Origin of the sequence: Blastococcus sp. TML/C7B, from assembly GCF_016612845.1 — a bacterium.
In the GTDB taxonomy this organism is placed as follows: domain Bacteria; phylum Actinomycetota; class Actinomycetes; order Mycobacteriales; family Geodermatophilaceae; genus Blastococcus.
Map to the genome: position 1 here is coordinate 1755084 of NZ_JAEOAA010000001.1, position 57110 is coordinate 1812193.

At 75.9% G+C, this 57110-nt stretch carries 51 protein-coding genes and 2 pseudogenes (2 of these 53 cut by a window edge); 35 read left to right on the forward strand and 18 right to left on the reverse strand.

Annotated elements, in window-relative coordinates; genetic code table 11:
- The 3 genes in view from JKP76_RS08540 to JKP76_RS08550 are tightly spaced (at most 36 nt apart) and all read right to left on the reverse strand, a layout consistent with a single transcriptional unit that may run on beyond the window.
- A protein-coding gene (locus JKP76_RS08540; protein WP_200490478.1) for a hypothetical protein crosses the window boundary here: on the reverse strand, positions 1-36 show its 5' end (the start). 873 nt of this gene lie to the left of the window's left edge; the window shows 36 of its 909 coding nt (coding positions 1-36); it begins with the start codon at positions 34-36; its stop codon lies off the left edge, out of view.
- A gap of 36 nt (positions 37-72) precedes the next feature.
- The gene (locus JKP76_RS08545; protein WP_200490479.1) at positions 73-540 is read right to left on the reverse strand and encodes a metallopeptidase family protein; all 468 of its coding nucleotides are present in this window, start codon (positions 538-540) and stop codon (positions 73-75) included.
- A 31-nt stretch (positions 541-571) separates the two neighbouring features.
- Positions 572-1324 carry an SDR family NAD(P)-dependent oxidoreductase gene (locus JKP76_RS08550; RefSeq protein ID WP_309229894.1) on the reverse strand — a complete coding sequence of 251 codons (753 nt, stop codon included), beginning with the start codon at positions 1322-1324 and terminating at the stop codon, positions 572-574.
- Between the two features lie 168 nt (positions 1325-1492).
- On the opposite strand from JKP76_RS08550, the gene JKP76_RS08555 reads away from it, so the two are divergent.
- From JKP76_RS08555 to hpf, 14 genes are all read left to right on the forward strand, one after another.
- A complete protein-coding gene (locus tag JKP76_RS08555) occupies positions 1493-1777 on the forward strand; it encodes a DUF3499 domain-containing protein (RefSeq protein WP_309232891.1) in 285 nt (94 codons plus the stop codon).
- Positions 1778-1825: 48 nt separating this feature from the next.
- Entirely contained in the window at positions 1826-3190 is a 1365-nt protein-coding gene (locus tag JKP76_RS08560; protein WP_200490481.1) for a phosphomannomutase/phosphoglucomutase, read from the forward strand.
- Positions 3187-3420 carry a Trm112 family protein gene (locus JKP76_RS08565; RefSeq protein WP_242471229.1) on the forward strand — a complete coding sequence of 78 codons (234 nt, stop codon included), beginning with the start codon at positions 3187-3189 and terminating at the stop codon, positions 3418-3420. Before JKP76_RS08560 ends, JKP76_RS08565 begins: the two co-directional genes overlap by 4 nt.
- Positions 3417-4556 carry an SIS domain-containing protein gene (locus tag JKP76_RS08570; RefSeq protein WP_200490483.1) on the forward strand — a complete coding sequence of 380 codons (1140 nt, stop codon included), beginning with the start codon at positions 3417-3419 and terminating at the stop codon, positions 4554-4556. Before JKP76_RS08565 ends, JKP76_RS08570 begins: the two co-directional genes overlap by 4 nt.
- 63 nt (positions 4557-4619) lie before the next feature.
- Entirely contained in the window at positions 4620-5570 is a 951-nt protein-coding gene (locus JKP76_RS08575; RefSeq protein ID WP_200490484.1) for a DUF808 domain-containing protein, read from the forward strand.
- A gap of 17 nt (positions 5571-5587) precedes the next feature.
- Positions 5588-7402 carry a glycerol-3-phosphate dehydrogenase/oxidase gene (locus JKP76_RS08580; RefSeq protein WP_200490485.1) on the forward strand — a complete coding sequence of 605 codons (1815 nt, stop codon included), beginning with the start codon at positions 5588-5590 and terminating at the stop codon, positions 7400-7402.
- A 27-nt stretch (positions 7403-7429) separates the two neighbouring features.
- Positions 7430-8605: a mannose-6-phosphate isomerase, class I gene (gene manA / locus JKP76_RS08585; protein ID WP_200490486.1), complete on the forward strand. Its 1176-nt coding sequence runs from the start codon at positions 7430-7432 to the stop codon at positions 8603-8605.
- A 103-nt stretch (positions 8606-8708) separates the two neighbouring features.
- Entirely contained in the window at positions 8709-9689 is a 981-nt protein-coding gene (locus JKP76_RS08590; RefSeq protein ID WP_309229892.1) for a DUF1524 domain-containing protein, read from the forward strand.
- A gap of 174 nt (positions 9690-9863) precedes the next feature.
- Positions 9864-11360: an adenosylhomocysteinase gene (gene ahcY, locus JKP76_RS08595; protein ID WP_200490487.1), complete on the forward strand. Its 1497-nt coding sequence runs from the start codon at positions 9864-9866 to the stop codon at positions 11358-11360.
- A gap of 82 nt (positions 11361-11442) precedes the next feature.
- Positions 11443-12159 carry an MtrAB system response regulator MtrA gene (mtrA, locus tag JKP76_RS08600; RefSeq protein WP_200491345.1) on the forward strand — a complete coding sequence of 239 codons (717 nt, stop codon included), beginning with the start codon at positions 11443-11445 and terminating at the stop codon, positions 12157-12159.
- Positions 12160-12199: 40 nt separating this feature from the next.
- The gene (gene mtrB / locus JKP76_RS08605) at positions 12200-13912 is read left to right on the forward strand and encodes an MtrAB system histidine kinase MtrB (protein ID WP_200490488.1); all 1713 of its coding nucleotides are present in this window, start codon (positions 12200-12202) and stop codon (positions 13910-13912) included.
- Positions 13909-15645 (forward strand): LpqB family beta-propeller domain-containing protein, encoded by a 1737-nt coding sequence (locus JKP76_RS22970; RefSeq protein ID WP_200490489.1) that lies wholly within the window; start codon positions 13909-13911, stop codon positions 15643-15645. The genes mtrB and JKP76_RS22970 overlap by 4 nt, the downstream gene beginning before the upstream one ends.
- Before the next feature lie 84 nt (positions 15646-15729).
- Complete coding sequence (locus JKP76_RS08615) at positions 15730-16467, forward strand: ComF family protein (protein WP_200490490.1); 738 nt, start codon at positions 15730-15732, stop codon at positions 16465-16467.
- A 41-nt stretch (positions 16468-16508) separates the two neighbouring features.
- Positions 16509-17186, forward strand: a complete 678-nt coding sequence (hpf, locus tag JKP76_RS08620) for a ribosome hibernation-promoting factor, HPF/YfiA family (RefSeq protein ID WP_200490491.1) — start codon at positions 16509-16511, stop codon at positions 17184-17186.
- 41 nt (positions 17187-17227) lie between these two features.
- On the opposite strand, the gene JKP76_RS08625 is transcribed toward hpf, so the two are convergent.
- On the reverse strand, positions 17228-17740 hold the full coding sequence (locus tag JKP76_RS08625; RefSeq protein ID WP_200490492.1) for a GNAT family N-acetyltransferase: 513 nt from the start codon (positions 17738-17740) through the stop codon (positions 17228-17230).
- Between the two features lie 46 nt (positions 17741-17786).
- Positions 17787-18179, reverse strand: coding sequence for a pyridoxamine 5'-phosphate oxidase family protein (locus JKP76_RS08630; RefSeq protein ID WP_200490493.1), 393 nt, complete (start codon positions 18177-18179; stop codon positions 17787-17789).
- 83 nt (positions 18180-18262) lie between these two features.
- On the opposite strand from JKP76_RS08630, the gene secA reads away from it, so the two are divergent.
- Positions 18263-21247: a preprotein translocase subunit SecA gene (gene secA / locus JKP76_RS08635; protein WP_200490494.1), complete on the forward strand. Its 2985-nt coding sequence runs from the start codon at positions 18263-18265 to the stop codon at positions 21245-21247.
- Positions 21248-21299: 52 nt separating this feature from the next.
- Here the strand turns inward: secA and JKP76_RS08640 are convergent, their stop codons facing one another.
- From JKP76_RS08640 to JKP76_RS08655, 4 genes are all read right to left on the reverse strand, one after another.
- On the reverse strand, positions 21300-22544 hold the full coding sequence (locus JKP76_RS08640; RefSeq protein ID WP_200490495.1) for an acyltransferase: 1245 nt from the start codon (positions 22542-22544) through the stop codon (positions 21300-21302).
- Positions 22541-23836, reverse strand: coding sequence for an acyltransferase (locus JKP76_RS08645; RefSeq protein WP_200490496.1), 1296 nt, complete (start codon positions 23834-23836; stop codon positions 22541-22543). Before JKP76_RS08645 ends, JKP76_RS08640 begins: the two co-directional genes overlap by 4 nt.
- Positions 23837-23926: 90 nt before the next feature.
- Positions 23927-24487 carry an Rv3235 family protein gene (locus JKP76_RS08650; RefSeq protein WP_200490497.1) on the reverse strand — a complete coding sequence of 187 codons (561 nt, stop codon included), beginning with the start codon at positions 24485-24487 and terminating at the stop codon, positions 23927-23929.
- An 80-nt stretch (positions 24488-24567) separates the two neighbouring features.
- Entirely contained in the window at positions 24568-25263 is a 696-nt protein-coding gene (locus JKP76_RS08655) for a hypothetical protein (protein ID WP_200490498.1), read from the reverse strand.
- Between the two features lie 94 nt (positions 25264-25357).
- Between JKP76_RS08655 and JKP76_RS08660 the strand changes: the two genes are divergently transcribed.
- Positions 25358-25927 carry a hypothetical protein gene (locus JKP76_RS08660; RefSeq protein ID WP_200490499.1) on the forward strand — a complete coding sequence of 190 codons (570 nt, stop codon included), beginning with the start codon at positions 25358-25360 and terminating at the stop codon, positions 25925-25927.
- A 15-nt stretch (positions 25928-25942) separates the two neighbouring features.
- Here JKP76_RS08660 and JKP76_RS08665 read toward each other — a convergent pair whose 3' ends face one another.
- Positions 25943-26218: a helix-turn-helix domain-containing protein gene (locus JKP76_RS08665; RefSeq protein ID WP_242471230.1), complete on the reverse strand. Its 276-nt coding sequence runs from the start codon at positions 26216-26218 to the stop codon at positions 25943-25945.
- A gap of 193 nt (positions 26219-26411) precedes the next feature.
- On the opposite strand from JKP76_RS08665, the gene JKP76_RS08670 reads away from it, so the two are divergent.
- The 4 genes from JKP76_RS08670 to JKP76_RS08685 all read left to right on the forward strand — a co-directional run bounded on the left by JKP76_RS08670 (position 26412) and on the right by JKP76_RS08685 (position 30487).
- On the forward strand, positions 26412-27155 hold the full coding sequence (locus JKP76_RS08670) for an SAF domain-containing protein (RefSeq protein WP_309229891.1): 744 nt from the start codon (positions 26412-26414) through the stop codon (positions 27153-27155).
- Positions 27155-28450 carry a chromosome partitioning protein gene (locus JKP76_RS08675; protein ID WP_200490501.1) on the forward strand — a complete coding sequence of 432 codons (1296 nt, stop codon included), beginning with the start codon at positions 27155-27157 and terminating at the stop codon, positions 28448-28450. Before JKP76_RS08670 ends, JKP76_RS08675 begins: the two co-directional genes overlap by 1 nt.
- Before the next feature lie 69 nt (positions 28451-28519).
- Positions 28520-29899, forward strand: a complete 1380-nt coding sequence (locus JKP76_RS08680) for a wax ester/triacylglycerol synthase family O-acyltransferase (RefSeq protein ID WP_200490502.1) — start codon at positions 28520-28522, stop codon at positions 29897-29899.
- 75 nt (positions 29900-29974) lie between these two features.
- Complete coding sequence (locus tag JKP76_RS08685; RefSeq protein WP_200490503.1) at positions 29975-30487, forward strand: DUF6912 family protein; 513 nt, start codon at positions 29975-29977, stop codon at positions 30485-30487.
- A gap of 74 nt (positions 30488-30561) precedes the next feature.
- On the opposite strand, the gene JKP76_RS08690 is transcribed toward JKP76_RS08685, so the two are convergent.
- Positions 30562-34752, reverse strand: a complete 4191-nt coding sequence (locus JKP76_RS08690; protein WP_200490504.1) for an FtsK/SpoIIIE domain-containing protein — start codon at positions 34750-34752, stop codon at positions 30562-30564.
- A 155-nt stretch (positions 34753-34907) separates the two neighbouring features.
- Here JKP76_RS08690 and JKP76_RS08695 point away from each other — a divergent pair, with 155 nt between their 5' ends.
- Together JKP76_RS08695 and JKP76_RS08700 are read left to right on the forward strand one after the other, a co-directional pair.
- Positions 34908-35201 (forward strand): WXG100 family type VII secretion target, encoded by a 294-nt coding sequence (locus JKP76_RS08695; protein WP_200490505.1) that lies wholly within the window; start codon positions 34908-34910, stop codon positions 35199-35201.
- 124 nt (positions 35202-35325) lie between these two features.
- Positions 35326-35847 (forward strand): annotated as a pseudogene (locus JKP76_RS08700) (MaoC family dehydratase); the annotation flags it as partial.
- Between the two features lie 39 nt (positions 35848-35886).
- Here the strand turns inward: JKP76_RS08700 and JKP76_RS08705 are convergent.
- Positions 35887-36309 (reverse strand): NUDIX hydrolase, encoded by a 423-nt coding sequence (locus JKP76_RS08705; protein WP_200490506.1) that lies wholly within the window; start codon positions 36307-36309, stop codon positions 35887-35889.
- Between the two features lie 113 nt (positions 36310-36422).
- Between JKP76_RS08705 and JKP76_RS08710 the strand changes: the two genes are divergently transcribed.
- The 4 genes from JKP76_RS08710 to JKP76_RS08725 all read left to right on the forward strand — a co-directional run bounded on the left by JKP76_RS08710 (position 36423) and on the right by JKP76_RS08725 (position 38963).
- On the forward strand, positions 36423-37046 hold the full coding sequence (locus tag JKP76_RS08710) for a DUF6758 family protein (RefSeq protein ID WP_200490507.1): 624 nt from the start codon (positions 36423-36425) through the stop codon (positions 37044-37046).
- Between the two features lie 164 nt (positions 37047-37210).
- A complete protein-coding gene (locus JKP76_RS08715) occupies positions 37211-37369 on the forward strand; it encodes a hypothetical protein (protein ID WP_200490508.1) in 159 nt (52 codons plus the stop codon).
- 58 nt (positions 37370-37427) lie between these two features.
- On the forward strand, positions 37428-38042 hold the full coding sequence (locus JKP76_RS08720) for a PH domain-containing protein (RefSeq protein WP_200490509.1): 615 nt from the start codon (positions 37428-37430) through the stop codon (positions 38040-38042).
- A gap of 63 nt (positions 38043-38105) precedes the next feature.
- Complete coding sequence (locus tag JKP76_RS08725) at positions 38106-38963, forward strand: PHP domain-containing protein (protein WP_200490510.1); 858 nt, start codon at positions 38106-38108, stop codon at positions 38961-38963.
- A gap of 10 nt (positions 38964-38973) precedes the next feature.
- Here the strand turns inward: JKP76_RS08725 and JKP76_RS08730 are convergent, their stop codons facing one another.
- The 4 genes and pseudogenes from JKP76_RS08730 to JKP76_RS20680 all read right to left on the reverse strand — a co-directional run.
- Complete coding sequence (locus tag JKP76_RS08730; protein WP_200490511.1) at positions 38974-39843, reverse strand: oxygenase MpaB family protein; 870 nt, start codon at positions 39841-39843, stop codon at positions 38974-38976.
- A complete protein-coding gene (locus JKP76_RS08735) occupies positions 39840-40742 on the reverse strand; it encodes an alpha/beta fold hydrolase (RefSeq protein ID WP_200490512.1) in 903 nt (300 codons plus the stop codon). The genes JKP76_RS08730 and JKP76_RS08735 overlap by 4 nt, the downstream gene beginning before the upstream one ends.
- 42 nt (positions 40743-40784) lie before the next feature.
- On the reverse strand, positions 40785-41660 hold the full coding sequence (locus JKP76_RS08740) for a PQQ-binding-like beta-propeller repeat protein (RefSeq protein ID WP_309232892.1): 876 nt from the start codon (positions 41658-41660) through the stop codon (positions 40785-40787).
- Between the two features lie 859 nt (positions 41661-42519).
- Positions 42520-43893: pseudogene (locus JKP76_RS20680) on the reverse strand (DEAD/DEAH box helicase); the annotation flags it as partial.
- 60 nt (positions 43894-43953) lie between these two features.
- Here JKP76_RS20680 and JKP76_RS08750 point away from each other — a divergent pair.
- Positions 43954-44604, forward strand: a complete 651-nt coding sequence (locus JKP76_RS08750; protein WP_200493201.1) for a ferritin-like fold-containing protein — start codon at positions 43954-43956, stop codon at positions 44602-44604.
- A gap of 185 nt (positions 44605-44789) precedes the next feature.
- Here the strand turns inward: JKP76_RS08750 and JKP76_RS08755 are convergent, their stop codons facing one another.
- Both JKP76_RS08755 and JKP76_RS08760 read right to left on the reverse strand, forming a co-directional pair.
- Complete coding sequence (locus JKP76_RS08755; RefSeq protein WP_200490515.1) at positions 44790-45032, reverse strand: DUF3107 domain-containing protein; 243 nt, start codon at positions 45030-45032, stop codon at positions 44790-44792.
- 94 nt (positions 45033-45126) lie between these two features.
- Positions 45127-45774 carry a TetR/AcrR family transcriptional regulator gene (locus JKP76_RS08760; RefSeq protein ID WP_200490516.1) on the reverse strand — a complete coding sequence of 216 codons (648 nt, stop codon included), beginning with the start codon at positions 45772-45774 and terminating at the stop codon, positions 45127-45129.
- A 71-nt stretch (positions 45775-45845) separates the two neighbouring features.
- On the opposite strand from JKP76_RS08760, the gene JKP76_RS08765 reads away from it, so the two are divergent.
- From JKP76_RS08765 to JKP76_RS08800, 8 genes are all read left to right on the forward strand, one after another.
- Entirely contained in the window at positions 45846-46877 is a 1032-nt protein-coding gene (locus JKP76_RS08765) for an alpha/beta fold hydrolase (protein WP_200490517.1), read from the forward strand.
- 101 nt (positions 46878-46978) lie between these two features.
- Entirely contained in the window at positions 46979-47854 is an 876-nt protein-coding gene (locus JKP76_RS08770; protein WP_309229889.1) for a DUF3152 domain-containing protein, read from the forward strand.
- 120 nt (positions 47855-47974) lie between these two features.
- Complete coding sequence (moeZ, locus tag JKP76_RS08775) at positions 47975-49135, forward strand: adenylyltransferase/sulfurtransferase MoeZ (RefSeq protein WP_200490518.1); 1161 nt, start codon at positions 47975-47977, stop codon at positions 49133-49135.
- Between the two features lie 80 nt (positions 49136-49215).
- On the forward strand, positions 49216-49797 hold the full coding sequence (locus JKP76_RS08780) for a TIGR03086 family metal-binding protein (RefSeq protein WP_200490519.1): 582 nt from the start codon (positions 49216-49218) through the stop codon (positions 49795-49797).
- A 26-nt stretch (positions 49798-49823) separates the two neighbouring features.
- The gene (locus JKP76_RS08785; RefSeq protein ID WP_309229888.1) at positions 49824-50207 is read left to right on the forward strand and encodes an MGMT family protein; all 384 of its coding nucleotides are present in this window, start codon (positions 49824-49826) and stop codon (positions 50205-50207) included.
- Positions 50208-50211: 4 nt separating this feature from the next.
- Positions 50212-50955 carry a biosynthetic peptidoglycan transglycosylase gene (locus JKP76_RS08790; RefSeq protein WP_200490520.1) on the forward strand — a complete coding sequence of 248 codons (744 nt, stop codon included), beginning with the start codon at positions 50212-50214 and terminating at the stop codon, positions 50953-50955.
- A gap of 70 nt (positions 50956-51025) precedes the next feature.
- Positions 51026-54214: an ATP-dependent DNA helicase gene (locus JKP76_RS08795; RefSeq protein ID WP_200493200.1), complete on the forward strand. Its 3189-nt coding sequence runs from the start codon at positions 51026-51028 to the stop codon at positions 54212-54214.
- A protein-coding gene (locus JKP76_RS08800) for an ATP-dependent DNA helicase (protein ID WP_200490521.1) crosses the window boundary here: on the forward strand, positions 54211-57110 show its 5' portion. The gene runs 517 nt beyond the window's last position; 2900 of the gene's 3417 nt are visible here — the first part of the coding sequence; the start codon lies at positions 54211-54213; its stop codon lies off the right edge, out of view. Before JKP76_RS08795 ends, JKP76_RS08800 begins: the two co-directional genes overlap by 4 nt.

Genomic DNA, 57110 nt, shown 5'->3' on the forward strand with positions numbered 1-57110 from the left:
CATCCAGGGCCCGGCGGCCGCCGCGGGAACGTCCATCGCGCCCAGCATCCCAGGACGCCGGGACCGGCCTGCTCAGCCGGTGGGGTCGATCTCCTCCGGATCGCGGCCCAGGAGCACCGCGACCTGGTCGACGACGACGTCGCGCACGAGGTCCGCGAGGTCGTCCCGGTCGGCGGCGCGCAGCTCCAGCGGGCGCCGGTAGACGACGATCCGGGGCGGGACCTCCCGGCCGTCCTCGCGGTGCGCGGGCAGCACGCGGGCCAGGGGCACGCTGGCGTCGTCGAGCACGTCGGCGTCCAGCACCACGTCATCGGGGCTGGTGTGCTCCACCCAGGGCACGTCCTCGACGGCGAACTCCACGCCGGCCAGCTCCCGCTCCCAGCGGCGCTCGAGGTCCTCGACCGCGTCGAGGACGAGGTCGTCGAACTGCTCGGCCCGGCTGCGGGACAGCGGCACCTCCGCCGGCACGAGGCGGCCGCGCAGGCCGCGGCCGTGGCGGTCACGGCGGGAGCGGGCGGGGCGGCGGGAGGGACCGGTCATGACGGGCCGAAGCCTACGGCGAGGGACGCCCTCACCGGGGGAGTCGCCGCCAGACGGCCCGGGGGAGCAGCCGCATGAGGGCGAAGACCGGGCGCAGCACCCCCGGCACCCAGACCTCCCCGCGGCGGCCGGCCAGGCCGGCGACGACGGCGTCGGCCACCTGGTCGGGGGTGCTGGAGAACGGCGCGGGGGACATGCCCTCGGTCATCCGGCCGACGACGAAGCCGGGCCGGACCAGCAGCAGCCGCACCCCGGAGCCGGCGAGGGCGTCGGCCAGCCCGCTGGCGAACCCGTCGAGCCCGGCCTTGGCCGAGCCGTACACGTAGTTGGCGCGGCGCACCCGCACCCCGGCGACCGAGGAGAAGACGACCAGCGTGCCGCGCCCGGCCGCCCTCAGCCGCTGGGCCAGCAGGGTGAGCACGTGCACCTGCGCGGTGAGGTCGGTGTGCAGGACGGCGACCGCCGCGGCCGGGTCGCGCTCGGCGAGCGCCTGGTCGCCGAGCACGCCGAACGCCACGACGACCGTCCCCGGCACGCCGAAGCGCCGCTCCACCTCGTCGAGGACGGCCGCGTGACCGGCGAGGTCGTCGGCGTCGAACTCCACCCGGCCCACCGTCGTGGCGCCCGCGCGGCGCAGCTGCGCCTCCTGCTCGTCGAGGTCGGCGGACCGGCGTGCGGCCAGCACGACCGTGCCGAGACCGCGCGCGGCGAGCCGCTCCGCGACGGCCGTGCCGATCTCGCTGCGCCCGCCGAGGACGAGGACCGGTCCTGGTTCGATGCCCACGGGGTCATCGTGCAGGATGGGGCGCCCTCCCCGATTTCCCGGTGCGCCTTGCTGCGGTCGACCCGCAGGCGGGTTTACGGTGCATGCGTGAGGAACCGGTGGTGAGGCAGTCACGTCGCTGCTCGCGCAGCGGCCTGCGCGCAACCGGCAGCGGCGACTCTGACCTACGTGTACGCGGAGTCGACGGCCGTTGTCGGGCCGTTGGCGACCTTCTCGGAGCCGCACAGCTACGACCTCTGCGAGTTCCACGCCGAGCGGCTGACCGTGCCCCGCGGGTGGGAGGTCGTCCGGCACGAGATCGACCTGGACGACGTCGGCCCGACCGGCGACGACCTGCTCGCCCTGGCCGACGCCGTCCGCGAGGCGGCCCGGCCCGAGCCGCCGCGCGACCCGCTGGACGACGGCCGCGGCACGCGGCGCGGGCACCTGCGCGTCCTCCCCGACCTGCCCTGACGGGTGGTCGTACGAGCGGCCGGTCGCACCCGCCGATAGGGTCTCGGCGTGGCTGACCTCTCCTCGATCATCAAGGCCTACGACGTCCGCGGTGTGGTCCCCGACCAGTGGGACGAGGCCGTGGCCCGGTCGATCGGCGCCGCCTTCGCCGAGTTCGTGCACGGTGACAGCGGGGCGACCTCGGTGGTCACCGCCCACGACATGCGCGAGTCGTCGGTGCCGCTGTCGCGCGCCTTCGCCGAGGGCGTGATCAGCCGCGGGCTGGACGTCGTCGAGGCCGGCCTGGGCTCCACCGACATGCTGTACTTCGCCGCCGGCTCGCTGGACATCCCGGGCGCGATGTTCACCGCCAGCCACAACCCCGCGAAGTACAACGGCATCAAGATGTGCCGCGCCGGGGCCGCGCCGATCGGCCAGGACTCCGGCCTGGCCCAGATCCGCGCCTCCGCCGAGGCCGACGCCTACGACCGCGACCCCGGCCGGGTCGGCTCGGTGACCCAGCGCGACGTCATCCACGAGTACGCCGCGCACCTGCGGACCCTCGTCGACCTCTCGGGCATCCGGCCGCTGAAGGTCGTCGTCGACGCCGGCAACGGCATGGGCGGGCACACGGTGCCGGTCGTCCTGGCCGACCTCCCGCTGGAGGTCGTGCCCATGTACTTCGAGCTGGACGGCTCCTTCCCCAACCACGAGGCCAACCCGCTGGACCCGGCCAACCTGGTCGACCTGCAGGCCGCGGTGCGCGAGCACGGCGCCGACATCGGCCTGGCCTTCGACGGCGACGCCGACCGCGTGTTCGTCATCGACGAGCGCGGCGAGCCGGTCAGCCCGTCGGCGGTCACCGCCCTGGTCGCGGTCCGCGAGCTGGCCAAGGGCCACGGGACGACGATCATCCACAACCTGATCACCTCGAAGGCGGTTCCCGAGATCGTGCGCGAGCACGGCGGCGAGCCGGTGCGCACCCGCGTCGGGCACTCCTTCATCAAGGCCGAGATGGCCCGCACCGACGCCGTCTTCGGCGGCGAGCACTCGGCGCACTACTACTTCCGCGACTTCTGGCGGGCCGACACCGGCATGCTGGCCGCGATGCACGTGCTGGCCGCGCTCGGGGAGCAGTCCGGCACGCTGTCGGAGCTCACCGCGGCCTACTCGCGCTACGCCGCCTCGGGCGAGATCAACTCGACCGTCGACGACGCCGCGGCGCGGACGGCCGACGTCCGCGCGGCCTTCGCCGACCAGCCGGGGACGACGGTCGACGAGCTGGACGGGCTGACCGTCGAGCTGGCGGACGGCGCGTGGTTCAACCTGCGCGCCAGCAACACCGAGCCGCTGCTGCGGCTCAACGTGGAGGCGCCCGACGAGGCGCGGATGATCGAACTTCGGGACCAGGTGCTGGGGATGGTGCGGGCATGACGAGCAACACGACGACCGGTGGGCCGCTGAGGCTGGACCCCGAGCTGCTGGCCATCCTGGCCTGCCCGGACACCCACCACAGCCCGCTGACCGTGGACGAGGCGGCCGGCGAGCTGCTGTGCACGACGTGCGACCGGGCCTTCCCGGTGCGGGACGGCATCCCGGTGCTGCTGCTCGACGAGGCGCGTCGCCGGGGTGGCGGGGCGGACGGAGGACAGAGCAACGCATGATCCCGCCCGAGTTCGCCGAGGAGGTCCTCGACGACCTCGGGGTCCTGCGGGCCCGTGACCCGGCCGGGCTGCTGCCGGCCGTGGCCGGCGCGGGCGCGCAGGTACGGGAGACCGCCCGGCTGACCCGGGAGGCCGGCCTGGACCGGGTCACCGAGGGCGGCCGCCCGCGGGGTCTGGTGGTGGTCGCGCGCCGCGAGGGCGCCGTGGCCGCCTCGGTGCTACGCGCCCTGCTCGGCCCGGGCAGCCCGGTGACCGTGGACGTCGTGCCCGGGCCGGCGCTGCCGCTGTGGACCGGTCCCAGCGACGTGGTGGTGGTCGCGACCCGCACGGGGGCCGGCAGCTACGCCGTGGCGCCCGCGTACGAGGCCGCCCGCCGCGGCGTCTCGCTGCTGGGCATCGGCGCGGAGGACGCGCCGCTGCGCGCGGCCTGCTCCACCGCCCGCGCGCCGTACGTGCCGCTGCCGACGACCCGGGTCCGGCACACCACGCTGTGGTCGCTGCTCACGCCGGTGCTGCTGCTCGCCTCCGACCTCGGGTTGCTGCCCGGCGACGTCGCCGACCCGGACGCCATCGCCGCGGCGCTCGACGCGACCGCCGAGGAGTGCGGCCCGGCGAGGGACACCGTCGTCAACCCGGCCAAGACGCTGGCGCTCGAGCTGCTCGACGCGCTGCCGGTCATCGCCGCCGAGGGGCCGCTCGCGGGCGCGGCCGCGACCCGCATCGCCGACCAGCTGGCCACGCTCGCCGGCCTGCCCGCGACCGGCTTCCGGCTGCCGGACCAGCGGGTCGCGGCGTGCGCGGTCCTCGGTGGTCCGCTGGCGCCCGACGACGCCGACGACTTCTTCCGCGACCGCGCCGAGGACGCCGGCCGGCGGCTGCGGCTGCTCACCATCCGGGACGCCGCCGCGGGTGGCCACGACGGCGCCGGCGAGCGGGACCCGCGCTCGGCGGTCGAGGCGATGGACGAGGTGCTCGGCACCGCCGCGGCCCGGAACGTCCCGGTCAGCGCGCTGGCCGAGCACGGCGACCCGGCCGAGGGGCGGCTGGCTCGCCTGGCCCGCCAGCTCGCCGTCGCCGACTTCACCGCCGTCTACCTGGCGCTGGCGCTGGACACCCAGCGCGGGCGCCGGCCGTGACGGGTTCGGCGACCGCACCATCATGGGTAGGGCGCTCGTGCTGACCGACCGAAAGGACTCCCCGTGGCGGGTGGACTCGTAGCCCTGCTCGACGACGTGGCGGTGCTGGCCAAGGCCGCCGCCGCCTCGCTGGACGACATCGGCGCTGCTGCCGGCAGGGCCAGCATGAAGGCCGCCGGCGTCGTCGTCGACGACACCGCGGTGACGCCGCAGTACGTGCACGGGCTGAACGCCGAGCGCGAGCTGCCGATCATCCGGCGCATCGCGCTGGGCTCGTTGCGGAACAAGCTGCTGATCATCCTCCCGGCGATCCTGCTGCTCAGTGAGTTCCTGGACTTCCTGCTGACCCCGATCCTCATGGTCGGCGGCGCCTACCTCTGCTACGAGGGGGCGGAGAAGATCTGGCACCGGCTCAGCGGGCACGCCGAGGAGCACGCGACGGTCGAGGAGGCGCTCCCCGACGAGAAGACGATCGTCAGCGGGGCCGTGCGCACCGACTTCATCCTGTCCGCCGAGATCATGGTCATCTCGCTCAACGAGGTGGCCGGCGAGGGCTTCGTGTCCCGCGCGATCATCCTGGCCGTCGTCGCGGTGGGCATCACCGTGCTGGTCTACGGCGTCGTCGGCGTCATCGTGAAGATGGACGACGTCGGGCTCAACCTGGCCCAGCGCAGCAGCGCGGGGGTCGCCGCCCTCGGCCGCGGGCTGGTCAAGGCCATGCCGAAGCTGCTCAGCGTGCTCACCGTCGTCGGCACCGCCGCGATGCTGTGGGTCGGCGGGCACATCCTCCTGGTGGGCACCGACGAGCTGGGCCTGCACCTCTTCTACGACGTCGTCCACCACCTCGAGGAGGCCGCGCACGACGCGACCGGGGCGCTCGGCGGCGTCGTCGGCTGGTGCGTCAACACGCTCGGCAGCGCGCTGCTGGGCCTGGTCGTGGGCGCGGTGATCGTGGCCGTGATGACCCTCGTGGTCCACCGGAAGAAGGCCGGGAGCGGCGCGGCCGCGCACTGAGCGGGGACAGTAGGGCCATGCACACGGGGACGACCGACCGCACGCTGCTCTCGCCGGCCCGCCGACGCGCGGACCGGGACCGCCTCGCGACCGAGGTCGTCGACGTGCTGGTCATCGGCGGGGGCGTCACCGGCGCCGGCGCCGCGCTGGACGCGGCCAGTCGCGGGCTGACCGTCGGGCTGCTGGAGGCGCGCGACTTCGCGGCCGGCACCTCCAGCCGGTCGAGCAAGCTCATCCACGGCGGGCTGCGCTACCTCGAGCAGCTCGCGTTCCCGCTGGTCCACGAGGCGCTCCACGAGCGCGCCCGGCTGGTGCAGACGATCGCGCCGCACCTGGTCCGCCCGCTGCCGTTCCTGCTGCCGCTCACCGCCCCGGTGTGGCAGCGCGCCTACTTCGGCGCGGGCGTCGCGCTGTACGACGTCCTCGGCGCCGCCTTCACCTCGCACCGGCCGATCCCGCACCACCGGCACCTCTCCCGGACCGCCACCCTCGAGGCGTTCCCCGGGCTGCGCCGCGACGCGGTGCACGGCGCGATCCGCTACTGGGACGCCCAGGTCGACGACGCCCGGCACACGCTGGCCGTCGTCCGCACCGCCGCGGGCTACGGGGCGCGGGTGCTCTCCAGCGCCCGGGTCACCGGCCTGCTGCGGAACGGCAGCACCGTCGTCGGCGTGCGGGTCGCCGACCTCACCGACGGCTCGACGTTCACCGTGCGCGCCCGCAGCGTCGTCGCGGCGACCGGCGTCTGGAGCGACGACGTCGGCCGGATGCTCGGCGACGACGCCCCGAGCCTGAAGGTGCGGGCGTCCAAGGGCGTGCACCTGGTGGTGCCGCGGTCGGCCATCGACGGCGGCGCGCTCGCCACGGCGGGCGGGACGCCGGACGGCCTGATCCTGCGCACGCCGACCAGCGTGCTGTTCGTCATCCCGTGGGGCGAGGAGTGGATCGTCGGCACCACCGACACCCCGTGGAAGCTCGACCGCGACCACCCCGCGGCCAGCAGCGCCGACATCGCCTACCTGCTCGACCAGGTCAACCGGGTGCTGACCCGACCGGTGACGACCGACCAGATCCTCGGCGTCTACGCCGGGCTCCGGCCGCTGCTGGCGGGGGAGTCCGACGACACCAGCCGGCTGTCCCGGGAGCACGCCGTCGTGACGCCGGTGCCCGGTCTGGTGCTCGTGGCCGGCGGCAAGTACACGACCTACCGGGTGATGGCCGAGGACGCCGTCGACGCGGCGGTCGCCGGGCTGCCCGGGGTGCCGCCCTCGCGCACCGCGCACCTGCCCCTGGTCGGGGCGCACCGCTGGGCGCAGGTGCGCGGCACCGCCGCGGCCCTCGCCGCGCGGTCCGGGCTGCCGGAGGCGGCGGTGGAGCGGCTCCTGCACCGGCACGGTGACCGCACCGCCGACGTGCTGGCGCTCGCCGCCGCGGACCCCGACCTCGCCGCGCCGCTGCCCGGGGCGCCGGACTACCTGGCCGCGGAGGTCGTGCACGCGGTCACCGCCGAGGGCGCCCTGCACCTGGACGACGTGCTCACCCGGCGCACCCGGATCTCCATCGAGACCGGGCACCGGGGGGTGGAGACCGCGCCCCGGGTCGCCGCCCTCATGGCCCGGGAGCTGGGCTGGGACGCCGAGCGCACCGACCGCGAGGTCGAGCACTACGCCGCCCGGGTGGACGCCGAGCGCGAGTCGCAGCGGATGCCCGACGACCGGACGGCCGACGCCGCGCGGCTCGGCGCGCCCGACGTGCGCGCCGGGGTGGCCGGCGGGAGCCCGGAGGGGCGGCTGGTGCAGGAGGGCCGGGCGGCATCGGCGGGCGGCTCCTGAGCGGAGCCGGGAAGTTAGCCTGACCCCATGTGGCAGCTTCAGAACGCGGTGCGTCACTACCCGTGGGGCTCGCGCACGGTCATCCCGGAACTCCTGGGGCTGCCCTCGCCGGCCGACCGGCCGCACGCCGAGCTGTGGATGGGCGCGCACCCCGACGAGCCCAGCGTGCGCTCCGACGGCGTCCCGCTGGACAAGGCGATCGCCGAGGAGCCCGAGCTGCTGCTGGGCCCCGAGGTCGTCAACCGGTTCGGTGCCCGGCTGCCGTTCCTGATGAAGGTGCTCGCCGCCGACCAGCCGCTCTCGCTGCAGGCGCACCCGACCAACGAGCAGGCCGCGGCCGGGTTCGCCGCCGAGGAGGCCGCGGGCGTGCCGCGCGACTCCCCGACGCGCACGTTCAAGGACCGGTCGCACAAGCCGGAGATCCTGCTGGCGCTGACGCCGTTCGAGGCCCTCTGCGGGTTCCGGCCGGTCGAGGAGTCGTTGCACTGCCTGGCCAAGCTGCAGGTGCCCGAGCTCAAGCCGACCATCGCGGCGCTGGCCCGCGGTGGCCTGCGGGCCGCGATCCCGCAGCTGATCGCGCTCTCCCCGGAGAACCGCGGCGCGCTCGTGGACGCGGTCGCCGAGGCCGCGGCGGGCTTCGTCGCGGCGCACGACCCCGAGTTCATCAACACCTACCGGTGGGCGGCCTCGCTCGCCGAGACCTACCCGGGCGACCCGGGCGTGGTCATCTCGCTGATGTGCAACCACCTCAAGCTGGAGCCCGGCGAGGCGGTGTTCATGCCCGCGGGCAACCTGCACGCCTACCTCTCCGGGGCCGGCGTCGAGGTCATGGCCAGCTCGGACAACGTGCTGCGCGGCGGGCTGACCGGCAAGCACGTCGACCTCGCGGCGCTGATCGAGGTGCTCGACTTCACCGACGGCCGGGTGCCGGTGCTGCACCCGGTCCTCGGGCCCGGTGGGCTGCGCTACCCCGTGCCGGTGGAGGACTTCGACCTCACCCGCTGCCAGCTCGGCGACCAGGCCGGCACGCTCACCACCCGTGGCCCGCAGCTGCTGCTGTGCACCGAGGGCACCGCGGTGCTGTCCTCGGCCGAGGAGTCGCTGACCCTGGGCAAGGGCGAGTCCGCGTTCGTGCCGGCGGGCACGCCGGTGAGCGCCCACGGCCCCGCGGTGCTCTACCGGGCGACCACGAACGTCCCCTGACGGTGTGACGCGGGCGGTGCCGCGACCTGCGTGTCGCGGCACCCGGCGGGAGCGCGCCCGGCCTACGTTCCGGGGCGCTGCCGTCTGATACCGGGGGAACTCCGTGACCGAACGCCCGCCCGGCCGTCCCGGGCGCCTCGCGCGGGCGGTGCTCGGGCCGCTGGTGGCGGCCGGCCTGCTCGGCGGGTGCGCCGTGCAGGCGACCGCCGCCGACGAGGTGGCCCTCACCACCGCTCCCTCCGTCGCGCCCGACGCCCCGCCGGTCGAGCCCGCGCCGGCCCCCTCGCCCGACGGCGCCGCACCGGCGACGGCGCTGGCCGCGCTGGAGGCGCTCGAGGTCAAGGGGCGGGCGCCGCGGACCGGCTACGACCGCGACCTGTTCGGCGACGGCTGGGTGGACACCGACCGCAACGGCTGCGACACCCGCAACGACGTCCTGGCCCGCGACCTGACCGGCGAGACGTTCAAGCCCGGCACCCGCGACTGCGTCGTCCTCACCGGCTCGCTGGCCGATCCGTACTCGGGCCGCACCATCGGGTTCCAGCGCGGGCAGGGGACCAGCGAGGCGGTGCAGATCGACCACGTCGTGGCGCTGTCCGACGCCTGGCAGAAGGGCGCCCAGCAGTGGGACGCCGGCACCCGCGCCCGGTTCGCCAACGACCCGCTCAACCTGCTGGCCGTCGACGGGCCGCTGAACATGCAGAAGAGCGACGGCGACGCCGCCACCTGGCTGCCGCCGCGGACGGCGTTCCGCTGCACCTACGTCGCCCGGCAGGTCGCGGTGAAGCTGAGCTACGGCGTCTGGGTCACCCAGGCGGAGAAGGACGCCATGGCCCGGGTGCTGGGCTCCTGCCCGGACGAGCCGCTGCCCGGGGGAGTGGTGGCCGCGCAGCCGCAGCCGGCCACCGCGCCGGAGCAGCCGCCGGTCGTCGTCGGCCCCATGGGGGTCGAGCCGGGACCCGCGCCGACCTACGCGAACTGCGCGGAGGTGAAGGCCGCCGGCGCCGCGCCGATCCGCGCCGGCGACCCCGGGTTCTCGCCCCGGTTCGACGGCGACGGCGACGGGGTCGGCTGCGAGTCCTGACCCCGGCGGGTGGTCGAGGGGGGACGGGGTTGCGCCCGGCGCCTATCCTGGACGACGGCACGAGCCCCGCCGAAGCCTCGGCATGCTCGCTCTCCCCCCGTCACGGGGGGATCGAAGCGATCCTGCATCCGACTGCACCGCCCGGCTCCGCGCCGGGCACACCCTGGAGCTTTCATGACCGCCAGCACTGGCACCCGTCCGCTGACCACCCCCACCGGCGAGGCCGACTACAAGGTCGCCGACCTCTCCCTCGCGGGCTTCGGCCGCAAGGAGATCCAGCTCGCCGAGCACGAGATGCCCGGCCTCATGGCGCTGCGCGAGGAGTACGGCGACGCCCAGCCCCTCGCCGGCGCGCGCATCGCCGGCTCGCTGCACATGACCGTGCAGACCGCCGTCCTCATCGAGACCCTGACCGCGCTGGGCGCCGACGTCCGCTGGGTCAGCTGCAACATCTTCTCCACCCAGGACCACGCCGCCGCGGCGATCGTCGTCGGCGAGGGCACCCCCGAGGAGCCCGCCGGCGTCCCGGTCTTCGCCTGGAAGGGCGAGACCCTCCCCGAGTACTGGTGGTGCACCCAGCGCCTGTTCGAGTTCCGCGACGAGAGCGGCGACGTCGTCGGCCCGAACATGCTGCTCGACGACGGCGGCGACGCCACCCTGCTGGTGCACCTCGGCACCCGCTTCGAGGCCGACGGCGTCGTCCCCGACACCACCGACGCGGACTCCGAGGAGTACGCGGTCATCCTCGAGACCCTCCGCGGCACGCTCGCCGAGGACCAGGGCTACTGGACCCGCATCGGCCAGGGCATCAAGGGCGTCACCGAGGAGACCACCACCGGCGTCATGCGGCTCTACGAGCTCGCCCGCGACGGCCGCCTGCTCTTCCCGGCGATCAACGTCAACGACTCGGTCACCAAGAGCAAGTTCGACAACCTCTACGGCTGCCGGCACTCGCTCATCGACGGCCTCAACCGCGCCACCGACGTCATGATCGGCGGCAAGGTGGCCGTGGTCTGCGGCTACGGCGACGTCGGCAAGGGCTGCGCGGAGTCGCTCCGCGGCCAGGGCGCCCGCGTGATCATCACCGAGATCGACCCGATCAACGCCCTGCAGGCCGCCATGCACGGCTACGAGGTGACCACGCTGGACGAGGTGATCGGCAAGGCCGACATCATCATCACCACGACCGGCAACAAGGACATCATCTCGGCCGAGCAGCTGGCCTCGACCAAGCACCAGGCGATCATCGGCAACATCGGCCACTTCGACAACGAGATCGACATGGCCGGCCTGGCGAAGACCCCCGGCGTGGTCCGCACGACCATCAAGCCGCAGGTCGACGAGTGGCGGTTCGAGGACGGCCACACGATCATCGTGCTCTCCGAGGGCCGGCTGCTGAACCTCGGCAACGCCACCGGGCACCCGAGCTTCGTCATGAGCGCCTCGTTCTCCAACCAGACGCTGGCGCAGATCGAGCTGTGGAGCAACCGGGCGGCCTACGAGGGCAAGGAGCCCACGGTCACCGTGCTGCCGAAGAAGCTCGACGAGCACGTGGCGCGGCTGCACCTGGACGCCCTCGGCGTGAAGCTGACGGTGCTGACCAAGGTGCAGGCCGACTACATCGGCGTCCCCGTCGAGGGCCCGTACAAGAGCGACCACTACCGCTACTGAGCCCGGTAGACCGCAGGGAGCACCCCATCCGCCCCACCCGGGCGGGTGGGGTGCACCCATGTTCGGGGCAGGTCAGCGCAGAATGGGCCCCGTGCCACCCACCGCTCCGCAGAACGGGCCCAGCCGCGGCCGTGTCCTCGTCGTCGACGACGACGCCGCCCTCGCCGAGATGCTCGGGATCGTGCTGCGCCGGGAGGGGTACGAACCGGCCTTCGTCTCCGACGGCAACCGCGCCCTCGGGGTCTTCCAGCAGACCCGCCCGGACCTCGTCCTCCTGGACCTGATGCTGCCCGGCCGCAACGGCCTGCAGATCTGCCAGGACATCCGGACGCAGTCGACCGTGCCGATCGTGATGCTCACGGCCAAGGGCGACACGATCGACGTCGTCCAGGGGCTGGAGGCCGGCGCCGACGACTACGTCACCAAGCCGTTCAAGCCCGTCGAGCTCGTCGCCCGCGTGCGCGCGCAGCTGCGCCGCGGCGAGACCGGGCAGGCCGAGAGCCTGTCCATCGGCGACGTGCAGATCGACGTCCCCGCCCACCAGGTCACCCGCGACGGCGTGCCGGTCGCGCTCACCCCGCTGGAGTTCGACCTGCTGGTGGCGCTGGCCCGCAAGCCGCGGCAGGTGTTCACCCGCGAGCTGCTGCTCGAGCAGGTGTGGGGCTACCGGCACGCTGCGGACACCCGGCTGGTGAACGTCCACGTGCAGCGGCTGCGCGCGAAGATCGAGAAGGACCCGGAGCGCCCCGAGGTCGTCCTGACGGTGCGGGGGGTCGGCTACAAGGCCGGCCCGCCGTGAGCCGCGCGGGCAGGGGCGCGCCGTGCCCGACAATGGGGTCGTGACCGCCACCTCCACCCCTCCGGCGGAGACCGGCACGACGGCACCCCGCCCCCCGGGCCCGCGCCGGAGCGAGCTGGCGCGGCTCCGCCGGGGCCTGCGCCGGCGGGCCGGTGCCGGCCGCCGCCGGATCCGGTCGGTCACCCGGCGCGCGGTGCGCCGCGCGGTGCACGCCTGGCGCTCGTCGCTGCAGGTGCGGATCGGCGCCATCACCATGGCGGTGGCCGGCACGGTGGTGATCATCGTGAGCCTGGTGCTGTTCAGCCAGATCCGCGACCAGCTGCTCTCGGTCAAGCGGCAGGCGGCCATCGACCAGGCGCAGGCCGGCGTCATCTACGCGCAGAACGAGGTGGCCGGCATCGCCACCGGCGACGCCTCGAGCGTGCGCGCCACCCTCGCCCGCACCGGCAACGCGCTGCTCCAGCGCGGCGGCGCGGCCGGCGACTTCGACGTCGTCATGGTCTACCGCAGCGGCGGCCGGGAGGTGCCCGGCCCGAGTCGCGCGCTGATCTACCAGGCGCTGCCCGCCGACCTGCGGGCCGACGTCGACGCCGGCAACCAGTCCTACCGCTACGACGAGATCCCCGACGACGCCGGCGAGCCGCGGGCGTCGCTGGTCATCGGCGCGCCGGTGCAGGGCGACACCGGGGGCACCGAGCAGATCGAGCTCTACTACGTCTTCCCGCTGAGCCAGGAGGCGGAGAGCCTCGCGCTGATCCGCAGCACCGTGGTGATCAGCGGGTTCGCCCTGACGATGTTCGTCGTCGGCATCGGGGTGCTGGTCACCCGGCTGGTGGTCGACCCGGTGCGCCGGGCGGCCGGGACGGCGCAGCGGCTGGCCGAGGGCCAGCTCGAGGAGCGGATGGCGGTGCGCGGCGAGGACGACCTCGCCCGGCTGGCCACCAGCTTCAACGCCATGGCCGACAGCCTCCAGCGGCAGATCACCCAGCTGGAGGGGCTCTCCCAGCTGCAGCAGCGGTTCACGTCCGACGTCTCGCACGAGCTGCGCACCCCGCTGACCACCGTGCAGATGGCCGCCGAGGTGCTGCACGAGGCGCGCGGCGACTTCCCGGCGCACGTGGCCCGCTCCGCCGAGCTGCTGCGCGCCGAGCTGGACCGGTTCGAGCGGCTGCTCACCGACCTGCTGGAGATCAGCCGCTACGACGCCGGCGCGGCGACCCTGGAGGCGGAGTCGACCGACCTGGGCGCGATCGTGGCCCGGGTCGCCGCCGGCATGTACTCGCTGGCCGAGCGGCACGGCTGCGAGCTGACCGTCGACCGGCCCGACGACGACGTGATCGCGGAGGTCGACGCGCGGCGGGTCGAGCGCATCCTGCGCAACCTCGTCGGCAACGCGATCGAGCACGGGGCGGGCAGGCCGGTGGAGATCACCCTGGCGGCCAACCGGAGCGCGGCGGCGGTGACCGTCCGCGACCACGGCGTCGGCCTGAGCTCGGCCGACGCCCAGCACGTGTTCGACCGGTTCTGGCGCGCGGACCCCTCCCGCGTGCGCAGCGTCGGCGGCAGCGGCCTGGGCCTGTCGATCAGCCTCGAGGACGCCCGGCTGCACGGGGGCTGGCTGCAGGTCTGGGGCCAGCCCGGGGCCGGGGCCCAGTTCCGGCTCACCCTGCCGCTGACCGCCGGCGGGGAGCTGACCAGCTCGCCGCTGCCGCTGCGCCCGCTGGTGGTCCGCCGCGCGGGAGGTGCGTCGTGAGCCGGCGGGCGGTGCTGCCGGCGCTGGCCGCTGCGGTGCTGCTGGCGCTGACCGCGTGCTCCATCGTCCCGACCAGCTCGCCGACGGTGCAGATCACCCAGGCGCCGGAGCGGCCGGTCCAGGACGTCGAGCCCCCGCCGCTGCCCCCGGCGGCCGGGGCGACACCCGAGGAGATCGTGCGGGGCTTCATCGACGCCGCCGCCAGCAGCGTGCGCGGGCGCCCCGTGGCCGCGGAGTACCTGACCGCCGAGGCGGCGAGCACGTGGTCCGACGCCACCGGCATCACGATCATCGGGCAGGGCTACGCGACCGTGGCCAGCGAGGCCGGCTCGGTCGACGTGACCGCGACCCAGGTGGGCACCGTGGACCCGCGCGGCTCGTTCACCGTCGCCCGGAACGAGCCGTTCACCTTCGACTTCCCGCTGGCCGAGGTCGACGGCGAGTGGCGGATCACCGACACCCCCGACGTCCTGGTGATGCTCGAGCCGGACTTCGAGCGGCTGTACGACCCGGTGGCCGCCTACTTCCTCGACCCCACCCTGCAGCAGCTCGTGCCCGACCCCCGCTACCTGATCCGCGGCGAGGCCCAGCCCACGGCGCTGGTGGAGCGGCTCATCGAGGGGCCCTCGCCGACGCTGGCCCCCGGCGTCCGCAACCCCCTGTCCGGGGTCCGGCTGGCCCGCACGGTCACCGTCGAGGGGCAGACCGCGACGGTCGACCTCGCCGACCTCGTGGTCGGACCGGGCACCCCGCTGCGCGAGCTGTGCGCCCAGCTGGTCTGGTCGCTGGCCCAGCTCGAGGACCTGCGGATCCGCTCGGTGGAGATCACCGTCGACGGCGAACCGCTGGACCTCGAGGACGTGCCGCGGGAGCAGACCACCGACGACTGGGCCGCCTTCGACCCCGACGCCACCTCGCTGGAGACGGTCGGCCACTACCTCGACCTCACCGGCGCGCTGCGCACCGCCGACACCGGGGAGCCGGCCCCCGGCCCGGCCGGGGCCCCGGGGTACGGGCTCGCCTCGGCCGCCGTCTCCGCCGACGCCCGGGACGGCAGCCTGAGCTCCCTGGTCGGCGTGCGGCAGGAGTTCGACGGCGCGGTGCTGCTGACCGGGCGCTACGGCGGTGATCTGGCGCCGCTGCTCCGCGGGGCCACCTTCAGCGCGCCGACCGTGGCCGCCACCCGCCCCGAGGTGTGGGTGGTCCGCGACGGCGCCGAGATCGTCCGCGTGCCGGCGGGCGTGCCGCAGGCCGCGCCGCAGGCGGTGAACGCGCCCACGCTCGCGGGCCTCGGCCGGGCGCAGGTGCTCGAGCTCTCGCCGGACGGCACCCGCGTCGCGGTGGTCATCGCCGGTGCGCTGGGGCCGCGGCTGCACGTGGGCACGGTCGTGCGCTCCGACGAGGCCGGGGTGGCCGTCCGCGACCTGCTGCCGGTCGCGCCGACGCTGTCCGCGGTCCTCGACGTGGCCTGGCGCTCGGCGGGCCAGCTGTGGGTGCTGGCCGGCGACCCGGGGGAGGAGCAGCCGTACTCGCTCGGCGTCGACGGCTGGGGCCTGACCACGGTGCGGACCTCGGGGCTGCCCGCGCCGCCCACGTCGCTCGGCGCGACGCCCGGCCGCCCGCCGCTGGTCGCCGCCGGCGGCACGCTCTGGCAGTGGCTCAACGGCACGTGGGGCACGCTGGTCCGCGGCCAGGAGCCGCTGAGCGGATCGGCGCCGTTCTACCCGCTGTAGGTCGCCGGCCGCCGGGCCGGGACGGCCGTCCACAGATCGGCTGCCGGGGTTCCGGGCCGCGCCCCGGGCGGTCAGGCTGCCCGCGTGGGCGGTTCCGCGTGGTCCGCGCTGGCCGACCTGGTGCTGCCGCGCACCTGCGCCGGCTGCGGGCTGCCCGGTGCTGCGCTCTGCCCCGGGTGCGGTGCGCTGCTGGCCCGCCCGCACCTGGCCACCCCGCGGCGCTTCCCCGAGGGCTTCCCGCCGACGGTGGCCGCCGGCGCCTACGCCGGTCCGGTGCGCCCGGCGGTGCTCGCGTTCAAGGAGCGCGGCCGGGCGGAGCTGGCCCGCCCCCTGGGGACGGCGCTCGCGCTGGCGGTCGCCGCCGTCGTCTCCGCGCTGCCCGGCCCGCCGGGGGAGGTGCTGCTCGTGCCGGTGCCCAGCTCGTCGGCCGCGCTGCGCTCCCGGGGGCGGGACCACGTCCGCGAGCTCACCGGTCGCGCCGTCCGCGAGCTGCGCGCCGCGGGGCTGCCCGCGGCGCAGCGCCGCCTGCTGCACCGCCGCGGACGGGTCCGCGACTCCGCCGGGCTGTCGGCGGCTCAGCGGCGGGCCAACCTGGCCGGGACGTTCGTCCTCGCCCCGGGGGCGGCCGCGGGAACGGGGCCGCTCGTCCTCGTCGACGACGTCGTGACCAGCGGCGCGACGCTCACCGAGGCGGGCGCGGTGCTCGCCGGGCTGGCCGGTCCGGGCGCACTGCCGGTGCTCGCCGCGGTCGTCGCCGCGACCCCGCGGGAGCGTCCGCGGGGGACCCGCGGCCGACTGTCGGGACCGGGTCCGAGGGACTAGCGTCGACGTGACCGAACGCCGGATTCTCACCGGGAGGTCTCATGGAGATCGTCGTCCGTGGTCGCAATGTCGAAGTTCCCGAGCACTACCGCCAGCTGGTCGAGGACAAGGTCGGGACCACCGACCGGTTCGACCGGAAGCTGAAGATCCTCCGGATCGACGTGGAGCTGTTCCACGAGAAGAACCCCCGCCAGGCGGCCAGCGCCCAGCGGGTGGAGATCACCCTGCGGGGCAAGGGCCCCGTCGTACGCGCCGAGGCCAACGGCCCGGACTTCTACGCCGCGCTCGACCTCGCGGTGACCAAGCTGGACAACCGGTTGCGCCGCGCGGCCGACCGGCGCCGCGTCCACCACGGCCGGCGGACCCCGGCCAGCGTCCGCATGGCCGACAGCGGTGCGCTCGGCGCCGTCGTCGACGTGACCCCCACCGAGCTCGACCAGGCCGACGGTCCGCTCGTGACCGAGCTGGACGAGCACCTGCCCGGCCGCATCGTCCGGGAGAAGATCCACCCGGCGACGCCGATGCACGTCGACCAGGCCCTCCACGAGATGGAGCTGGTCGGCCACGACTTCTTCCTCTTCCAGTGCGCCGACACCGGGCAGCCGACGGTGGTCTACCGCCGGCACGCCTACGACTACGGCCTGATCCGGCTGGCACCGGTGTCGCAGGACGGCGTCGGGTCGGCCCCCGTCGCCACCCCGGCCGGCGCACCCGCCTGACCCCGGGAGGAGGGCGCCCGCCGCGGGCGCCCTCCTCCCGCTCAGTCGTCGGGCAGGCGCGAGAACAACGCGGCATCGCCTTGCGTGCCGTCCCGATAGGGCAGGCCGGCGCGGATGACCCCCTCACGGACGAACCCCGCGCGCAGCGCTACCGCCTGGGACGCGGTGTTCCGCACGTCGGCAGCCAGGTGCACACGAACGGCGTCGTGGCGAAACGCCCAGTCGGCCAGCGCCCGCGCCGCCTCGGCGGCGTACCCCTGCCCGCGGGCCCAGGGCGCGACCCAGTAGCCGACGCCCGGGCCGAGCATGCCCCTCGTGAAGTGCAGTCCCGCGGAGCCGACGAACCGACCGTCGGCCTCCACGGCCGTGAGCAGTCCGCGGCCTTCTGCGCGTCCCGACACCGTGGTCTCGGTGACGAACGCCAGCGCATCGGCCTCCGTGTACGGCACCGGCACGGTCGTCCAGCGCTGGATGTCGGCATCCTGGCAGGCGCGGTGCACCGCCCCCACGTCGTCGGCCCGGTAGGGCCGCAGCACGAGCCGCTCGCTGCGCACGACCTCCGTGGGGAGGTCGATCAGGGACAGGTCCACGGACGCAGTGTCAGGCGTTGCCGAGCACCCGGTCCACCGAGATCTCGATGACCACGCGGGCCGGGTTCTCCCGGGGGGTGCGGTACCGCCGCGCGTAGCGCTCGACGGCGTCGGCGACGGACGCCGCGTCGTCCTTCACCACGGCGGTCCCCTCCAGCGTCAGCCACCGGGCGCCGTCGACCTGGCAGACGGCGACGCGGGGCTGACCGGCGCGCACGTGCCGGGCCTTCGCCGACGTGCCCGAGGTGATGATGCGGGCGGTGGCGGTGGCCGGGTCGTAGGTGACCCCGACCGGGACCACGTGCGGGCTGCCGTCGGCGCGCAGCGTGGTCAGCGTCGCCAGGTGCCGCTCGGTGAGGAACTCGAGGGTGGTCGGGGCGAGGTCTGCGGGGTTCCTGGACACCCGCGGGAGGCTAGAGCAACCGGCCGGGCGGTTCGGAAACGCGCTGGGGCTGCGTTCCCAGGTCGCACGCCTACGCTGGGGTCGTGGTGTTCCAGAAGATCCTCCGCGCCGGCGAGGGCAAGCAGGTCCGACGACTCTCCAAGATCGCCGACGCGGTCGAATCCCTGGCCGACGACTGCGTCGAGCTCAGCGACGCGGAACTCCGGGCGAAGACCGACGAGTTCAAGGAGCGGTACGCCGACGGGGAGTCCCTCGACCAGCTGCTGCCGGAGGCGTTCGCCGTCGTCCGCGAGGCGGCGACCCGCACGCTGGGGCAGCGGCACTTCCGCGTGCAGCTCATGGGTGGTGCGGCGCTGCACCTGGGGAACATCGCCGAGATGAAGACCGGTGAGGGCAAGACCCTCACCGGCGTGCTGGCGGCCTACCTCAACGCCCTGACCGGCGACGGCGTGCACATCGTCACCGTCAACGACTACCTGGCCGCCCGTGACGCGGAGTCCATGGGCCGGGTGCACCGCTTCCTCGGGCTGAACGTCGGCACGATCCTCTCCGGGCAGCCCCCGGCGACCCGGCGCGAGCAGTACGGCTGCGACATCACCTACGGCACGAACAACGAGTTCGGCTTCGACTACCTGCGCGACAACATGGCCTGGAGCAAGGCCGACCTGGTGCAGCGCGGCCACCACTTCGCGATCGTCGACGAGGTCGACTCGATCCTCATCGACGAGGCGCGCACCCCGCTGATCATCAGCGGCCCGGCCGAGACCAGCGCCAAGTGGTACGGCGAGTTCGCCCGCATCGTCCCGATGATGAAGCGCGACGTGCACTACGAGGTCGAGGAGTCCAAGCGGACCGTCGCCGTCACCGAGGAGGGCGTCGAGTTCGTCGAGGACCAGCTCGGCATCGACAACCTGTACGAGGCGGTCAACACCCCGCTGATCGGCTACCTGAACAACGCCCTCAAGGCCAAGGAGCTGTTCAAGAAGGACCAGCAGTACATCGTCACCAACGGCGAGGTGCTGATCGTCGACGAGTTCACCGGTCGGGTGCTCTCCGGGCGCCGCTACAACGAGGGCATGCACCAGGCCATCGAGGCCAAGGAGAAGGTGAAGATCAAGGACGAGAACCAGACGCTCGCCACGATCACCCTCCAGAACTACTTCCGGCTCTACGAGAAGCTCTCCGGGATGACCGGCACGGCCCAGACCGAGGCCGCCGAGCTGCACCAGACCTACAAGCTGGGCGTCGTCCCCATCCCGACGAACCGGCCGATGATCCGCGAGGACCGCTCGGACGTCATCTACAAGACCGAGACGGCCAAGTTCGACGCCGTCGTCGACGACATCGCCGAGCGGCACGCGAAGGGCCAGCCGGTCCTGGTCGGCACCGCGAGCGTCGAGAAGTCCGAGGTGCTGGCGAAGTTCCTGCTGCGCCGAGGCATCCCGCACGAGGTCCTCAACGCCAAGAACCACGCCCGTGAGGCCGCGATCATCGCGATGGCCGGCCGGGCCGGGTCGGTCACCGTCGCCACCAACATGGCCGGGCGGGGCACCGACATCCAGCTCGGCGGGAACGCCGAGTTCATCGCCGACGAGGCGCTGCGGGCCCGCGGGCTCTCCCCGGCGGAGACGCCGGAGGAGTACGAGGCCGCCTGGGACGACGCCCTCGCGTCGGCCAAGGCGCAGGTCAAGGCGGAGCACGAGCAGGTCGTCGAGGCCGGTGGCCTCTACGTGCTGGGCACCGAGCGGCACGAGTCGCGCCGCATCGACAACCAGCTGCGCGGTCGCTCGGGCCGGCAGGGAGACCCGGGGGAGTCGCGGTTCTACCTCTCCCTGGGCGACGACCTGATGCGCCGGTTCAACGGGCCGATGCTCGAGTCGATGATGACCACGCTGCGGGTGCCCGACGACCAGCCGATCGAGTCCAAGATGGTCAGCCGGGCGATCAAGTCCGCGCAGACCCAGGTCGAGCAGCAGAACTTCGAGGTCCGCAAGGACGTCCTCAAGTACGACGAGGTGCTCAACCGCCAGCGCACCGTCATCTACGACGAGCGGCGCAGGGTGCTCGAGGGCGCCGACCTGCACGAGCAGCTGCGCTCGATGGTCGACGACGTCGTCGCCGCCTACGTCGACGGCGCGACCGAGACCGGCTACGCCGAGGACTGGGACCTCGACCAGCTGTGGACCGGCCTCAAGGCCCTCTACCCGGTGGGCGTGACCGTCGACGACGTCGTCGCCCGGCTGGGCGGCGGCGAGCAGGCCGAGATCTCCGCCGAGGACCTCAAGACCGAGCTGCTCGAGGACGTGCACCGCGCCTACGAGGCGCGCGAGTCCGCGCTCGGCTCGCAGGTGATGCGCGAGCTGGAGCGGCGGGTGCTGCTCAGCGTCCTGGACCGCAAGTGGCGCGAGCACCTCTACGAGATGGACTACCTGCGGGCCGGCATCCACCTGCGCGCGATGGCCAACCGCGACCCGGTCGTGGAGTACCAGCGGGAGGGCTACGACATGTTCAACGCGATGCTCGACGGCATCAAGGAGGAGTCGGTCGGCTTCCTGTTCAACCTCGAGGTCAAGACCAAGGAGGAGCAGGAGGCGGAGGCCAAGGCCAAGCAGGACGAGGCCGAGGCCAAGGCGCTCGCCGCGGCCCAGGAGGGGACGGCGCGGGTGCTGGCGCGCCAGGCCGCCGAGGCGAAGATCGCCGCCGCGGCGGCCGCCGAGGCCGCGCACGCGGCGCACACCCACGGCGCGGCCGCGCCGACCGCGCGCCGGTCGGGCACCGCGCGGAAGGCGGAGCCGGCGGCGCCCGCGGCCGCTGCCGCGCCGACCGCGCCCTCCCCGTCGGGCACCGGGCCGGAGCTCTCGGTCAAGGGCCTCGACGAGGTGCGCCGGGTGCCGGAGAACCTCACCTACTCCGCGCCGAGCCTGGACGCCTCCGCCAAGGACAGCGGCCGGGCCAAGGCCGCGAAGACCGCGACGGTCAGCGGCACCAAGGAGACCCCGCGCAACGCGCCCTGCCCGTGCGGCTCGGGCAAGAAGTACAAGCAGTGCCACGGAGCGGCCGGCAGCTGACCGGCCGACAGGGAGGCGCCGGCCAGGCGGTACCGCCGGCCGGCGCCTCCCGTCACTTCGTCGGCTCGACCGCCAGGTCACCGGGGGCCGGGTGCACGGCCGGTTCCGCCCGGGGCGTCCGGCCGTGGTCGGGGACCAGCGAACGGAACCGGCGCACCGGCCGCTCGACGGCGACGTAGAGGCAGGCCGCGATCGCGACGCTCGCCCCCCAGACGATGACGAAGACGGGGATCGGCGGCCCGGTCAGGACCGGGATCTCCAGCCAGGCGTAGAAGCCGGCGAGCAGCGGCATGTGCACGAGGAAGACCCCGTAGGAGACCTCGCCGAGACGGCGAGCCGTCGCCCCGGACAACGCCCGGCGCACGAGACCGCCGTGCTCCTGCCCGAGCACCAGCGGCAGCACGACCAGCACCGCGATGCCCATGTAGAGGACGTTGCGGGTGACCGACTCGACCGGCGTCGGCTGCGCGAACGTGTACGGCCCGGACAGCGGCGTGCAGGCGACCCAGTACAGGACGGCCGCCGCGGCCCAGCACACCACCAGGTGCCGGCCCAGGGCGCGGACCACACGGACCGGCGCCCAGCCGCGATCGGCGACGGAGAGCAGCGCCAGGGCCATGCCGCCGGCGAACCACCCGGCGAACGACGGCAGCCACAGGTGCATCGGGTGGTAGCCCCACGGGTGGAGCCGGACCAGGTACAGGAAGAGCGGCCCGGCCACGGCCAGCCCGCCCAGGGCCAGCAGGGCGGGCCACGGTCGGGCGGCCCGACCGCGGGACAGCCGGCCCAGCCCCGCGGCCAGCACCGGGAGGACGGCGTAGAAGGCGACCTCCGTGCAGAGGCTCCACATCTGGTCCAGCCCGCCGATCGGGCCCTCGTCGCCGTAGACCTGGACCAGGGCGAGGTGCTGCAGCAGCTTTCCCGCGTTGGTGCCCTCGTTGACCGGGAGGAACAGCACCGCCCCGATGACGGTCAGCCAGTAGGTCGGGAGAATGCGCAGGGCGCGCCGCCACAGGTAGGCGCGCGTGTCGGGCGCCGCGTCGCCCCGGACGGCGGCCAGCGGGAACGGCCGGAAGAGCAGGAAGCCGGACAGCACGAAGAACACCGGGACGCCGACCTCGAGGTGGGCCAGCGCGCTCGCGCCGATGCCGGTGTCCGACGAGCTGGTGCCGGTGATGAAGGCGACGTGGCTGACCACGATGGCGGTGGCGGCGAGGATGCGCAGACCGTCGAGAGCGGGGAAGGCGCGCTCCTGGGCCGCGGCCGGGCCGCCGTCGAGCAGGGCGGAGGCGGTCACGGCGTCGTCCCCCCGGTCGCGTGCTGCGGAACCGCGACCGCAGGGACGGTCGCGAGGGTCGCGGCGGCGGGTGCCTGGTGCCGCCCGGGCGCTGGAGCGGCGGCGCGGGACCGGTCGGGGACCAGCGTCCGGAAGCGGCGCAGCGGGCGCTCGACGGCGGCGTACATGCCGGCCGCGATCGTGACGCTGGCGCCGAGGACGAGCACGGTGACGGGGATGAAGCCGCCGTTGAGGGCCGGGAGCGCGAGCCAGGAGTACAGGCCGGTGAGCAGCGGCACGTGCACGAGGAACACCCCGTAGGAGATCTCGCCGAGGCGGTGCGCGGTCGTGCCGGACAGGGCGCGGCGCACCGGCCCGCCCCGTTCCTGGCCCAGCACCAGCGGCAGCACGAGGAGGACGGCGACCCCCATGTGCAGCAGCAGGTTGCGGATGACCAGCTCGGCCGGCCCCGCCGGGTCGAAGTAGTTGTGCGGCCCGGCGACCGGCGTGCACGCGACCGCGTAGAAGGCCGCCGCGCCGAGCCAGCACACGCCCAGGTGGCCGCCCAGCGCCCGCGCCGCCCGGACCGGGGCCCAGTCGGGGTCGGCGACCGTGAGCAGCGCGAGGGCCATCCCGCCGGCGAACCAGCCGAAGAGCGACGGCAGCCAGATGTTGGTCGGGTACAGCTCCCACGGGTTCCTCATGGCGACGTACAGGAACACCGAACCGGCGACGGTGAGCCCGAGGAGGGCGAGCAGTGCGGGCCAGGGCCGGTCCGGCCGGCCGCGCGAGAGCCACACCAGCCCGGCCGCCAGCAGCGGCAGGACGGCGTAGAACGCGACCTCCGTGGAGAGGCTCCACACGTGGTCCAGGCCATGGGCGGTCGTGAAGCCGTTGTCGTCGTAGATCTGCGTCAGCGTCAGGTAGCGCAGCAGGACGTCGGCGCCGGTGGCCGTGTTGTCCGGGAGGAAGAGCACGGCAGCGGCCACCGTGACCCAGTACGCCGGGAGGATCCGGAGCGCCCGCCGCCACAGGTAGGCACCGGCGCCGGGTGCCGGGACCCCGCGGGCGGCCGCCGACGGGAAGGGCCGGAACAGCAGGAAGCCGGAGAGGACGAAGAACACCGCGACGCCGACGCCGAGGTGCGAGAGCATGCTCGCCCCGTACCCGTCCTCGACGCTGGCGCCGGTGCGGGACGCGGTGTGGCTGACGACGACGGCGACCGCGGCGATGATCCGCATCCCGTCCAGCGCCGGGAACGCACGTTCCTGTGCTGCCGCCGGCCCCCCGTCGAGCACGGCAGATGCCGTCATGAGTCCTCCGTCCGCCCGTGGCGGGGGACGGTAACCACGGCGATAGCGCTGGTCAATCGGCTGGAACGCGGCAGATCCGCAGCCCTCCGGCTAACCGATCTGCAGCGCGGTGCACCGCCACCGGCCGTCGATGCCCTCGAGCCGGGCCGCCACGGCGTGCGCCCGGCCGCCCCGGTGGGCGACCGCGCTGACCTCGGCCACGCCGTCGACCGGCTCGCAGACGTGCACCGGGCCGACCAGCAGCGGCGCGGTTCCTCCCGAGCACCAGCGGGGCCGCCGGCCGCGGGCGAGCGCGGTGAAGACCCCCGGCGAGGTCAGCGACTGGAGCTGCCCGACCGGCCGCCGCCCGGCGAGCACCTCGAGCGCGAGCGTCACCACCCGGCGGCCCGCCTCGCCGGCCGCGGGGAGGTCCGCGCGCTGCGACCACGTGGGGCCGAACTCGTCGTCCCGCGGCACGGGACCGGCCGGGCGCGGCCGCGGACCGGGGCGGTGCGGCGGCCGGGGGACGGCGACGCCGGGCACCACGAGGCGGACCGGCACGCGCGGGTCCTGCAGCGGGGGCTGCGGCGTCGGGACGCGGACCAGGCGCAGCCGGGCGGGCGCGGTCGCGGGCGTCGGGCGGGTGGGGGCGGGGTGGACGGGGACGGTCATGCGGGCTCCCGTGGTCGAGGTCGGTCGAGGTGGGTCGGGGTCGGTGGTCGTGCTGCGGTGCTCGTGGGGCCGCGGGGCTCTCACGGCGGCGGGCGGAGCACCTGACCGGGCAGCAGGAGGTCGGGGTCGGGTCCGATGACGTCGGCGTTCGCCGTCCACCAGGCGCGGGTGGCCGCGGCGACCTCGGCACCGGTGGGCGCCCGGCCGAGCTCGGCGCCGAGCCGGCCGGCGGCGATGTCCCACAGGCAGTCGCCGCGGACGACGACGTGGCTCCCGGCGAGCTGCGGCGCCACGGGCCAGTCGGGCAGCGCTGCGACCGGGCCGCCCACCTCGGCACCCGTCGCGGGAGCGGGCGCGGGCCAGTCCGGCACGGTGGGCGCCGGGCCGGCCGCGGCCGCCGGTGCGGGGACGAGCAGGAGGGCGGTGCCGGCCAGCGGGCCGGTCAGGCCGAGCCCGACGCCGAGCGCGAGCGCCGCGCTGCGCCGGGCGCCGGCCGGGAGGACCACGCGCACCAGCACGTGCGCCGCCTGGCCGAGCGCGCCGGGCAGCGCCGAGACGGCGGTGAGCAGCAGGCCGAGCGCGCCCCACGCCCAGGCGCCCCAGGCGAGGAGCCCGGCGGCGGCCAGCAGCAGCTCCTCCGCGCCCGCGGTGTCCGCCGTGTGCTGCGCCTCGAGCACAGCGGCGGCCATCGCCGCGAACGAGGGGGTGAGCGCCGCCAGCGCGGCTGCGATCCCCGCCATGGCCGCGGTCGTGCCGGCCAGCCGTGCCCAGGTCATGGCGTCTCCTCCGTCGGTGAAGCGCAACTAAAGCAACCAAATGCACGCAAACGCAACCGAACCTGTGGATCTAGGCTTCGGGCCGGAGGTGGTCATGCGCTGGCAGCAGCTCTTCGCCGATCTGGAGGCGCGGTTCACGGCCGAGCAGGAGGCGGTCGAGCGCGCCGAGACGTCGTCGCGGGTGCGGCACGAGGTGGGTGCGCTGCGCTGGGCCGACCGGGTGGCCGGCGCGGTCGGCTCGCCCGTGGTCCTGCTCTGCGCGGGCGCCGGGCCGGTCGCGGGCACGCTCGCGGAGACGGGCAGCGACTGGCTGCTGCTCGTCGACGACGCCGGGCGCGAGTGCGTGGTGGCGGCGTCCGCCGTGCGCGCGGTGAGCGGGCTGGGCCGGCGCACGGCACCGGCCGGGGACGCCGGGCCGGTGCGGGCGCGGCTGGACCTGCGGCGCGCGCTCCGGGGCCTGGCCCGCGACCGGGCGGCGGTGCAGGTCGTCCTCGACGAGGGGACGGCGCTGTCCGGCACGATCGACCGGGTCGGCGCCGACTACGTGGAACTGGCCGAGCACCCGGTCGACGTGCACCGGCGGGCGGAGGCCGTGCAGGGGGTGCGCACCGTCGTCCTCGACGCGGTGGTGCTGGTCAGGACGGTGCTGCCGGGCGCGGGCTGAGCCGCGGTCGGCGGGTCAGGCGGGGGGAGCGGCTCCGCCGTTGTCAGCGCTCACCTCGGCGGGCTGCTCGCTCCCGGCCGTCTCGGGCGGGGGGACCGTGCCGGCGCGGGCCTCGGCGTACTTCTGCTGGATGAACCGCTCGAGCTCGTCGACCTCGATGCGCCACTGGCCGCGGCCGCCGATCTGGATGGCGATGAGCTCCTTGCGGCGCACGAGGGCGTACGCCTGCGACCACGAGACGTTGAGGATCTCGGCGACGTCGTCCAACGTCAGGAAGCGGGGCGTGGGCATGGGGTCCTCTCCATCCGGTGCGGCCAGTCTGTCAGCCGCACCGGTGACCGGGAGCAGCCGTCCACACCCGAACGTGTGGATGACGGCAGCGGGCGACCGCCTCCGTGCCGCACTATCGGCACCCGTCCGCCAGCAGAGCGCGCCGACGGCACCGGCGCGCCGGAGGTCGGCGCGCAGGAGAGGGAGCCGTGCAGTGACCGCCGTCCGTCCCGCTCCGCCACCGTCGACGTCGTCCGCGGGTGCGCCGGCCACCGGTCCGGCGCCGCGCCGCGTCCGCCCGCCGCGCTGGCTGGACCTGCGGCTGCTGCTCGGCGTCCTGCTCGTGCTCGGCTCGGTCCTGCTGGGTGCCCGGGTGGTCGGTGCCGCCGACGCGACGGTGCCGGTGTGGGCGGCGGCCGCGGACCTGGCGGCGGGCACGGAGCTCGACGCGGACGACCTGATCGCCGTCGACGTGCGCCTGGACGGTGCGGCGGACGCCTACCTCTCCACCTCGACCCGGCCGGCGGGACGCACGCTGGCGCGCGCGGTCCGGGCGGGGGAGCTGGTGCCCGGCTCGGTGCTGGAGGAGGCGGCCGGGCTCGTGCAGGTGGCCCTGCCCGTGCAGGCCGGCTACGTGCCGCCGGGCCTGCGGCGCGGCGGCCTGGTCGACGTGTACGCGGTCGCCGACCCCGCCGTGGGCGCGACCGCCGCGACGGGCGGGACCGTCACCCCCGTGGTGCTGCGGGCGCCGGTGCAGGCGCTGTCCGGCCGGACCGACGGCGTCCTGTCGACCCCTACGACGACGGTCCAGGTCGTGGTGGCGGTGGCCGAGGACGAGGCGGCCGCGGTGCTCGCCGCGATCGGCGGCCGGCCGCTGGTGGTCGTGGTCCACGACTCGGTGGAGCGCGACGCGGACGCCCTCGGCCGCGCGCCGGCCGCGACGGGGCCGACCGGCTGATGGCCGTCCAGGTGTTCACCGCGGTCACCGGGGCCGCGTGGGAGTCCGCGCTCGTCGGCGCCCTGGACCGGTCCGACCACGGGGTGACCGTGGTGCGGCGGTGCGTGGACGTCTCGGAGCTGCTCGCCGCCGCCGCGACCGGGACCGGCCAGGCCGCGCTGCTGTCGGCGGAGCTGCGCCGCCTGGACGGTGACGCGGTGGCCCGGTTGGGCGCCGCGGGGGTCGCGGTCGTCGGCCTGGTCGAGCCGGGGGACGACCGGGCGGCCGAGCGGCTGCGCCAGCTCGGGGTGGCGCACGTGCTCCCCGCGGACGCCGAGCCGGAGGACATCGCCCGCGCGCTGCGGGAGGCCGTGGCCGGCGCGCCGCCGGCGCCGCGGGACGTGGCCGACCCGCTGGCGGCGCTGCCCGAGCTGGGCGTGCTCCCGGAGGGTGGCGCGCGACCCGACGGCCGGGGCCGGCTGGTCGCGGTGTGGGGCCCCACGGGCGCCCCCGGTCGGACGACGGTCGCGGTCGGGCTGGCCGACGAGGCCGCGCGGCTGGGCGTGCCGACCCTGCTGGTCGACGCCGACGTCCACGGGGGCGTGGTCGCGCAGGTGCTCGGGCTGCTCGACGACTCCCCGGGACTGGCCGGTGCCGCGCGGCTGGCCGGGGCGGGCACGCTGGACCGGGCGGCGCTGCTGCGGCTGGCGTGGGCGGTGCACCCCCGGCTGCACGTGCTCACCGGCCTGGCGCGGGCCGACCGGTGGCCGGAGCTGCGCCCGCGGGCGGTGGGCACGGTGCTGGAGGAGGCCCGCACCCTGGCGGAGCTGACCGTCGTGGACTGCGCGTTCAACCTCGAGGACGACGAGGAGCTCTCGTTCGACACCGCGGCCCCGCGGCGCAACGGGGCGACGCTCGCCGTCCTGGAGGCGGCCGACACCGTGCTGTGCGTCAGCGGTGCCGACCCGGTCGCACTGCAGCGCAGCATCCGGGCGCTGGACGAGCTGCGCGAGGCGCTCCCCGACGTGCAGCCGGTGCTCGTGGTGAACCAGGTCCGTCGCGGCCCGGTGCCGGGGGACCCGCGGGCGGAGATCGCCGCCGCCCTGCAGCGGTTCGCCGGCCGCGAGGTGGCGTTCTTCCTCCCCGCCGACCGCCGCGCCACCGACGCGGCGCTGGCCGCCGGCCGGACGCTGGCGGAGGTGGCGCCCGCGTCGGCGCTGCGGGGCGAGCTGCGCGCCCTGGCGGCCGTGCTGGCCGGGGTGCCCGCTCCCGCGTCGTCCCGCCGCGGGCTGCGCGGCGTCCGGCGGGCGGGGTGAACGCTGGAGTGTCGGGGCACCGGTCGCCCGACGTAGCGTGAGCCCTCGTTCCCGAGCCCGAGGAGTGCCATGGTCGAGCGGCTGAGCCCGCTGGAGGCCTCGTTCCTCTACCTGGAGGAGCCGGCCACCCCCATGCACGTGGGCGGGGTGCTGGTGCTCGAGGCGCCGCCCGGTGGGCTGGACGCGCTGGCGGCGCTGGTCGAGGCGCGCCTGGCCCTCGTCCCGCGCTACCGGCAGCGGGTCGCCGAGGTGCCCGGGCACCTGGCCGACCCGGTGTGGGTCGACGACCGGGACTTCGACCTGGCCTACCACCTGCGGCGGTCCGGGCTCCCGCGGCCGGGCACGGAGGCGCAGCTGCTCGACCTCGTCTCACGGCTGGCGTCCCGGCCGCTGGACCGCAGCCGCCCGCTCTGGGAGGCGTACCTCATCGAGGGCCTCAGCGGCGGTCGCGTGGCGGTCATGACCAAGACCCACCCGGCCCTCGTCGACGGCCTGAGCGCGATCGACATCGGGCAGGTGCTGCTCGACGTCGACCCGGAGGCCGTCGCTCCCGAGCCGGTCGACTGGCAGCCCGGGCGCGCACCCGGTGGCGCCGAGCTGGTCCTGCAGGCGCTCGACGAGTACGTGCGCCGGCCCTCGACGGCGGTCGGTGTGGCGCGCGCCGCGGCCTCCGACCTCCGGTCCACGGCGGTGCGCGTCGGCGGTGTGGCCGGCGGGCTGCTGCGGGCCGTGCGTTCGGCGGTGCTCCCGGCGCCGCACAGCCCGTTGAACGCGCCCGTCGGGCGGCAGCGGCGGGTCGCTGTCGCGCGGGCGGAGCTCGAGGACCTGAAGCGGGTGCGCAAGGCGCACGGCGGGACGGTCAACGACGTCCTCCTGGCGGTGCTGACCGGCGCCCTGCGGGAGTGGCTGCTCTCCCGGGGCGAGCCGGTGGTGGGGGGCACGTCGGTGCGCGCGCTGGTCCCGGTCTCGCTGCAGGACGACGAACCGGGGTCGGGCAACCGGGTCACCTCGCACCTGGTGGACCTGCCGGTGGGGGAGCCCAACCCGCGGGTCCGGCTGGCGCACCTCGGCTACGCCATGCGGGGCATCGGCGGGCCGGGGCGGTCGGTGACGGCGGAGAGCCTCATCGCGCTCACCGGGTTCGCGCCGCCCACCCTCCACGCGCTGGGTGCGCGGGCCGCGCGCGGCCTCTCCCGCCGGCTGTTCAACCTGGTCATCACCAACGTGCCCGGACCGCAGGTGCCGCTGTACGCCGCCGGCGGCCGGATGCTCGAGGTGTTCCCGGTCGTGCCGCTGGCCCGCGGGCAGGGCCTGTCGATCGGGATGACCAGCTACAACGGCACCGTGTTCTTCGGCTTCAACGCCGATCGCGACAGCGTCGGCGACGTGGACGTCCTCGCCGACCTGGTCGAGCAGCAGGTCGCGGAGCTCGTCGAGGCGGCCGGCTGAGGGACGCCTCCGGGGTCGGGGTCGCGGCGGCCGGGATACCGTCGTGCTCCCCATCGACGACAGGAGGCAACCGGCGTGCGCGTGTACCTGCCGGCCACCACCACCGTGCTCCGGACGCTGGTGGACGAGGGCCTGCTCGCCGGCCCGCACACGGCGTTCGCGGTCACCCCGCAGCTGCGGGACTTCTACGAGCGCAGCGACCCCGACGCCGACCAGGAGGAGCTCGAGTACGCGGCGCTGCTGACCGCGGCCCGCGCGAGCCTCCGGCTGCTCGACGTCGACCCGACCGCCCCTCGGCGCCGGGTGGTGCTGGCCGCGGACGTGCCGGACGGCCAGGTGACCCCCATGGACGACCCGCACGTGGAGCGCGGCGCGGTCCGGATCACCGCCGACGTCCGGATGCGGGACGTCGCCAGCGCGCACATCGACGGCAGCGAGGCCGAGGACGACGTCCGGGCCGCCGTGAACGTCGTCCTCGAGGCCGACCTCGGCAGCGAGGACGCGCAGTTCGTCGTCGACCAGGCCGAGGGGCACGAGCTCGCCTGGTACGCCAGCCAGGAGCTGGGGCCGGCGCTCGAGCTGCTCTGAGCCGCTCACCGGACCACCCCGGGCGGTGGCGGGTCCTCGCGCACCCCGGCCACCCGCACCCCGGCCACCCGCACCTAGGCCACCCGCACCCGGGCCACCTGCACCCGGGCCACCTGCACCCGCTCGGCAACACCGTCGCGGACCAGCCACCCGCTGCCGGGTCGCGCCGGTAGCGGGAGCCGGGGCAACCGGATGCCGAGCAGCTCGGCGTCCGCCGGACCCGCCCCCAGCAGCAGGCCGGTCCGCGCACGGCGGAGGGCGGCCACCGGGCCCTGGTAGTGGCTGCTCAGCTGCGCCGCGCTCCCGGCCGCGAGGACCACCACCCCGCTGCGGGCGCCCGTCGGCGGCACGGTGGTGAGCCCGGCGCACTCCGGCCCCGCGCCGAGGTCGTCGGCCACGAGGACGCCGGGCCGGCCGTCGAGCGCGTCCACCCACGCGCGCAGGGCGCCCGGATCCGCCGGGTCGAGCGCCGTGCCGGGCAGTCCCTCCGGCCCGCCGGGGCCGGCCGGTGCCCACCACCCGACCTCGGCGCCGCCGGCCGCGAGCCGGTGGGCCAGCGCGTGCAGCGCGGCGGTGCGGCCCGTCCCCGGTCCGCCCACCACGAGCAGGCCACCGCTGCGGCCGAGATCGACCCCGAGCACCTCACCGCCGTCCCCACCCGGCCCGACGGGCACTCGCCACCTGCCGGCGCCTCGAGCCGCAGCATGCGCGGCCGGGCCGACGGGCAGCACGGGGTCGGCCGGCAGCTCGACGACCCGGACCGGCGCCGTCGCGCTCCCGGGAGCCGGCTCGGCCCGCGGGTCCGGAGTGCGGGGGAGCGCCAGCTGGCACTCCTCGGCGTCCTCACCGCACAGCGCCCGGCCCGGTGGCCGGTGCGCGGGCACCGACCGGGCGGGGACGCCGGCGACGGCGTAGTCGGCTCGGTCGGGCAGGGGGAGCACCAGCCGCATCCGCGCGGCTGACGCCAGCCGCCCGCCCGGCACGGCCCGGTCACCGGTCAGCACGCAGGTCAGCCCCACCGCGGCGCCGTCCCGCACGAGCCGCAGCAGGGCGTCCGAGCCGCGCCCGGGGTCGGCGTCGTCCAGCAGCGCGCCGACGGCCTCCAGCCCGTCGACCAGCAGGAGGACCAGTGGAGCGGTGGGGTCCCCGGGCGCGGCGCGACGGGCGTCCACCTCGCGGTTCAGCCGGTCCACCAGCCGGACCGCGCGCAGGATGTCGGTGCTCCCGACGGCCGTGCCGGTGTGCGGCAGCGTCGCGGCCTCGGCGCCGAGGCCACCACCCCCGGCGTCCAGCACGTGCACGTGCAGCTCACCCGGGCCCAGGCGGGCGGTCGCGGACCGCAGCACCGAGCGCAGGAAGGTGGTGCGCCCGCTGCGCGGGCCGCCCACCGCCAGCACGCCGCCACCGACGGTGAGGTCGAGCTCGAGCGGCAGGCGGGCCTGCTGGTCGGGCCGGTCGACCAGCCCGATCCGCAGCCGGGCGGGTTGCTCGCCGTCACCGGCGCCCGCCGGGGCCGCCCGGTCGAGCTCCTCGGCGGCGAGCCGGTCGGGCAGGGGTGGCTGCCACGGCCGGTGCGGGCCGGGCCCGGCCCGCAGCGCGGCCGCTCGCGAGAGGGCGTCGACCAGCCGGACCAGGTCGGTGTCGCCGCCGCCGGCAGCGGGCCGCGAGGGTGCGCCGTGCAGCGGCCAGGACCAGCGGCGCACCTCCGGAGCGGGGGGCGCGCTCCGGTCCGGCACGGCCACCCGGGCGACCTGGAGCAGGCGCGGTGGTGCGTTGCCGGTGCGGAGGACCGCGCGGCCGGGCAGGTCGACCGGCAGGTGCGCGGCGGCCGGCGTGCCGACGACGTCGCGGGAGTCGGCCTCGTCGGTGGTGCGCAGGCAGATCCGCAGCGTGCAGTTGGCCCGGATCTCGGGGGAGACCACCCCGCCCGGCCGCTGGGTGGCGAGCACCAGGTGGATGCCGAGGGAGCGGCCGCGCTGCGCGATGCCGACCAGGCCCGGGACGAATCCGGGCAGCTCCTCGACGAGGGTGGCGAACTCGTCGACCACGATGACCAGCCGGGCGAGCTCGACGGAGGCGGGCAGCGCGGCGAGGTCCGGTACGCCGTGCGCGGCGAGCAGCGCCTCGCGCCGGGACAGCTCCGCCGCCAGCGACCGGAGCGCGCGGGCGGTGGTCGAGCCGTCCAGGTCGGTGAGCAGCCCGACGGTGTGCGGCAGCCGGGCCGCCTCGGCGAACGCCGCACCACCCTTGTAGTCCACGAGCAGGAACGAGCAGCGCTCCGGCGGGTGGTTGAGCGCCAGGCCGGCGATGAGGGACTGCAGCAGCTCGGACTTGCCCGAGCCGGTGGTGCCGGCGACGAGGGCGTGCGGTCCGTCCCGGCACAGGTCGATCGACGCGGGGCCGTCGGAGGTGTTGCCCAGGTCGGTGCGCAGGGTGTCCCGGGCCTGCGGCCACCGGCCCACCGCCGCGCCGTCCGGAGCCGGCCGCACGGCCCACCCCGGCAGGTCGAGCAACCGGACCTCGGTGGGCAGCGCGGAGCCGCTCCCGGCGGGCTCCAGGTCGGCCAGCCCCCGGGCGAGCCGGGCCGCGACCTCGACCGAGATGCGGTCGACCAGCACGGCCGGGCGGTCGGCGGAGCCGTCGCGGGCGAGCACGCCGGAGCTCGCGGTCTCACCGGAGAGGGTGAGCGCGGCGTCCGCGGCCACGGGCAGCTCCCCGGGCCGCTCGGCGGTCGTGAGGACGAGGAGGCCCGCTGCGCGGGCCGCGCGCAGCAGTTCGGCGGTCCGCCCGTCGATCCGCCGGTCCACGACGACGACCAGGTGGCCCGCGCCCGGGGCGGCCGGCTCGGCGGCGAGGCCGGCCGCCCAGGCGCGGAGCGGCGCGTCGCCGTCCCCGTCCGCCGCCCCGGACCCGGGGACGACGTGCACGGCGGCCGTCGGCAGGTGCGGCAGCCACCGCGCCCAGCTCCAGTCGGCGAGCCGGTCGGCGTCGGTCAGGAGCTGCAGGCGCAGCGCGTCCGGCGGGTGCAGGGCGACCAGGGAGCAGAGCACCGCCCGCAGCGCGCCGAGTGCCTCCGCGCGCGGGCCGAGGACCGCCAGGCCGCCCGTGGCCGACAGGTCGACCGGCACGGGCAGGGTGTCGGCGACGGCACGTTCGCGGTGGCCGTCCTGCTCGACGCGCGTCACCTGCACCGGACCGGGGCCCGTGCCGACGCGGACCACCAACGGGCCCCCGCCGGCGGGCCGTCGGCTCCACAGCAGGTCGGTGCGGCGGCGCACCGCGGCGGCGATCGTCGCGGGGTCGGGGTGCTCCTGCTCGGCGGCACGCACGTCGTCGGCCACGGCGTCCGCGACCCGGCGGTGGGCCTCGGCGAGGTCGGCGCGGTGCGCGGCGCGGTCCCGCCGGCCGGTACGCCGGCCGGACCAGCGCTCGGAGGCCCAGGTCCCGAGCGCGACCAGCGGGCTCAGCAGGGCGAAGAACAGGAAGGTCGGCGTGCGCAGGAACCACGCCAGCAGCACGCCACCGACGGCGGGCAGCAGGACCGCCACCCAGGCCAGGCGGCGCGGCGGGGTCTCGGCGGGTGGGCGGGGCAGCACCACCTCCCGCTCCTCGCGGACGGGGCGCAGCCGGTGCGGCGGGCGCAGCCGCGTGCGCCCGCCGCCGGCCGGCTCCACCACCGCGGGGGAGTCGGCGGCGGTGCAGATCGCGAGCGTGGAGGCCCCGAGCCTCAGCCGTGCCGCGGGCGGCCAGCGGGTGAACCGGTCGTCGAGCCGGGATGCGTCCAGCACGCTGCCGTTGGTCGAGCCGAGGTCGCGCACCTCGACCTCCCCGTCGCCGACCCGGACCTCCACGTGGTGCCGCGAGATGTCGGGATCGGCGACGCGGACGTCGCACCCGGCGTCGCGCCCCACGACGTGGACTCCGCGCCCGAGGGCCTGTGCCCGGCCGGCGTCCGGACCGCCGAGCACCCGCAGTTCCAGGGGTGCGGTGGTGGAGGCCGGCGGGGGGACCGGGCCGGCCACCGAGAGGACGGCGCCGTGGCGCAGCAGCGGCGAGCTCAGCGGCAGGCACGCCTCCAGAGGCGCGGCCCCAGCCCAGAGCCCCGCGACCGGCACACCGAGGACCCGGCGGAGGAGCGGCAGCACGTCGGCCACGCACGCGTCGTCGCCGGCCCCGACCTCGACGTCGACCGCGCCCTCCGCGCCGCGGACCGTCCAGCACCGCGGGGTGCGGAGGGGCGGCGGGCCGGCCGGGAGGGTGCTCACCGGCGCATCGTGCCGGGCGGGAACCTCCTGGTGGGGCGCTCCGGCCGGAGCTGTGGACAACCCGGGGCCTGTGGACGGACGAGCGCCCGGGAGGGCCGGGTCGACCTACCGTTCGCAGCGATCGGGACGGACCCGGGACGGAGGAGGAGATCTGCGTGAAGGTCGACATCGGGACGCTGCAGGCGATGGCCGGTCAGTGCCGGGCCGAGGCCGCGGAGAGCACGGCCCGCCAGGCCACCCTGTCGGGCAGCATCAACTCGTCGGTGCTGGACGGCTGGACCGACAGCCAGGCAGCGGTGCAGTTCACCCAGCTGTACGAGCAGTGGCGCCGCTCGGCGCAGAGCCTGAGCGACGCCCTCAACGGCATGGGCGGTCTGCTCAGCAGCGTGGCCGGCTCCTACCAGCAGCACGAGGCGGACATGGCCGCGCGGATCGGTGCGCTGCTCTGAGCCGGGCCGCGGGAGCCGGACGGGTCCCCGGCCGGCTGCCGCCGCCGTCCCCCGTCCGGGGCTCGCGGCGCGCCCGCCGGGAGGCCGTCCGTAGGATCACGACCCGTCCACGCGCGCGTCGAGTCGGGAGCGGTCCATGCAGTTCGGTCGGTACTACGAGGAGTTCGAGGTCGGGGCGGTCTACAAGCACTGGCCCGGGAAGACCGTCACCGAGTACGACGACCACCTCTTCTGCCTCATCACGATGAACCACCACCCGCTGCACATGGACGTGAACTACGCGGAGAACACCACCGACTTCGGCAAGAACGTCGTCGTCGGCAACTACATCTACTCGCTGCTGCTCGGCATGAGCGTCGCCGACGTCTCGGGCAAGGCCATCGCCAACCTCGAGGTCGAGTCGCTGCGGCACGTCGCCCCGACGTTCCACGGCGACACCATCTACGGCGAGACGACCGTCCTCGACAAGACCGAGTCGAAGTCGAAGGACGACCGCGGCGTCGTCTACGTCGAGACCATCGGCTACAAGCAGGACGGCACGATCGTCTGCATCTTCCGCCGCAAGGTCATGGTGCCCAAGCGCTCCTACGGGGAGTCCCGCGGCGGCGAGCAGCCCGGCCGTCCGGAGCCCAAGCCCCGCGGCTGACCTCGCGGTCGACCACGCGGGTGCGCCGCCGGCCGCCGGTCAGGGACCGCCGGCCGGCAGCGCACCCCACGCACGCAGCGTCTCCAGCAGGCGCGGCGTGCACGGCAGCCGGTCCCGGGTGGCGGCGTCGGCGAACAGCACGTCCGCCGCGTCGTCCCCGGCCACTGGCTCGGCCGGCGTCCCGACCAGGGTGCACACGAAGTCGGTGACGTCGTAGACGACGCCGTCGCCCGGGATCGAGAGCCGGCCCACGACGGCGCCGGGTCGGACGGCCAGCCCGGTCTCCTCGCGGACCTCGCGCACCACGGCCTCGGTGAGCGACTCACCCGGCTCCACCCGGCCGCCGGGGACCGACCACATCCCCTCCGAGGGCGCGTGGCCCCGCCGGATCAGCAGCAGCCGGCCCGCCTCGTCCAGCACCACGGCACCCACGCACGGCACCACCGGCAGCTCAGCCGTCATGACCGGCACGCTACGGGCGGCCCGGCCGCGCCGCGGTGCCCACCGTCCCGCGCCACCCGTGCCCGCGCCGGCGCGCTTGACGATTCCGGCCGGTCACAGGACGGTTATGCGCGATGAGCGTCTCGCCGGTCTGCCCCCGCTGCGGCGAGCCGTTGCAGGTCCGCGCCGGCTCGAGCGCCCAGGCCTGGTGCCACCTGCACGGCGCCGTCACACCGCTGCACCACACCGTGCTGGTCGCGCACGACGCGATCGCCGCGGTCACCGCCGACGCCCGGGTACCGGCGTGGGTGCCCGACCCGATGCCCGTCGGCTGGTCGGTCACCGGCCTGGCCTGGGGTGGTGAACCCGGGGCACGCGCCATCGTCGTCGACACCGCCGGGCCGGCACCGCTGGGCGGCTCCGCCGAGCTGGTGCTGGTCGCCGAGGAGCCGGGCACCGGCGTGGGCTGCGGCTACGCCGGGCTGCCCGGCCTCGACCCCGGCGACGTCATCTCCGGCCCCTCGTCGGTCGCCGTCCAGGCAGCCGGCCAGCGGGCACCCCTGTGGGCCGTCCCGACCACCGACGACCGCGCCGCCTTCGTCGGCGAGGCGTTCGGCGTCTGGCTCTGGGTGGTCACCTGGCCGATGAACGCCGCCTGGCTGCTCGCCGAGGAACCACGGCTCCTGGACCTGCGGGAACGCATCTACCCCGACCTCCCGCTGGGCCCGCCCAGCGAGCACCTGCTGCCGGGCACCTGACCCGGACCGGTCCGCCTCGGTTCATGATCGGCGCGTCGCGGCCGGTGCCCCTGAGGTCTGTGTTACCCATGGGACGAACGCGTCCGCCGCATCTCCGGCGGGTCTTCCCACGCAGACCGGTGCTCCCTCCGGCCTGCCCGTTCGAGCCCCCTCGGGAGGTGGCGGTGAACCTGAAGAAGGTCCTCACCTGGCTCCTGGTCGCCTTCGTGGTCTGGTACGTCATCCAGAACCCGGAAGGGTCCGCGGAGATGGTCCGCAACGCCGGCACGGCGCTCGGGGACGCCGCGACGTCCCTCTCCGAGTTCGTCGGCTCGCTCACCTGAGCCGGCCGTGACTGCGAGGCACCCGTGACCCCGAGGCACCCGTGACCGCGAGGCACCCGTGACCGAGTCGCCGGTCCTCCCGACCCGAGCGGGCAAGGACGCCGACAAGTACCTGCTCCCCGGCGAGAACGTCGTCCTGGCCACCCGGCGCCACTGGGCCGTGCTCGTCGAGCCCACGGTGCGCTTCCTGCCGGTGTTCGTCCTCGGCTGCTGGCTGTTCCTGCTCGACCCGGACAACGCGGTGACCAGCGTGGCCGGGCTCGTCGTGCTGCTCGGTGCCCTCGGCTACTACGCGCTGCGCGTCGGCGAGTGGTGGATGCGGCACTTCATCGTCACCCGGCGGCGGGTGCTGCTGACCTCGGGCGTCATCGTCCGCACCGTCACGCTCCTGCCGCTGCGCCGGATCACCGACCTGACCTGGGAGGAGACCTTCTTCGGGCAGATCCTCGGGTACGGCAGCTTCCGGTTCGAGTCCGCCGGGCAGGACCAGGCGCTGCGGCACATCACCTTCATGCCGGACGCCAAGCACGTCTACCGGGAGGTGAGCGGCCTGCTGTTCAGCGCCGACTGGGGCGGGGCGGCGGCCGGCGAGACGACGAGGGCAACCCGGACGGCGAGCGGCCGCCGGTCGCGCCCGCCCGGCGGCACGACACCGAGCCCATCCCGCCGCTGACGCCCCCGGAGTGAGGGCGCTCCGCCGCGTGCCCCGGCCGCCGGTACGGCAGGGTGGTGCGTGATGCGCATCGACCTGCACACCCACTCCTCGGTCTCCGACGGCACCGAGACCCCGGCGCAGCTGGTGCGCACCGCGGCGGCCGCGGGGCTCGACGTCGTCGCGCTCACCGACCACGACACGACCGGCGGCTGGGCGGCTGCCGCCGAGGCCCGCCCGGCCGGGCTCACCGTCGTCCCCGGCATGGAGCTGTCCTGCCGCTGGTTCGGCCCGGACCAGCCGCCGACCAGCGTCCACCTGCTGGCCTACCTCTTCGACCCGGACGCACCCGCGCTCTCCGCGGAGCGGGCGCGGCTGCGCGACGAACGGCTCGGCCGGGGCGAGCGGATCGTCGAGGCGCTGGCCGCCGACGGCCACCCGGTGGTGTGGGCCGAGATCGTCGAGGCCTCCGCCGGTGGCGTGGTCGGCCGCCCGCACATCGCCCGCGCCCTCGTGCGCGCCGGCGTCGTGGAGTCCGTCGACGCCGCCTTCGCCTCGCTGCTGAGCCACCGCAGCCCCTACTACGTGAGCAAGGCCGACACCGACGTCCTGCAGGGCATCGCGCTGGTGCGGGCGGCCGGGGGAGTGCCGGTGTTCGCGCACGGCCTGGCCACCAAGCGCGGCCGGGTCGTCGGCGACGACGCGATCGCCGCCATGGCCGCGGCCGGCCTGCTGGGGCTGGAGGTCGACCACCCCGACCACAGCGAGGAGGAGCGGCGGCACCTGCGCGGCCTGGCCGCCGAGCTCGGCCTGCTCGTCACCGGGTCCAGCGACTACCACGGCACCAACAAGACGACGCCGATCGCCGCCTGCACCACCGACCCGGAGCAGTTCGAGGCGCTGCTGGCCGCCGGGACCGGCAGTGCGCCGTTCCGCGACTGACCGGCAGCGTTCAGGCGCTGAGCCGCTGGGCTCCGACCCGCTCGTAACCCGCCCACACGATCGGTGAGCGCTGCGCCCGCTGCGGCAGCAGCAGGAGCCCCTGCCGGAAGGCGCGGAGCGCGGGGGTCGCCGCGGCGTCGGTGAGCCCGAGGCCGGGCAGCGAGTACATCCGCCGCGCCCACACGGGCAGCAGCGCGACGGCCAGCGAGGCCAGCCCGCCCCACGCCGGCTGCGCCGGGGTCAGGTAGCGCACCCACGTCTTCATGGGCGGGAGCACGACCAGCCGGTAGGCGTCCCGGGCGGCGGGGGTGACCGCCAGCTGCGGCCGCACCCGCTCGAAGTAGGCGGCCAGCTCGGCGACCGAGGCGGGCACCTCGGCGGGGTCCGCGCCGACCAGTTCGGCGGCGGTCACCTGCTCGGCGACGTACCGGTCGGCGTCGTCGTCGGTGAGCGCCAGCCCGGCGCGCCGGGCGACCGACAGCAGCGAGTCGACCTCGCAGCAGTGCACCCACAGCAGCAGGTCCGGGTCGTCGACCCGGTAGGTGCGGCCGGTGGTCGCCTCGGTCCCGCCCAGCTGGCGGTGGATGCCGCGCACCCGCGCCACCGCGCGGACCGCCTCGGTGCGGGTGCCGAAGGTGAGCGTGTCGACGTAGGTGGCGGTGCGGATCAGCCGCGGCCACGGCTCCTCGGTGAAGCCCACGGAGTTGCCGGCCACGCCGTCCATGGCCACCGGGTGCAGCGCCTGCAGCAGCAGCGCGCGCAGCCCGCCCACCGAGAACGATGGGTCGGCGTGCACCCGCCACGTGACGCTGCCCGGGCCGAAGAAGCCCAGCCGGTCCTCCTCGGCGGTCCAGTCCGACCGCGACGGCAGGCGGTTCACGCCCGGGCCGGCACGCTCGACCAGAAGTCGCACAGCACGGCGACGGTGCGCGGCGGGTTCTCCACCGCGGGGGAGTGGATCGAGTCCTCGATGACCTCGTACCGGGCGCCGAGCCGCTGCGCCATGTCGGCCTGCACGTGCGGCATCCACGCGTCGTCGGCCTCGCCGTGGGCCACCAGCACCGGCAGTCCGGTCGCCTTCAGCTCCGCGACCCGGTCGGGCTCGGCGAGCATCGCGTCGGCCATGCCGCGCAGCCCGGCAGCGGAGTTGCGCAGGAACCGGCGGGCGTAGAACTCGCGGGTCGGCGCCGGCACCGCCTGGGCCTTGGGGTCGGTCATCGCCAGCTGCTCCATGGTCTCGTGCACCAGCTGCACGCCGCCGGCCTCCAGCAGCGGGCCCAGGTGGTCGAGCAGCTCGGCCCGCCCGCCGGTGAGCTGCGCCGGACCCGAGCCGAGGAGGGTGAAGGAGCGGAACAGCCCCGGCTCGGCGAGCACCGCGCCGCGCGTGACCAGCCCGCCGAAGCTGTGGCCGAGCAGGTGCACCGGGCCGCCGGCGTCCAGGGCCAGCTCGCGGGCCACGCCGATCACGTCGTCGGCGAGTTCGGCCACCGAGTAGCGGGCCGGGTCGTCGGGGCCGGGCGACTCGAACTGGCCGCGCTGGTCGATCGCGACGACGCGGTAGCCGGAGTCGGCCAGCGGCGCGAGCAGCGGCGCGAAGTCCTCCTTGCTCCCCGTGTAGCCGGCGACCATCAGGACCGTGCCCTCGGCGCCCGGTCCGGTGTCCAGCGCGGCGAGCGGGCCGGCACCGCCGGTGAAGCTGCGGGCTGCGGCGCCGTGGTCGGCCAGCTGGCGCAGGTCGGTGGGGGCGACGGAGGGGGCGGACTCGGGACCGGGGGCCATGCCCCCAGTGAACCGCGCCGGGGCGGTCCCCGTCACGGGGGGTTACCGGTAGGCGCGCACCTCGTCGTCCAGCCGGAGGACGACGACGGGGCCGACGACGCCGACCGTCCCGCCGGGGGGCACGTCGTCGGCGACCCAGCGGGCCACCTCCTCGCCGGACAGCGCGTTCCGCACCACGAACCCCCCCGCGGTCGGCAGCACCACCTCGGGCACCCCGGCCGCGGTCGGGGTGGGCAGCCCCTCGGCCGGCGCGGTCCAGCGCGGGAGGCCACCCGCCGGGTCGAACGCCGACACGGTGCCGCCGGCGCGCACGAGCACGAGACCCGCGGCCGACGTCTGCGCGGCGTCGTCGCCGGCGACCGGCACGGTGGCCCGCTGCCTGCCGTCCTCCTGGGCGAACAGCCGCACCTCGCCGTCCACGCGCACGCCGAGCAGCCCGTCGGCGCCGAGCAGCGCGACGTCGGCGTCCTCGGCCGCCGGCACGTCGACGGTCCAGTGCTCGCTGCCCGCGAAGCCGTCGTAGAGGCGCAGCTGGACGGCGTCGCCGCCGGCGCAGCGCTGCAGCACGGCGACCCCCGCGCTGCCGGCCGCGGCGGAGAGCCACTCGCAGCCCCCGGGCGCGCCGGCCCGCCAGCGGACGTTGTTGCCCACCGGGTCGAACGTGAGGACGCCGGTGGGGCTGGCGGCCAGCACGATCTGCGCCGTCGAGGTCAGGACGGCGTCACCGCGCAGGTCGAGGTTGCGCGTCCAGGACCGCACCCCCGTGCCGGCGTCCAGCCCGACCGCCTCGTCGCAGCGCTGCTCGGTGCGGAACACCGCGACCGCGACGCCGTCGGTGACGGTGAGCCCGCACAGCCGGGCGTTGTCCCGGGTGTAGTGCCAGGCCTCCTCGCCGGTCAGCGGGTCCAGCGCCCGCACCCCGGTCGGGGTGCCGACGACGACCCGCGCCGCCTCGACGACGTCGGCGGGCAGCGGCGCGCTCTCGACCGACCAGGCGGGGGAGACGGCGCCGGCCGGCGCCCCCGAGGGGACGTCGGCCGGTGCCGCGGTGGTGCTCTCGGTGGCCGCCGCGTCCGAGCCGCGCCACAGCAGGGCGGCGACGACGACGAGGGCCAGGGTGGCCGCGAGCCACACCCACACGCGCAGGGGCGGGCGGGCCGGCGACCACCGCATCAGGCGTCGGTTGCGGGTGCTGCGTCGCTGCGGCCCGCGCCGCCACGCGACGGCGACGACGACGGCGCGGCTTCGCGGCCCCGCCCTCGGCGCCCTCACCCTGCGGCGCGGCGTCGCCCGACGCGGCCGGGGCCTGCGCCGGTGCGGCGCCCTCGCCCTCGGCGCCCGAGCCGCTCCCGCCGCGGGTGCGTCGGCGCGGCCGGCTCTTGCCGCCGCCGGAACCCTCGCCGCCGGCGGGCCGGTCGGAGTCCGGACGACCCCGGCCGCCGCGGTCGTGGCCGCCGCGGTCGCCGCCGGTGGGGCGGTTGCGCTTGCCGGTCTCGCCGAGGTCCTCGAGCACCTCGGCGTCCAGACCCTCGCGGGTCCGCTGCGAGCGGGGGAGCCGGCCCTTGGCGCCCTCGGGCACGTCGAGGTCGGAGTAGACCCACGGCGAGGTCGAGTAGGTCTCCGGCGGGTCGTCGAAGCCGAGGTCGAGCGCCTTGTTGATCAGCTGCCACCGCGGGATGTCGTCCCAGTCGACCAGCGTGACCGCGACACCGGTCGAGCCGGCCCGGCCGGTGCGGCCGATGCGGTGCACGTAGGTCTTCTCGTCCTCGGGGCACTGGTAGTTCACGACGTGGCTGACACCGGTGACGTCGATGCCGCGGGCGGCGACGTCGGTGGCGACCAGCACGTCGACCTTGCCGCTGCGGAAGGCGCGCAGCGCCTGCTCGCGGGCGCCCTGGCCGAGGTCGCCGTGCACGGCGGCCGCGGCGAACCCGCGGTCGACGAGCTCGTCGGCGACCTTCTGCGCGGTGCGCTTGGTGCGGCAGAAGACCATGACCAGGCCGCGGTCGCGGGACTGCAGCACGCGGGCGAGCAGCTCGGGCTTGTCCAGGTTGTGCGCCCGGTAGATGAACTGCGTGGTCTGCGGGACCGTCGAACCCTCGTCGTTGCCGTGGGCGCGGATGTGCGTCGGCTGCGTCATGAACGAGCGCGACAGGGTGACGATCGGGCCGGGCATGGTGGCCGAGAACAGCATCGTCTGCCGCTTCTCCGGGACCATCGCGAGGATCCGCTCGATGTCGGGCAGGAAGCCCAGGTCGAGCATCTCGTCGGCCTCGTCGAGGACGAGCATCCGGACCTTGCCCAGGATCAGGTCGCCGCGCTGGGCGAGGTCCAGCAGCCGGCCCGGAGTGCCGACGACGACCTCGACGCCCTTCTGCAGCGACTCGATCTGCGGCTCGAACGCGCGACCGCCGTAGATGGCCTCGACGCGGATGCCGCGCTTGGCGCCCGCCGTCGACAGATCGCGCGCCACCTGCACGCACAGCTCGCGGGTGGGGACGACGACCAGCGCCTGGGGCACGCCGTCGCCGCCCTCGGCCGGCGGGGTGACCCGCTGCAGCATCGGGACGCCGAAGCCGAGGGTCTTGCCGGTGCCGGTGCGCGCCTGGCCGATGAGGTCGTTGCCGGTGAGCGCCAGCGGGAGGGTGAGCTCCTGGATGGCGAAGGTGCGGGTGATCCCGGCCTCGGCCAGGGCCGCGACGATGTCGGGGTGCACGTCGAAGTCGCTGAACAGCGGGCTGTCGCTGGCGACGGGGGCGCCGCCCAGCTCCTCGACCTGCGTCTCGAGCTCCTCGGGAGCCGGCGCGCCGGACTCGGCGTGCTCGAGGGCGGCCACGTCGGCCGCGGGGGTGGTGTCGTTCTCGGTGGAGGTCAGCGGTCTCGCCTCTGGTCTGCTGGGGGGAGAGGTCCTCGCCGCTCGCAGCGTCGGACCGGTCCCGGGGTCGGTTGTCGCGGGATGGGTTCCAGCGCCGACGCGGCCAGCATGACCGGGCGTCCCTGCGGGACCTGCCCGGGAGACGGCCCCTGGGGGCGTCGTCCGACGGTCGTCAGCGCACGTGTGCACGGTGGCCCGTGCGGTCCACCAGGGCCCATGGTAGCGCGGGGACCGGTTAGCCTCTGCGCGCCGCACGCACGATGTGGCCCGCCCCACTCCTCCGGGGCCGGCCGCACCGCGCGCCCGCTCCCCGCCCCCAGCCCCCAGGAGACCCGTGTGAGCCAGCCCGGACCCGGCGCCGTCGTCGACCTGCTGGGGGTGCTCGCCTATGCGGAGCTGACCGCCTTCGACCGGCTCGCCGAGGACGCCCGGCTGGCGCCCACCCTCGACGGGCGCGCCGCGCTGGCCCGCATGGCGGCCGCGGAGATCGCCCACCACGTGCGGCTCACCGAGCGGCTCGTGGAGCTCGGCGCCGACCCGGCCGCCGCGATGGCGCCGTTCGCCTCGGCCCTGGACACCTTCCACGAGAGCACCCAGCCCAGCACCTGGCTGGAGGGCCTGGTCAAGGCCTACGTCGGCGACGGGCTGGCCGCCGACTTCTACCGCGAGATCGCGGCCTTCCTGCCCGAGGCCGACCGGCTGCTCGTGCTGGAGGTGCTCGACGACACCGGGCACGCCGACTTCGCCGTCCGCGAGGTGCGCGCGGCCATCGCCGCCGACCGGCGGCTGGCCGGCCGGCTGGCGCTCTGGGGACGGCGGCTCGTCGGCGAGGCGATCAGCCGGTCGCAGGCGGTCATCGCCGAGCACGACGGACTGGCCGACCTGATCATCACCGGCACCGGCGACCTGGCCGGCGTCGCCCGGCTCATCGAGCGGATCACCAGCGCCCACACCGAACGCATGACGTCCCTCGGCCTCAACCCATGAAGAAGGGCGCTCCCGCGATGACATGGTCGGCCTCCGGCCGACACCGCGGCCACGAGCCGTCCTCCGGCTGAGCTGAGCGCGTCCGTCGCGCCTGCGCGGGACCCTCCGGGCCCCACTCGGCACGACCACGCAGAAGGGGGCGGCTCCGCCGCGGCGGAGGCGCCCCCTTCTGATCGGGCAGGCTCTTAGGCCGTGCTGCCCGCGATGAATCCGACCCGCCGCTGGTCGGCCTGCGCGATCTCGACGTAGGCGATGCGGTCGACCGGGACGACGACGCGCCGACCCCGCTCGTCGACGAGCGTCAGCAGGCCGTCCTTGGTGGTGCCGGACATGGCTGCCGACACCTCCGCAGCGATCTCGTCAGGGGTCTTGGGGCTGTCGATGACCAGCTCCCGGGGGGAGTGCTGGACGCCGATCTTGACTTCCACGTGGGCGATGCCTCCTCGGTTCGCGCGACTGGGGTCAACGCTAGTCCAGGGGGCGGGCAGCGGGCGGCCGGAGCCGGTGCGCCGACAGCGAACGTCAGACGAGCGGGAGGCCGCCGTCGACGCGCGGGAAACCGGAGATGCCGCGCCACGCCAGCGCCGACATGAGGGCCACGGCCTCGTCGCGCGACACCGTGCCCTTGCGCGGCAGCCACCAGCGGGCGCTGGCCTCGGCGGCCCCGGTCAGCCCGGAGGCGAGCAGCAGCGCGCGCTCGGCGTCGGCCCCGGTGTCGGCGGCGATGACCTCGGCGATCGCCTCGACGCAGGCGCCGGTCCCGCGGTCGACGATCGCCCGCACGTCGGCGTCGTTGCGCAGGTCGGACTCGAACACCAGGCGGAAGGCCTCGCCCTCGGCGTCGATGAAGTCGAAGTAGGCGCCGACGGCGGCGTCCACCCGGGCCCGGTTGTCGTCGGTGCGGCCCATGGCCTCGGCGACGCGGTCCGCGAGCTCGGAGACCTGCTCCTCCAGCAGTGCCAGGTAGAGGTCCCGCTTGCCCGGGAAGTGCTGGTAGAGCACCGGCTTGCTCACGCCCGCGCGGTCGGCGATGTCGTCCATCGCGGCGGCGTGGAAGCCCTGGGCGACGAACACGTCCTGCGCCGCCCGCAGCAGCTGGATCCGCCGGGCGCCGCGCGGGAGGCGCGCGGTGCGCCGGTTGGCGGCGGGAGCGGGGCGTGGGGGCTGCATGGCACCGGGATGCTACCGGCGGCCCGCGTCCCCCCACCGCGGGCGGCCGCGGCGGGATTACCGTCGGTGCGATGCCCGAGATGACCAGGCCCGACGCCGGCGACGTGCCGTCCACCGGGGACGCGCCCGACTCCGCCACCGCCCTCCCCGCGCTGGGCACCCTGCTGCCCCCGTGGCCCGGGGAGCAGCTGTCCCTGGACGGCGGCGAGGTGTTCGTCCGGTGCACCCCGTGGACCGGACCGGTCGACGGGAACCGGGACGGCGCCCCGCGCGAGCGCGCCGTGTACGTGCACGGGCTGGGCGGGGCCTCGACCAACTGGACCGACCTGGCCGCGCTGCTCGCCGTCCGGGTCGACGGCTGGGCGGTCGACCTGCCGGGGTTCGGGCACTCGAACCCGCCGTCGCGGGGCCGCTACTCCATCCGCGGCCACGTGCGCACCGTCGTCGAGCTCCTCGAGCACGTGCGGCGGCAGTCCGGGGAGGCGCAGGGGCGCCCGGTGCACCTGCTGGGCAACTCCCTCGGCGGCCTGGTCAGCCTGCTCGTCGCCGCGCGGCGGCCCGACCTCGTGGGCTCGCTGACGCTGATCTCGCCGGCGATGCCGGTGTACCGGGTGCCGCCGGCGTTCAGCAAGGCGCTGCTGCTCCTGCTGCTGCCCGGTGCCGTCTCGCTGGCCGAGCGCCGGCTGGCCGGGATCACCCCGGAGCAGAACGTGCGGGCGATGATCCGCATGTGCTTCGGCCGGCCGGACCGGGTGCCGAGGGAGCGGGTCGAGCAGGCCGTGGAGGAGATGCGCGTCCGGGCCGAGCAGCCGTGGGCCGATCGCGCGCTGGCCGGGAACATGCGGGGCCTGATCACCTCCTACCTGCGGATCGGGCGCGCCAACGCCTGGCGGCAGGCCCGGTCCCTGCGGATGCCCGTCCTGGTGGTCTGGGGCGACCGCGACCGGCTGGTCGATCCGGCGCTCGCCCCGCGGCTCGCGGCCGCCGTCCCCGGCGCCCACCTGCGGGTGCTCGAGGGCGTCGGCCACGTGGCGATGCTCGAGGCCCCCGAACCCACCGCCCGCGCCGTCCTGGGCATGCTCGAGGCCCTGCCGGCCGGCTGACCCGGCCCGTCGCGGACCGGTGTTCCCGGCTGCGGCCGACACGCCACCGAGCGTGAGACCCTGGCCCGGGACGTCGGGTCGAGCAGCCGGGGAGGTCAGCAGTGACGGGACGCCGCAGCGCCGGCCCTCTGGTCGCCGCGCCGGACCCGGTACGGGCCCGCCGCACCACCCGGCACGAGGGGCCGCTGCGCGGCTTCGCCCGCCGGTACGGCTGGCGCGCCTACGCCATCCCGTTCCTGACGCTGGCCACCCTGATCGCCCTGGTGGACCTGGCCCTCGGCGCCCCGGAGAGCGCCGGTACGGCCCCCACGAGCAGCACCAGCACCCCGCCGGCGGCGTCGGCACCGTCGCCGGACCCGGTGCCCGTCCCGGACGGGCCCGCGGAGGGCGATGCCGAACCGAGCGAGCTCCCGCCGCCCGCCACCGACGCCGCCCCCTACGTCGAGCAGGGCGCCGGTTCCGTGTCGGTCGTCGACGGCACCTCCGAGGTGTACGGCTCCGGGCCGCTGAAGCGCTTCGTCGTCGAGGTGGAGGACGGCATCGAGGTGGACCCGACCGGCTTCGCCGCGGCGGTCGAGGCGACGCTGGGTGATCCGCGGTCGTGGGGCGGCGGCGGCTGGATGTCCTTCCAGCGGGTCGGCGCGGCCGAGGCCGCGGCGGCGCAGTACGAGTTCAAGGTGACGCTGGTCAGCCCCGGCAGCATGGAGACCTACTGCCCGGGCGTCGGCACCGGCGGTTACACCTCCTGCCGGTACGGCGAGCGCGCCGTGATCAACCTGGCCCGCTGGGCCACCGCCGTCCCCGACTACGAGGGCGACATCGCGACCTACCGGCTCTACGTGGTCAACCACGAGGTCGGGCACGCCCTGGGCAACGGCCACCAGCCCTGCCCGGGCGCCGGCGCGGTCGCCCCGGTCATGCAGCAGCAGACCCTCGGGCTCGGGGGCTGCACCAAGAACGCCTGGCCCTACCCCTAGTCCCTGCACCGGGCCCTGGCCGAGGCCGCGGGCGGCGGGAAGGAACTCGGCTGGCACGCTGTTGCTGCACGTGTTCGACGGTCCCCTCGCGGGCCGCTGTCCACCGAACGAGGAGCAACCGTGTCCCTGCCACCGCTGGTGGAGCCCGCCGCCGACCTGTCGATCGACGAGGTCCGCCGCTACAGCCGCCACCTGATCATCCCCGACGTGGGCATGGACGGGCAGAAGCGCCTGAAGAACGCCAAGGTGCTCGCCGTGGGCGCCGGCGGTCTCGGTTCGCCGGTGCTCATGTACCTGGCCGCGGCCGGCGTCGGCACGCTCGGCATCGTCGAGTTCGACACCGTCGACGAGTCCAACCTGCAGCGCCAGATCATCCACGGGCAGTCCGACGTCGGCCGGTCCAAGGCGCAGAGCGCGCGGGACTCCATCAAGGAGATCAACCCGCTGATCGACGTCCGCCTGCACGAGACGCGGCTGGACAACGACAACGTGCTGGAGATCTTCAGCCAGTACGACCTGATCGTCGACGGCACCGACAACTTCGCGACGCGGTACCTGGTCAACGACGCGTGCGTGCTGCTCGGCAAGCCCTACGTCTGGGGCTCGATCTACCGGTTCGACGGCCAGGTCTCGGTCTTCTGGAACGAGCACGGGCCGAACTACCGCGACCTCTACCCCGTCCCGCCGCCGCCCGGCATGGTGCCCAGCTGCGCCGAGGGCGGCGTGCTCGGCGTGCTGTGCGCCACGGTCGGCGCCATCCAGGCCACCGAGGCGGTCAAGCTGATCACCGGCATCGGCGACACGCTGCTGGGCCGGCTGATGGTCTACGACGCCCTGGAGATGACCTTCCGCACGATCAAGGTGCGCAAGGACCCCGAGGGCGAGCCGATCACCGAGCTCATCGACTACGACAACTTCTGCGGCGTCGTGTCGGTCGAGGCGCAGGAGGCGGCGGCCGGCTCGACGATCACCGTCGACGAGCTCAAGGACATGATGGACGCCGGCAAGGACTTCGACCTGATCGACGTCCGCGAGCCCAACGAGTACGAGATCGTCTCCATCCCGGGCGCGCGGCTGATCCCGAAGGACGAGATCCTCTCCGGCCGAGCGCTGGCCGAGCTGCCCAACGACAAGCCGATCGTGCTGCACTGCAAGACCGGTGTGCGCTCGGCGGAGGTGCTCGCCGCGGTCAAGGCGGCCGGCTTCAAGGACGCCGTGCACGTCCAGGGCGGCGTGACCTCCTGGGCCACGCGCATCGACAAGACGCTGCCCACGTACTGATCCCGCAGGGCGCTCCGGAGGCCCGGCACCGCACTCCCCCCGGGGAGGCGGGCCGGGCCGACGTCTTGTTGACTGGCGTCATGGCCGACTTCTCGCCCGTCGAGCTGCTCGAGCTGTTCCAGCGCGCGCAGGCGCAGTTCACCGACCGGGTGGACGCGGTCGAACCGGGGCAGTGGGAGGACGAGGCACTGCCCGGCTGGACGGTCGCCGACCTCGTCGCCCACCTGATCAGCGAGCAGCTGTGGGCCGTGCCGCTGCTGTCCGGGGAGCCGTTCGCGGAGGGCCGGTTCCCCGACGACACCGGCGACCTGCTGGGCGACGACCCGCTCACCGGCTGGGAGACCGCCGCCGACGGCGCGCTCACCGCCTTCGCCGCCGACGATGCGCTGCGGCGCACCGTGCACCTCCAGCGCGGGCCGACCCCCGCGGGCCAGTACATCCTCGAGATGACCGCCGACCTGACCGTGCACGCGTGGGACCTGGCGCGGGCCACCGGAGGCGACACCCGGCTCGACGCCGAGCTGGTCACCGCGGCGCTGCTGCTGGCCGAGCAGCTGCCGGCCGACGGCGTCCCCGGCTTCTTCGACCCCCCGCTCGACGTGCCGGCGTCGGCCGCCCCGCAGACCCGCCTGCTCGCCCGGTTCGGCCGCAAGGACCGCTAGGCCGCCCGACCGGGCACGATGCGTCCGTGGACGACGGCGTGCTCGACGTGGACGAGGCCGTGTTCGACGCCGTGGAGCGGATCCCGCCCGGGCGGGTGAGCACCTACGGCGCCATCGGCCGGCTCGTGGGCGTCGGCCCGCGCCGGGTGGCCCGGGCGCTCAGCTCGGGCGGGGGAGCGGTGCCCTGGTTCCGCGTGGTGCGGGCCGACGGCAGCGCCGCGGAACCGGTTCGCGCCCGGCAATTGGAACTGCTCGCGACCGAGGGCGTGCCGGTGCGCAACGGCCGGGTCGACCTCGCCGCCGTCGCCTGGCCCGACCGCGACACGGACGTCCTCCCCAGGGATGACGCCGCATCGACCACGATCATCGACCGGGACGACGCGGGAGGACGCGGTCGCACGATCGGATGAGGGGGTGGAGACGACGACCAGGCAGCGCAGCACCCCCGTTCCGCGGACCGCCCGGTGGGGACGGCGCGCCCGCCGGCTCGTCGTGGGCCTCGCCGTCCTCGCTGCCCTCCTGCTGGGCACCGCCTGGACCGCCACCCCCGGGGTCGGCGACGCGCGGTCGCGGGTGGACGCCCGCCTGGCCGCCCATGCCGGGACGCCGGTCGAGGCCGAGGTGCCCCCGCGGATCGCCGCAGCCCTGCTGGCCACCGAGGACAGCCACTTCGCCGACCACATCGGCATCGACTGGCGCGGCGCCCTGCGCGCGCCGCTCGGGCTGGTCAGCGGGCGGGACCACGGCGGCTCCACCCTGCACCAGCAGCTGGCCCGGCTGCTGTACGAGGACGGCGCCACCGATCCGATGGCCAAGGCGCGCGCCGTCGTCCTGGCGGTCAAGATCGACCGCGGGTGGAGCAACCTGGACATCCTGCGCATGTACCTCGACGCCGCGTACTTCGGGCACGGCTTCTACGGGGTCGGGGCCGCCGCGGAGGGATACTTCGGGCGCACCCCGGCGGAGCTGGACTGGGCGCAGGCGACGGTGCTGGTCGGCCTCGTGCAGGCGCCCAGCGCCTACGACCCGCTGCTGCACCCGGAGCTGGCGCGGTCGCGGCAGGGGCACGTGCTGAACCGGCTGGTGGCGGTCGGCACGCTCGACCGGGCCGATGCCGACGCGATCGGCCGGGAGCCCTGGCGGCTCGTCGAGGGCTGACGGCCGCCGCCGTTCCGGGCCGGGTCGCGCCCGTCCCGGAACTGTCGGTCGGTCGTGCTTCCATCGAGAGGTGGCTCAGGGGGGAACGCCGGTCTACCGGCTCGTGCAGCGCGAGGCGCCCGCGTCCGCCCGGCCGCGGCTGGACCCGACGCAGCAGTCCGTCGTCGCCCACCCCGCCGGGCCGCTGCTGGTGCTGGCCGGACCGGGCACCGGCAAGACGACGACGATCGTGGAGGCGGTCGCCACCCGCATCGAGGCCGGGGTGGACCCCGAGCAGATCCTGGTCCTCACCTTCAGCCGCAAGGCCGCCGCCGAGCTGCGCACCCGCATCACCACCCGCGTCGGGCAGACGATCCGCGAACCGCTCGCCCGCACCTTCCACTCCTACGCCTACGGCGTGCTGCGCCGGGCGGCGCTGCTGCGCGGCGACGCCCCGCCCCGGCTGCTCACCTCCGCCGAGCAGGACGCGGTCATCGCCGAGCTGCTGCGCGGGGACGTCGACGAGGACGGCGCGGTCCGCTGGCCGCCGGACCTCGCGCCCGCGCTGGGCACCGAGGGCTTCCGCACCGAGCTGCGCGAGCTGCTGCTCCGTGCGGTCGAGCGCGGTGTCGTCCCCGAGCAGCTCGCGGCGTGGGGCCGGGAGACCGGCCGCGACCACTGGGTGCACGCCGCCGCCTTCCAGGAGCAGTACGAGGCGGTCACCGCCTTCTCCACCTTCGGTCGCGGGGACGCCTCCGGTTACGACCCGGCCGAGCTGGTCCGCCAGGCCATCGCCGAGCTGGACGGCGATCCCGAGCTGCTCCGCCAGGAGCGCGAGCGGGCCCGCTGGCTGTTCGTCGACGAGTACCAGGACACCGACCCGGCGCAGGTCGAGCTGCTGGCGCTGCTCGCCGGCCGCGGCGGCAACCTGGTCGCGGTGGGCGACGCCGACCAGTCGATCTACGCCTTCCGCGGCGCCGAGCCGCGCGGGATCACCGAGTTCCCCGACCGGTTCCGGCACACCGACGGGCGCCCGGCGGCCCGGCTGTCGCTCGGTGTCTCGCGGCGCTCGGGTGCCGAGCTGCTCCGGATCGGCCGGCAGGTCGCCGAGGGGCTGCCCGGGCCGTGGGAGCACCGGCGCCTGACGGCCGGGCAGACCGACGACCCCGGCGCCGCCGAGGTGCACGTGTTCGGGTCCGCGTCGATCGAGGCGGTGTACCTCGCCGACCGGCTGCGCCGCGCCCACCTGCTCGACGGCGTGCCCTGGTCGCAGATGGCGGTCGTCGTACGCACCGCCGCCGCGCTGGGCCCGCTGCGCCGGTCGCTGGCGTCGGCGGGCGTGCCCATCGGCGTCTCCTCCGACGACCTGCCGCTGGCCGGCCAGCCCGCGGTCGCGCCGTTCCTCGGGGCGCTGCGGGCCCTGCTGCCCCGGCCGGGCACCGACGCCGCAGACGGCGTCGTCACCGGGCTGGACGAGACCGCCGCCGAGTCGCTGCTCGCCTCGCCCCTGGGCGGGGCCACCGTCCTCGACCTGCGCCGGCTGCGCCGCGCGGTCCGGATCGAGCTGGCCCGCCGCGGGGTCGACGCCGCCGAGCGCGGCGCCCCGCTGGCCGCGGTCCTGGAGGACGACGGCCTGCTGGCGGCCCTGCCCGACCACGTCGCCCGGCCCGCGCGGCGGGTCGCGGGCGTGCTGGGCGCCGGCCGGTTCGCGCTGGCCCAGGACGGCACCGCCGAGGACGTGCTGTGGGCGATGTGGCAGGCCAGCGGGTTGGCCGGCGCGTGGGCCCGGGCCAGCGCCGCGGGCGGCCCGCCGGGTGCGGTCGCCGACCGCGACCTGGACGCCGTCGTCGCGCTGTTCGACGCCGCCGCCGGCTTCGTCGACCGGCTGCCGCGCGCCGACGTCCGCGCCTTCCTGGCGCACCTGTCGGCGCAGGAGCTGCCCAGCGACACCGGCGCCGCGCGGGCGGCCGCGGGGGAGACGGTCCGGCTGCTCACCGCGCACGCCGCCAAGGGCCTGGAGTGGGACCTCGTCTGCATCGCCGGGGTGCAGGAGGGGGTGTGGCCCAACCTGAGCGAGCGCTCCTCCCTGCTGGGCGCCGAGGTGCTCGTCGAGCGGGCCGCGGGGATCGACGGCGCGTCGGTCGACCGGCGAGCGCTGGCCCTGGCGGAGGAGCGGCGGCTGTTCTACGTCGCGGTCACCCGAGCCCGCCGCCGGCTGCTGGTCACGGCCGTGCAGGGCGCCCTCGACGGCGCGGACGCCGGGGCCACCGCCTCGCGCTTCCTCGACCTGGTCGAGCCGCCGCCGGAGGAGGGGCGCCCGCTGACCGAGCTGCCCCGCTCCCTGACGCTGCCGGCGCTGGTCGCCGAGCTGCGCCGCGCGGTCACCGATCCGGCCACCCCGGCCCCGCGCCGCTCGGCCGCGGCGTCGGTGCTGCGCCGGCTCGCCGACGAGGGCGTGCCGGGCGCCTCGCCGCGGCACTGGTGGGGCCTGGCCGCGCTGTCCGACGACGCCCCGCTGGTCGCCGAGGACGCCGACGTGCGCGTCCGCCCCTCGCACATCGAGACCTTCCAGCGCTGCCCCCTGCGCTGGGTGCTGGGCGCCGTGGGGGCCGAGGCCTCGCCGGACTCCACCCGCACGGTCGGCACCGCGGTGCACGCCGTCGCCCAGCAGGTGGCCGAGGGGTTGCCGCCCGCCGAGGCGCCGGCCGCGCTCGACGGCGAGCTGGACCAGCTCGACCTCGGCCCGGGCTGGGCCGACCAGCGGCAGCGCTCGGCGGCGCAGGACATGCTGGCCCGTTTCCTCCGCTGGCACGCCGCCAACGACCGGGAGCTGGTCGGCGTGGAGGAGAACTTCGACGTGGTGGTCGGCCGGGCCCGGCTGCGCGGTCAGGTCGACCGGCTCGAGCGCGACGGCGAGGGCCGGCTCGTGGTGGTCGACCTCAAGACCGGCAGGACGGCCGCGAAGAACACCGAGGAGCACGGCCAGCTGGCCGCCTACCAGGTGGCGGTCGCGGCCGGCGGCTTCGGCGAGCACGGTGCGGTGCCCGGCGGCGCGGCGCTGCTGCAGGTCGGCAGCGGGGCGAAGGCCAAGGAGCAGCACCAGCCGCCGCTGCCCGCCGACGTGCCGGTGGCGACGACGTGGGCCGGCGAGCTGATCGCCGAGGTGGGCGAGGGGATGGGCGCGGCGACCTTCGAGGTGCGCACCGGCAGCCACTGCGCCCGCTGCCCCGCGCGGCGCAGCTGCCCGATGCAGGAGCCCGGCCGGCAGGTGACGGGATGACCCAGCTCTCCTTCGACGACCTGGCCGGCGACGGGGCGCCCGAGCCGGCGGAGCCCCGGCGGCTGCTCACCCCGGCCGAGGTCGCGGCGCGCTGCGGGCTGTCGTACGCCCCGTCGGCGGAGCAGGCCCGCGTCGTCGAGGCGCCGGCCGACCGGCCGCTGGTCGTCGTGGCCGGCGCGGGCTCCGGCAAGACCGAGACCATGGCCGCGCGCGTCTCGTGGCTGGTGGCCAACCGGGTGGTGGAGCCGGAGGAGATCCTCGGTCTGACGTTCACCCGCAAGGCGGCCAGCGAGCTCAACGAGCGGGTGCACCTGCGGCTGGGCGCGCTGGCCCGCCACCCCGACACCGAGCCCGGGCTCCGCGACCGGCTGGCCGTCGCCCAGCCGACCGTAGCCACCTACCACGGCTACGCGGCCGCGCTCGTCGCGGAGCACGGCCTGCGCATCGGCGTGGAGCCCGGGGCGGGGGTGCTGGGCCCCGCCATGTGCTGGGGGCAGGCGGCGACCGTCGTCTCGTCGTGGACCGGCGACATGAGCGACGTCCCGCTCACCCCGCTCACCACCGTCGAGGACGTGCTCGCGCTGGCCGCCGAGATGGGCGAGCACGACGTCAGCCCGGAGGCGCTGCGCACCTGGACGGCGCGGCTCGAGGCGCGGATCGCCGGCTACGCGGACGCGCCCAAGAAGCGCGGGCCGTACGCGGCGGTGACCGAGATGCTGGCCCGGCAGAAGGCGCGGGTCGCGCTGCTGCCGCTGGTGGAGGCGTTCGAGGCGCGCAAGCGGGCCATGGGGTCGATCGACTACGCCGACCAGGTCGCCCACGCCGCGCGCATCGCGGTCGCCGCCCCCGAGGTCGGCCGCCGCGAGCGCGCCCGCTGGAAGGTCGTGCTGCTCGACGAGTACCAGGACACCAGCGTCGGGCAGCTGCGCATGCTCGAGGCGCTGTTCGGCGGGAGCACCGGGCACCCGGTGCTGGCCGTCGGCGACCCCCGGCAGTCGATCTACGGGTGGCGCGGGGCGTCGGCCGGCACCATCGAGCGCTTCGACCGCACGTTCCCGGGGCGCGGGCGGCTGCGCGCCCAGCGGCTGACCCTGGCGACCAGCTGGCGCAACGACGAGACGGTGCTCGCGGTGGCCAACGCGGTCTCCGCGATGCTGCCGCCGCCGGCGCACCCGCTGCCGGACCTTGCGCCGGCGCCCACCGCCGGCCGGGGCGCGGTCACCGTCGGGCTCTACGACACGATCGCCGACGAGACCGCCGCGCTCGCCGACCGGCTGGCGGCCATCTGGCACGCGAAGGACCTGACGGCCGGTCGGCCCGAGTGGGCCCCGGAGGGGTCCGCGCAGGGACGACGCAGCGGCTCCACGGCGGAGGGGGACGGCTCCTGGCCGCGGGGTCGTCCGGAGGACGACGAGGTGCGCCGCCGCCCCACCGTGGCGGTGCTGGCGCGCACGCGCAAGCAGCTGCCCGGCATCGCCGCCGCGCTGCGCGAGCGCGGCCTGCCCGTCGAGGTCGTGGGCCTGGGCGGGCTGCTCGAGGTGCCCGAGGTGTCCGACGTCGTCGCCACGCTGACCGTGCTGGTCGACCCGACCGCGGGCGACGCCCTCGGCCGGCTGCTCACCGGCGCCCGCTGGCGGATCGGGCCGCGCGACCTCGCCGCCCTGGAGGCGCGCGCCCGCGCGCTGGTGCACGCCCGCCGCCCGGCACCCCCGGCCGGGGAGGCGGGCGACGCGACGGGAGCGGTCGTGGAGGCGCCGGTCGAGCGCGGCTCGATCGTGGAGGCGCTGGACGACCTCGGCGACGCGGCGGACTACTCGCCCGACGGGCACCGGCGGCTGCGCCGGCTGGGCGCGGAGCTGGCGCACCAGCGCAACCGGCTCGGGGAGTCGCTGCCCGACCTCGTCGACGAGGTGGCCCGCACCCTCGGCCTCGAGACCGAGCTGGCCAGCGCGCCCGAGGCCAGCCCCGCCGGCGCGCGCGCCCACCTCGACGCGCTGCACGGCGTCGCGGCCGAGTTCACCGAGCTCGCCGACCTGCCCTCGCTGCCGGCGTTCCTGGGCTACCTGCGCGACGCCGAGGAACGCGAGCGCGGCCTGGAGCCCGGCGAGGTGGCGGTCAACCCCGAAGCAGTGCAGCTGCTGACCGGCCACTCCGCCAAGGGCCTGGAGTGGGACGTCGTCGCCGTGCCCGGGATGACCGTCGACCAGTTCCCCTCGAAGAGCAACGCCAGCGACTCCTGGATCAAGGACCCCGGCGCGGTGCCCGCGGAGCTGCGGCTCACCGACCGCGCCGAGCTGCCCGCGCTGACGCTGCCGGTGCCCGGCTCGGGTGACCAGGCCGCGGTCCGTGACGCGCTCGAGCAGTACGTCTCGGACTGGAAGGACTTCGGCCGTGACGAGGAGATCCGGCTGGGCTACGTCGCGGTCACCCGCGCCCGGCACCTGCTGCTGTGCTCGGGCAGCTGGTGGCGCGACGGGGTGAACCCGTGCGGCCCGTCGGTGCTGCTGCACACCGCCCGGGAGGTGTGCGAGGCCGGTGCCGGGGAGGTCGTGCACTGGGCGCCGGCACCCGAGGACGGCGTCACGAACCCGGCGCTCGAGGAGTGGCCGATCGGGAGCTGGCCGGCCGATCCGCTCTCGGCCCGGCGGCGCCGCGCGCTCAGCGCCGCCGCCGAGCTGGTGGAGGCCGCCGCGCCGCACCCGCTGGACGCCGCGCTGGCGCTCGGGGACGACGACCCGCTGGTGGCCTCCTGGGTGCGCGACGCCGACCTGCTGCTCCGCGAGCGGGCCCGCCACGCGGGCTCCACCGTCGAGGTGCCGCTGCCCTCCCACCTGTCGGTCTCCGCGCTGGTCACGCTGCGCCGCGACCCGGCCGAGCTGGCCCGCCGGTTGCGCCG

What these genes read in the sequence shown, in the direction of transcription:
- JKP76_RS08545 (WP_200490479.1), bottom strand. Translation starts at nt 540, where the DNA reads ATGACCGGTCCCTCCCGCCGCCCCGCCCGCTCCCGCCGTGACCGCCAC.
- JKP76_RS08565 (WP_242471229.1), top strand. Translation starts at nt 3,187, where the DNA reads ATGACGAGCAACACGACGACCGGTGGGCCGCTGAGGCTGGACCCCGAG.
- JKP76_RS08570 (WP_200490483.1), top strand. Translation starts at nt 3,417, where the DNA reads ATGATCCCGCCCGAGTTCGCCGAGGAGGTCCTCGACGACCTCGGGGTC.
- JKP76_RS08580 (WP_200490485.1), top strand. Translation starts at nt 5,588, where the DNA reads ATGCACACGGGGACGACCGACCGCACGCTGCTCTCGCCGGCCCGCCGA.
- manA (WP_200490486.1), top strand. Translation starts at nt 7,430, where the DNA reads ATGTGGCAGCTTCAGAACGCGGTGCGTCACTACCCGTGGGGCTCGCGC.
- ahcY (WP_200490487.1), top strand. Translation starts at nt 9,864, where the DNA reads ATGACCGCCAGCACTGGCACCCGTCCGCTGACCACCCCCACCGGCGAG.
- mtrA (WP_200491345.1), top strand. Translation starts at nt 11,443, where the DNA reads ATGGGCCCCGTGCCACCCACCGCTCCGCAGAACGGGCCCAGCCGCGGC.
- hpf (WP_200490491.1), top strand. Translation starts at nt 16,509, where the DNA reads ATGGAGATCGTCGTCCGTGGTCGCAATGTCGAAGTTCCCGAGCACTAC.
- JKP76_RS08645 (WP_200490496.1), bottom strand. Translation starts at nt 23,836, where the DNA reads ATGACGGCATCTGCCGTGCTCGACGGGGGGCCGGCGGCAGCACAGGAA.
- JKP76_RS08650 (WP_200490497.1), bottom strand. Translation starts at nt 24,487, where the DNA reads ATGACCGTCCCCGTCCACCCCGCCCCCACCCGCCCGACGCCCGCGACC.
- JKP76_RS08655 (WP_200490498.1), bottom strand. Translation starts at nt 25,263, where the DNA reads ATGACCTGGGCACGGCTGGCCGGCACGACCGCGGCCATGGCGGGGATC.
- JKP76_RS08660 (WP_200490499.1), top strand. Translation starts at nt 25,358, where the DNA reads ATGCGCTGGCAGCAGCTCTTCGCCGATCTGGAGGCGCGGTTCACGGCC.
- JKP76_RS08665 (WP_242471230.1), bottom strand. Translation starts at nt 26,218, where the DNA reads ATGCCCACGCCCCGCTTCCTGACGTTGGACGACGTCGCCGAGATCCTC.
- JKP76_RS08675 (WP_200490501.1), top strand. Translation starts at nt 27,155, where the DNA reads ATGGCCGTCCAGGTGTTCACCGCGGTCACCGGGGCCGCGTGGGAGTCC.
- JKP76_RS08680 (WP_200490502.1), top strand. Translation starts at nt 28,520, where the DNA reads ATGGTCGAGCGGCTGAGCCCGCTGGAGGCCTCGTTCCTCTACCTGGAG.
- JKP76_RS08705 (WP_200490506.1), bottom strand. Translation starts at nt 36,309, where the DNA reads ATGACGGCTGAGCTGCCGGTGGTGCCGTGCGTGGGTGCCGTGGTGCTG.
- JKP76_RS08710 (WP_200490507.1), top strand. Translation starts at nt 36,423, where the DNA reads ATGAGCGTCTCGCCGGTCTGCCCCCGCTGCGGCGAGCCGTTGCAGGTC.
- JKP76_RS08725 (WP_200490510.1), top strand. Translation starts at nt 38,106, where the DNA reads ATGCGCATCGACCTGCACACCCACTCCTCGGTCTCCGACGGCACCGAG.
- JKP76_RS08735 (WP_200490512.1), bottom strand. Translation starts at nt 40,742, where the DNA reads ATGGCCCCCGGTCCCGAGTCCGCCCCCTCCGTCGCCCCCACCGACCTG.
- JKP76_RS08760 (WP_200490516.1), bottom strand. Translation starts at nt 45,774, where the DNA reads ATGCAGCCCCCACGCCCCGCTCCCGCCGCCAACCGGCGCACCGCGCGC.
- JKP76_RS08765 (WP_200490517.1), top strand. Translation starts at nt 45,846, where the DNA reads ATGCCCGAGATGACCAGGCCCGACGCCGGCGACGTGCCGTCCACCGGG.
- JKP76_RS08780 (WP_200490519.1), top strand. Translation starts at nt 49,216, where the DNA reads ATGGCCGACTTCTCGCCCGTCGAGCTGCTCGAGCTGTTCCAGCGCGCG.